The sequence below is a fragment of the Bradyrhizobium sp. STM 3557 genome (genome assembly GCF_045571465.1).
Classification (GTDB): domain Bacteria; phylum Pseudomonadota; class Alphaproteobacteria; order Rhizobiales; family Xanthobacteraceae; genus Bradyrhizobium.
In genome coordinates this window covers 3,075,285-3,132,955 of the sequence record NZ_CP120697.1, presented here as the reverse complement: position 1 = coordinate 3,132,955, position 57,671 = coordinate 3,075,285, and the positions used below count along the sequence as shown (strand labels likewise).

At 64.5% G+C, this 57,671-nt stretch carries 47 protein-coding genes and 1 pseudogene (2 of these 48 cut by a window edge); 23 read left to right on the top strand and 25 right to left on the bottom strand.

Translation table 11 applies throughout. The features are described from left to right. The 3 genes in view from hpaE to P6U24_RS14125 are tightly spaced (at most 19 nt apart) and all read left to right on the top strand, a layout consistent with a single transcriptional unit that may run on beyond the window. On the top strand, window positions 1-814 hold the 3' portion of the coding sequence (hpaE, locus tag P6U24_RS14135) for a 5-carboxymethyl-2-hydroxymuconate semialdehyde dehydrogenase (protein ID WP_407159700.1). It extends 725 nt beyond the left edge of the window; 814 of the gene's 1,539 nt are visible here — the last part of the coding sequence; the start codon falls outside the window, past its left edge; the stop codon is at window positions 812-814. A 10-nt stretch (window positions 815-824) separates the two neighbouring features. Beyond that, entirely contained in the window at window positions 825-1,697 is an 873-nt protein-coding gene (locus P6U24_RS14130; protein ID WP_407159699.1) for a fumarylacetoacetate hydrolase family protein, read from the top strand. Window positions 1,698-1,716: 19 nt separating this feature from the next. Beyond that, the gene (locus P6U24_RS14125) at window positions 1,717-3,342 is read left to right on the top strand and encodes a thiamine pyrophosphate-dependent enzyme (protein ID WP_407159698.1); all 1,626 of its coding nucleotides are present in this window, start codon (window positions 1,717-1,719) and stop codon (window positions 3,340-3,342) included. A 13-nt stretch (window positions 3,343-3,355) separates the two neighbouring features. On the opposite strand, the gene alkB is transcribed toward P6U24_RS14125, so the two are convergent. The 8 genes from alkB to P6U24_RS14085 all read right to left on the bottom strand — a co-directional run bounded on the left by alkB (window position 3,356) and on the right by P6U24_RS14085 (window position 10,986). Next, a complete protein-coding gene (gene alkB, locus P6U24_RS14120; RefSeq protein ID WP_407159697.1) occupies window positions 3,356-4,009 on the bottom strand; it encodes a DNA oxidative demethylase AlkB in 654 nt (217 codons plus the stop codon). Next, window positions 4,010-4,753, bottom strand: coding sequence for a 2OG-Fe(II) oxygenase (locus P6U24_RS14115; protein WP_407159696.1), 744 nt, complete (start codon window positions 4,751-4,753; stop codon window positions 4,010-4,012). It abuts the gene before it with no gap. Window positions 4,754-4,963: 210 nt separating this feature from the next. Then, window positions 4,964-6,316, bottom strand: a complete 1,353-nt coding sequence (locus P6U24_RS14110; protein ID WP_407159695.1) for an amidase — start codon at window positions 6,314-6,316, stop codon at window positions 4,964-4,966. 112 nt (window positions 6,317-6,428) lie between these two features. After that, a complete protein-coding gene (locus P6U24_RS14105) occupies window positions 6,429-7,148 on the bottom strand; it encodes an ABC transporter ATP-binding protein (RefSeq protein ID WP_407159694.1) in 720 nt (239 codons plus the stop codon). Next, window positions 7,138-7,869, bottom strand: a complete 732-nt coding sequence (locus tag P6U24_RS14100) for an ABC transporter ATP-binding protein (protein WP_407159693.1) — start codon at window positions 7,867-7,869, stop codon at window positions 7,138-7,140. Before P6U24_RS14100 ends, P6U24_RS14105 begins: the two co-directional genes overlap by 11 nt. Then, a complete protein-coding gene (locus tag P6U24_RS14095; RefSeq protein ID WP_407159692.1) occupies window positions 7,859-8,779 on the bottom strand; it encodes a branched-chain amino acid ABC transporter permease in 921 nt (306 codons plus the stop codon). The genes P6U24_RS14100 and P6U24_RS14095 overlap by 11 nt, the downstream gene beginning before the upstream one ends. Then, window positions 8,772-9,698: a branched-chain amino acid ABC transporter permease gene (locus P6U24_RS14090; protein ID WP_407159691.1), complete on the bottom strand. Its 927-nt coding sequence runs from the start codon at window positions 9,696-9,698 to the stop codon at window positions 8,772-8,774. Before P6U24_RS14090 ends, P6U24_RS14095 begins: the two co-directional genes overlap by 8 nt. Window positions 9,699-9,738: 40 nt before the next feature. Beyond that, entirely contained in the window at window positions 9,739-10,986 is a 1,248-nt protein-coding gene (locus tag P6U24_RS14085) for an amino acid ABC transporter substrate-binding protein (protein ID WP_407159690.1), read from the bottom strand. A 213-nt stretch (window positions 10,987-11,199) separates the two neighbouring features. On the opposite strand from P6U24_RS14085, the gene P6U24_RS14080 reads away from it, so the two are divergent. From P6U24_RS14080 to P6U24_RS14065, 4 genes are all read left to right on the top strand, one after another. Further along, complete coding sequence (locus P6U24_RS14080) at window positions 11,200-11,613, top strand: Zn-ribbon domain-containing OB-fold protein (protein ID WP_407159689.1); 414 nt, start codon at window positions 11,200-11,202, stop codon at window positions 11,611-11,613. A 4-nt stretch (window positions 11,614-11,617) separates the two neighbouring features. Beyond that, window positions 11,618-12,757 carry a thiolase C-terminal domain-containing protein gene (locus P6U24_RS14075; RefSeq protein WP_407159688.1) on the top strand — a complete coding sequence of 380 codons (1,140 nt, stop codon included), beginning with the start codon at window positions 11,618-11,620 and terminating at the stop codon, window positions 12,755-12,757. A gap of 114 nt (window positions 12,758-12,871) precedes the next feature. After that, window positions 12,872-13,792, top strand: coding sequence for an SDR family oxidoreductase (locus tag P6U24_RS14070; protein ID WP_407159687.1), 921 nt, complete (start codon window positions 12,872-12,874; stop codon window positions 13,790-13,792). A gap of 141 nt (window positions 13,793-13,933) precedes the next feature. Continuing rightward, window positions 13,934-15,103, top strand: a complete 1,170-nt coding sequence (locus tag P6U24_RS14065; RefSeq protein WP_407160458.1) for an SMP-30/gluconolactonase/LRE family protein — start codon at window positions 13,934-13,936, stop codon at window positions 15,101-15,103. Between the two features lie 103 nt (window positions 15,104-15,206). Here P6U24_RS14065 and ppc read toward each other — a convergent pair whose 3' ends face one another. Beyond that, the gene (gene ppc, locus P6U24_RS14060) at window positions 15,207-17,975 is read right to left on the bottom strand and encodes a phosphoenolpyruvate carboxylase (protein ID WP_407159686.1); all 2,769 of its coding nucleotides are present in this window, start codon (window positions 17,973-17,975) and stop codon (window positions 15,207-15,209) included. Between ppc and P6U24_RS14055 the strand changes: the two genes are divergently transcribed. After that, window positions 17,965-18,255 (top strand): hypothetical protein, encoded by a 291-nt coding sequence (locus P6U24_RS14055; RefSeq protein ID WP_407159685.1) that lies wholly within the window; start codon window positions 17,965-17,967, stop codon window positions 18,253-18,255. The two genes, ppc and P6U24_RS14055, sit on opposite strands and share 11 nt — an antisense overlap. A gap of 31 nt (window positions 18,256-18,286) precedes the next feature. Here the strand turns inward: P6U24_RS14055 and P6U24_RS14050 are convergent, their stop codons facing one another. Further along, window positions 18,287-19,099: a crotonase/enoyl-CoA hydratase family protein gene (locus P6U24_RS14050; protein ID WP_407159684.1), complete on the bottom strand. Its 813-nt coding sequence runs from the start codon at window positions 19,097-19,099 to the stop codon at window positions 18,287-18,289. 102 nt (window positions 19,100-19,201) lie between these two features. On the opposite strand from P6U24_RS14050, the gene P6U24_RS14045 reads away from it, so the two are divergent. The 5 genes from P6U24_RS14045 (at window position 19,202) to P6U24_RS14025 (ending at window position 25,847) form a co-directional block, all read left to right on the top strand. After that, window positions 19,202-20,077 carry an SDR family oxidoreductase gene (locus tag P6U24_RS14045; protein ID WP_407159683.1) on the top strand — a complete coding sequence of 292 codons (876 nt, stop codon included), beginning with the start codon at window positions 19,202-19,204 and terminating at the stop codon, window positions 20,075-20,077. Between the two features lie 96 nt (window positions 20,078-20,173). After that, on the top strand, window positions 20,174-21,754 hold the full coding sequence (locus P6U24_RS14040) for a fatty acid--CoA ligase (RefSeq protein WP_407159682.1): 1,581 nt from the start codon (window positions 20,174-20,176) through the stop codon (window positions 21,752-21,754). Between the two features lie 236 nt (window positions 21,755-21,990). After that, window positions 21,991-22,239 carry a hypothetical protein gene (locus tag P6U24_RS14035; RefSeq protein WP_407159681.1) on the top strand — a complete coding sequence of 83 codons (249 nt, stop codon included), beginning with the start codon at window positions 21,991-21,993 and terminating at the stop codon, window positions 22,237-22,239. Further along, window positions 22,185-24,065, top strand: coding sequence for a putative bifunctional diguanylate cyclase/phosphodiesterase (locus P6U24_RS14030; RefSeq protein WP_407159680.1), 1,881 nt, complete (start codon window positions 22,185-22,187; stop codon window positions 24,063-24,065). The genes P6U24_RS14035 and P6U24_RS14030 overlap by 55 nt, the downstream gene beginning before the upstream one ends. 192 nt (window positions 24,066-24,257) lie before the next feature. Beyond that, window positions 24,258-25,847, top strand: coding sequence for an esterase-like activity of phytase family protein (locus P6U24_RS14025; protein WP_407159679.1), 1,590 nt, complete (start codon window positions 24,258-24,260; stop codon window positions 25,845-25,847). A gap of 88 nt (window positions 25,848-25,935) precedes the next feature. On the opposite strand, the gene P6U24_RS14020 is transcribed toward P6U24_RS14025, so the two are convergent. After that, a complete protein-coding gene (locus tag P6U24_RS14020; RefSeq protein WP_407159678.1) occupies window positions 25,936-27,213 on the bottom strand; it encodes an acyl-CoA dehydrogenase family protein in 1,278 nt (425 codons plus the stop codon). Between the two features lie 150 nt (window positions 27,214-27,363). Between P6U24_RS14020 and P6U24_RS14015 the strand changes: the two genes are divergently transcribed. After that, entirely contained in the window at window positions 27,364-28,143 is a 780-nt protein-coding gene (locus P6U24_RS14015; protein ID WP_407159677.1) for an enoyl-CoA hydratase-related protein, read from the top strand. Window positions 28,144-28,249: 106 nt separating this feature from the next. On the opposite strand, the gene P6U24_RS14010 is transcribed toward P6U24_RS14015, so the two are convergent. The 3 genes from P6U24_RS14010 to P6U24_RS14000 are packed head-to-tail and all read right to left on the bottom strand — an operon-like array spanning window position 28,250 to window position 30,433. Next, window positions 28,250-28,636, bottom strand: a complete 387-nt coding sequence (locus P6U24_RS14010) for a DUF6285 domain-containing protein (RefSeq protein ID WP_407159676.1) — start codon at window positions 28,634-28,636, stop codon at window positions 28,250-28,252. Between the two features lie 2 nt (window positions 28,637-28,638). After that, on the bottom strand, window positions 28,639-29,625 hold the full coding sequence (locus P6U24_RS14005) for a phosphotransferase family protein (RefSeq protein WP_407159675.1): 987 nt from the start codon (window positions 29,623-29,625) through the stop codon (window positions 28,639-28,641). 10 nt (window positions 29,626-29,635) lie between these two features. Continuing rightward, window positions 29,636-30,433, bottom strand: a complete 798-nt coding sequence (locus tag P6U24_RS14000) for an enoyl-CoA hydratase/isomerase (protein ID WP_407159674.1) — start codon at window positions 30,431-30,433, stop codon at window positions 29,636-29,638. A gap of 182 nt (window positions 30,434-30,615) precedes the next feature. Here P6U24_RS14000 and P6U24_RS13995 point away from each other — a divergent pair, with 182 nt between their 5' ends. Both P6U24_RS13995 and P6U24_RS13990 read left to right on the top strand, forming a co-directional pair. After that, window positions 30,616-31,395, top strand: coding sequence for an SDR family NAD(P)-dependent oxidoreductase (locus P6U24_RS13995; protein ID WP_407159673.1), 780 nt, complete (start codon window positions 30,616-30,618; stop codon window positions 31,393-31,395). A gap of 189 nt (window positions 31,396-31,584) precedes the next feature. Next, window positions 31,585-32,418 carry an alpha/beta hydrolase gene (locus P6U24_RS13990; RefSeq protein WP_407159672.1) on the top strand — a complete coding sequence of 278 codons (834 nt, stop codon included), beginning with the start codon at window positions 31,585-31,587 and terminating at the stop codon, window positions 32,416-32,418. A 548-nt stretch (window positions 32,419-32,966) separates the two neighbouring features. On the opposite strand, the gene P6U24_RS13985 is transcribed toward P6U24_RS13990, so the two are convergent. Further along, complete coding sequence (locus P6U24_RS13985) at window positions 32,967-33,260, bottom strand: hypothetical protein (protein ID WP_407159671.1); 294 nt, start codon at window positions 33,258-33,260, stop codon at window positions 32,967-32,969. A 254-nt stretch (window positions 33,261-33,514) separates the two neighbouring features. Between P6U24_RS13985 and P6U24_RS13980 the strand changes: the two are divergent. Then, window positions 33,515-34,122, top strand: a pseudogene (locus tag P6U24_RS13980) (flavin reductase family protein). A 192-nt stretch (window positions 34,123-34,314) separates the two neighbouring features. On the opposite strand, the gene yghU reads toward P6U24_RS13980, so the two are convergent. Beyond that, window positions 34,315-35,199 carry a glutathione-dependent disulfide-bond oxidoreductase gene (gene yghU / locus P6U24_RS13975; RefSeq protein ID WP_407159670.1) on the bottom strand — a complete coding sequence of 295 codons (885 nt, stop codon included), beginning with the start codon at window positions 35,197-35,199 and terminating at the stop codon, window positions 34,315-34,317. Between the two features lie 179 nt (window positions 35,200-35,378). Here yghU and P6U24_RS13970 point away from each other — a divergent pair, with 179 nt between their 5' ends. Further along, window positions 35,379-36,905, top strand: coding sequence for an acetyl-CoA acetyltransferase (locus tag P6U24_RS13970; protein ID WP_407159669.1), 1,527 nt, complete (start codon window positions 35,379-35,381; stop codon window positions 36,903-36,905). 512 nt (window positions 36,906-37,417) lie between these two features. Here the strand turns inward: P6U24_RS13970 and P6U24_RS13965 are convergent. The 8 genes from P6U24_RS13965 to ltnD form a co-directional block, all read right to left on the bottom strand. Next, window positions 37,418-38,617, bottom strand: coding sequence for an efflux RND transporter periplasmic adaptor subunit (locus P6U24_RS13965; RefSeq protein WP_407159668.1), 1,200 nt, complete (start codon window positions 38,615-38,617; stop codon window positions 37,418-37,420). After that, the gene (locus P6U24_RS13960) at window positions 38,607-41,801 is read right to left on the bottom strand and encodes an efflux RND transporter permease subunit (RefSeq protein WP_407159667.1); all 3,195 of its coding nucleotides are present in this window, start codon (window positions 41,799-41,801) and stop codon (window positions 38,607-38,609) included. The genes P6U24_RS13965 and P6U24_RS13960 overlap by 11 nt, the downstream gene beginning before the upstream one ends. 194 nt (window positions 41,802-41,995) lie before the next feature. Further along, on the bottom strand, window positions 41,996-43,687 hold the full coding sequence (locus tag P6U24_RS13955) for a methyl-accepting chemotaxis protein (protein WP_407159666.1): 1,692 nt from the start codon (window positions 43,685-43,687) through the stop codon (window positions 41,996-41,998). A 275-nt stretch (window positions 43,688-43,962) separates the two neighbouring features. Then, entirely contained in the window at window positions 43,963-45,990 is a 2,028-nt protein-coding gene (locus P6U24_RS13950; protein WP_407159665.1) for a methyl-accepting chemotaxis protein, read from the bottom strand. Between the two features lie 257 nt (window positions 45,991-46,247). Continuing rightward, window positions 46,248-47,939: a methyl-accepting chemotaxis protein gene (locus P6U24_RS13945; RefSeq protein ID WP_407160457.1), complete on the bottom strand. Its 1,692-nt coding sequence runs from the start codon at window positions 47,937-47,939 to the stop codon at window positions 46,248-46,250. A gap of 201 nt (window positions 47,940-48,140) precedes the next feature. Then, window positions 48,141-49,418 carry a 3-oxo-tetronate kinase gene (gene otnK / locus P6U24_RS13940; protein WP_407159664.1) on the bottom strand — a complete coding sequence of 426 codons (1,278 nt, stop codon included), beginning with the start codon at window positions 49,416-49,418 and terminating at the stop codon, window positions 48,141-48,143. Continuing rightward, window positions 49,415-50,197, bottom strand: a complete 783-nt coding sequence (gene otnI / locus P6U24_RS13935) for a 2-oxo-tetronate isomerase (RefSeq protein ID WP_407159663.1) — start codon at window positions 50,195-50,197, stop codon at window positions 49,415-49,417. Before otnI ends, otnK begins: the two co-directional genes overlap by 4 nt. A gap of 18 nt (window positions 50,198-50,215) precedes the next feature. After that, window positions 50,216-51,130: an L-threonate dehydrogenase gene (gene ltnD / locus P6U24_RS13930; protein WP_407159662.1), complete on the bottom strand. Its 915-nt coding sequence runs from the start codon at window positions 51,128-51,130 to the stop codon at window positions 50,216-50,218. A 318-nt stretch (window positions 51,131-51,448) separates the two neighbouring features. On the opposite strand from ltnD, the gene P6U24_RS13925 reads away from it, so the two are divergent. The 5 genes from P6U24_RS13925 to P6U24_RS13905 all read left to right on the top strand — a co-directional run bounded on the left by P6U24_RS13925 (window position 51,449) and on the right by P6U24_RS13905 (window position 56,723). Next, the gene (locus tag P6U24_RS13925; RefSeq protein ID WP_407159661.1) at window positions 51,449-52,111 is read left to right on the top strand and encodes an aldolase; all 663 of its coding nucleotides are present in this window, start codon (window positions 51,449-51,451) and stop codon (window positions 52,109-52,111) included. 306 nt (window positions 52,112-52,417) lie between these two features. Beyond that, complete coding sequence (locus P6U24_RS13920; protein ID WP_407159660.1) at window positions 52,418-53,452, top strand: ABC transporter ATP-binding protein; 1,035 nt, start codon at window positions 52,418-52,420, stop codon at window positions 53,450-53,452. Between the two features lie 13 nt (window positions 53,453-53,465). After that, the gene (locus P6U24_RS13915) at window positions 53,466-54,761 is read left to right on the top strand and encodes a PotD/PotF family extracellular solute-binding protein (protein WP_407160456.1); all 1,296 of its coding nucleotides are present in this window, start codon (window positions 53,466-53,468) and stop codon (window positions 54,759-54,761) included. Between the two features lie 120 nt (window positions 54,762-54,881). After that, window positions 54,882-55,817 (top strand): ABC transporter permease, encoded by a 936-nt coding sequence (locus P6U24_RS13910; RefSeq protein WP_407159659.1) that lies wholly within the window; start codon window positions 54,882-54,884, stop codon window positions 55,815-55,817. 3 nt (window positions 55,818-55,820) lie between these two features. Next, entirely contained in the window at window positions 55,821-56,723 is a 903-nt protein-coding gene (locus tag P6U24_RS13905; RefSeq protein WP_407159658.1) for an ABC transporter permease, read from the top strand. Window positions 56,724-57,129: 406 nt separating this feature from the next. Here P6U24_RS13905 and P6U24_RS13900 read toward each other — a convergent pair whose 3' ends face one another. Continuing rightward, on the bottom strand, window positions 57,130-57,671 hold the 3' portion of the coding sequence (locus P6U24_RS13900; RefSeq protein WP_407159657.1) for an ABC transporter ATP-binding protein. It continues 163 nt past the right edge of the window; the window shows 542 of its 705 coding nt (coding positions 164-705); the start codon falls outside the window, past its right edge; it ends in the stop codon at window positions 57,130-57,132.

Below are 57,671 nucleotides of genomic sequence, written 5' to 3'. Positions count from 1 at the left end.
GGCGATCAAGGCGATCGGCTTCGTCGGCGAAAGCGCGACCGGGTCTGCGATCATGGTCCAGGGTGCGCCGACGTTGAAGCGCGTGCATTTCGAGCTCGGCGGCAAGAACCCCGTGATCGTGTTCGACGATGCCGATCTCGAGCGGGCGCTCGATGCAGTCGTGTTCATGATCTACTCGCTGAACGGCGAGCGCTGCACCTCGTCCAGCCGTCTCCTGGTGCAGCAGAGCATCGCCGACAAGTTCATCGCAAGGCTCACGGCGCGCGTGCAGGCACTCAAAGTCGGCCATCCGCTTGATCCGGCGACCGAGATCGGGCCGCTGATCCATGAGCGGCATCTCGCCAAGGTCTGCTCTTATTTCGACGTGGCGCGCCAGGACGGCGCCACAATCGCGGTCGGCGGCAAGCCGCATGACGGCCCCGGCGGCGGGCATTACGTGCAGCCGACCCTTGTCACCGGCGCGAATGCAAAGATGCGGGTGGCGCAGGAAGAGGTGTTTGGTCCGTTCCTGACTGTTATCGCGTTCCGCGACGAGGCAGACGCGATCGAGATCGCCAACGATGTGCGCTATGGCCTGACGGGTTACGTCTGGACCAACGATATGGGCCGTGCGCTGCGCGTTGCCGATGCGCTGGAGGCCGGCATGATCTGGCTGAACTCCGAGAACGTCCGTCATTTGCCGACACCGTTCGGCGGCATGAAGGCGTCCGGCATCGGCCGCGACGGCGGCGATTACTCGTTCGACTTCTACATGGAGACCAAGCACGTCTCGCTGGCGCGCGGCACACATAAGATTCAGCGGCTCGGCGTGTAAGGAGTTGGTCATGACCTCCCCTCGCCTTGCCACCTATTCTGTTGATGGCGCGATCCACTACGGCGCCGTTACCGACAAGGGAATCGTCGATCTCTCGGCGCGCTTTGCCGGGGAGTATCCGACCCTGCGGGAGGTGATCGCGGCGGACGCGCTGATGCAGCTGGTTGAGGATACCGCCGGTCGCGCGGCGGACCATGCGCTGGACGCGGTCACTTTGCTGCCGCCGATCCCCGCCCCGGAAAAGATCATCTGCATCGGCGTCAACTATCCCGACCGCAATGCCGAGTACAAGGACGGCCAGGACGCTCCGAAATATCCCTCGATGTTCATGCGCACGCCGCGCTCCTTCGTCGGCCACGGCACCCCGCTGGTGCGGCCGCGCGCCTCGCAGCAGCTCGATTATGAGGGCGAGCTCGTGATCGTGATCGGCAAGGGCGGGCGGCACATCGTCGAGAAGGATGCGCTCGACCACATCGCGGCGCTCACGCTCTGCAACGAGGGCACTATTCGCGACTGGGTGCGGCATGCCAAATTCAACGTCACGCAGGGCAAGAACTTCGATTCCACCGGCAGCCTTGGCCCCTGGATCGTACCCTACACGAATGAAGCGCAGATCGCCGATATCCGGCTGACCACCCGCGTCAATGGCGAATTGCGGCAGGACGACCGCACCTCGCGGCTGATCTTCGACTTCCGCTATCTCATCAACTACATCTCGACGTTCACGACGCTGATGCCGGGCGATGTGATCGTGACGGGCACGCCGACCGGCGCTGGCGCGCGGTTCGATCCGCCGCGCTATCTGAAACCGGGCGATGTGATCGAGGTCGAGGCCGAAGGCGTCGGCCTGCTCCGCAACGGCGTCGTCGACGAAACCCTGTAACTATCGAATTGGAATTGCCATGACCACCATGACCGGCGGCGAAGCGATCGTGAGTAGCCTCGTCGCGCACGGCGTCGATACCGTGTTCGGATTGCCGGGTGCGCAGATCTACGGCCTGTTCGACGCCTTCCATCAGGCGCAGCTCAAGGTGATTGGCGCCCGCCACGAGCAGGCCTGCGGCTACATGGCCTATGGCTATGCGCGCTCGACCGGCAAGCCCGGCGTGTTCAGCGTGGTGCCCGGCCCTGGCGTGCTCAACGCCGGCGCGGCACTGCTGACCGCGTTCGGCGCCAATGAGCCGGTGCTGTGCCTCACCGGACAGGTGCCGACCGAATTCATCGGCAAAGGCCGCGGTCATCTGCACGAGATGCCGGACCAGCTCGCGACCTTGCGCACCTTCGTCAAATGGGCCGACCGGATCGAATATCCTGGCGCCGCGCCGACGCTGGTTGCACGTGCCTTTCAGGAGATGCTGTCAGGCCGGCGCGGCCCGGCCGCGCTGGAGATGCCCTGGGACGTGTTCACGCAAGCGGCGGACACCGAGTCTGTCGCTCCGTTCGCGCCTTTCCCGGCGCCGCGGCCCGATACCGATCGCATCAGCAAGGCCGCTCAGCTGATCAAGGCAGCGAAGGCGCCGATGATCTTTGTCGGCTCCGGCGCGATCCATGCGCGCGAGGAAATCCAAGAACTTGCCGAGATGATCGACGCACCGGTCGTCGCCTTCCGCTCCGGCCGCGGTATCGTCTCCAACGCGCACGAGCTCGGGCTGACCATGGCCGCCGCCTACAAGCTGTGGCCACAGACCGATCTGATGATCGGCATCGGCACCCGCATGGAGCTCTCGACCAGCTTCCGCTGGCCGTTCCGCCCTGACGGACTGAAGTCCGTTCGCATCGACATCGATCCCGTGGAGATGCGGCGGGTCGTCTCCGACGTCGCCGTGGTGGCCGACTCCAAGGCCGGCACCGCCGAGCTGCTCGCGGCCGTCAGCAAGGCAGGCTACGGCAAGACCGTCGGCCGGCGTGCTGCGATCCGCGGAGCCTCTGCGGCGGCCCTCAAGGAGATCCAGCAGGTGCAGCCGCAGATGGCGTATCTCAATGTGCTGCGCGAGGTGCTGCCGCACGACGCCATCGTCACCGACGAGCTGTCGCAGGTCGGTTTCGCCTCCTGGTACGGCTTCCCGGTCTACGAGCCGCGCACCTTCATCACCTCGGGCTATCAGGGCACGCTCGGCTCCGGCTTCCCGACTGCGCTCGGTGCCAAGGTCGCCAATCCCGACAAGCCCGTGGTCGCCATTACTGGCGATGGCGGCTTCATGTTCGGCGTGCAGGAGCTTGCCACGGCCGCGCAGTTCAAGATCGGCGTGGTGACGCTCGTCTTCAACAACAATGCCTATGGCAATGTGCGGCGCGATCAGCGCCAGCACTTCGATGGCCGCGTGGTGGCATCCGATCTCGTCAATCCGGATTTCGTCAAGCTTGCGGAGTCCTTCGGGGTCGGCGCGGCGCGCGTCACTGCACCGGACCAGTTCCGCACCGCGCTGGAGACGGCGCTCAGCGTGGGCGGGCCGTATCTGATCGACATCGAGGTGCCACGCGACTCGGAAGTGACGCCGTGGACGTTCATTCACCCGGCGAGGCCTTGATTGTTCATGCCACCTATCGCGCCCGGCGGAAGGTCAGGTTAATGCGCTTTCGCCCGAGCAGGCCGTGCTCACCGTCGGCGAGGGGCGCCACGCCGTGAAAGGCGAGTCGCTCCGGCCCGCCCCAGACCACGACGTCGCCGTGCTCCAGCCGATAGCGCCGCGTCGGATCGCTGCGCTTCAGCCCGCCGAACAGGAAGGTCGCCGGCAGGCCGAGCGACACCGAGACGATCGGCGCGCCCAGATTGCGCTCGTCGCGGTCCTGGTGCAGCGACAGCCGTGCGCCCGGCTCGTAGCGGTTGATCAGGCAGGCATCGGGCGCGAAGCCGGGAAATCCAGCCTCGGCGGCCGCCTGCTCCGCGAGCGCGCGAAACGGCGGCGGCATCGCCGGCCATGGCTTGCCGCTCTCGGGATCGATGGCGTCATAGCGATAGCCGCTGGCGTCGGAGACCCAGCCGACGTCTCCGCAATTGGTAATCGCGACCGACATCCGGTAGCCGCCCGGCGTGACCAGATGGCGAAACGGCGCCTGCGCGGTGATAGCGTCGATCGCCGCGATCAGCTCATGTTGTTGCGGTCGCGCAAAGCCGCGCAGCAGCAGGGCGCCCTCCGCGAGCTTCTCTCGCGCGGGCCCCGTGGCACCTAAGCTTTCGAACAGATCCGCCGTCACTTACTTCGCATCATGAAAGATGACACCGAGTGTGTGGCGCCGGCCCGAGCGAAGCCGGCTGACGCCATGGCGCATATTGACACGATAGGCCCCGCGCGTCCCCTGCACCGGGCGAACATGCACGGCGAAGGCGACCGCATCGCCTTGGCGCAGCGGCACGACCTCGGCGCGCGATTGCATGCGCGGCCGCTGCTCGGTCAGCACGAACTCGCCGCCCTCGAAATCGCGGCCCGGCTGGGAGAGCAGGATCGCCACCTGAATCGGAAACACGTGCTCGCCATAGAGATCCTGGTGCAGGCAGTTGTAGTCGCCGGCCTCATATTGCAACAATAACGGCGTTGGTCGGGTCTGGCCGGCTCTGTGGCAACGCTGCAGGAAGGCATCGTGATCAGCGGGATAGGAGATGTCGATGCCCATCGTCTGGTTCCAGCGATTGGCGATGCCGACAAGCCGCGCGTAAAGGCGCGGGCGCAACTCCGCGATCGGTTCCGGCAGCGGATAGCTGAAATATTTGTATTCGCCGCGGCCAAAACCGTGTCGCGCCATCACCACGCGGCTGCGGAAATACGCATCGTCAGGATAGAGCGCCGCCAGCGCGCGGCATTCGTCTGGCGACAGGAGGCCTTTCAGGACCGCGCAGCCCTGCCCGTCGAGCTCGCGCTCGATCTCGTTCCAGTCGAGCGTGTCGACACGGGAGGCGGTATCGGATGGAACAGGCGTGGCTGTCTTTGCTGCGGCTTTCATAGCCACAATATCGTATCGCTCCGTCCCGAACGCCACCCGATTTCTGGTGGACGTGATCCCGGAGCGTTGTCTCTGTCCGTCATCGCGAGGAGCGTCAGCGACGAAGCGATCCAGCCTTGTCGTCGCAGAACTGGATTGCTTCGCTGCGCTCGCAATGACGAAACCAGCCATGGTCGTCTGTAGCGATGGCAGACTGCTTCGCGCAGCCGGTCAGCCCCGGATCACGCCCTCCACACCAGCCGCGACCTCGAACAGCTTGCGGTCGTTGCCGGCGGAATGGGCCAGCATCAGGCCGACCGGAATCTCGCCGGCGCGGTGCGCCGGCAGCGAGATCGCGCAGCCGTCGATATTGTTGATCATCGAGGGGTTGCGCAGCGTGCGCAGGTTCTCGCGGGTGAAGGCCTGGTCGTCGGCAAGATCGGCGATCTTCGGCGGCGTGGTGGCGGTGGTCGGCAGCACCAGCGCATCATAGGGCGCGATGCGCGCGGCCGCGCGCGCCACCAGCGAGCGCCGCGCGGCGAGGATCTCGATATAGTCGGCTGCGGAGATGCTCTCACCGCGCATGATCCGCGCCGCCACGCGCGGGTCATACATGTCCCCCTTGCTGGTGATGAGGTAACGGTGCCAGGCATAGGCCTCGGCGGGAGAGAAGCCGCCTTTCGCGTTGATGACGCCGACGTCCAGGAATTCAGGCATCTCGATACGCTCGATCAGCGCGCCATGGCTCGACAAGCTCTCCAAAGCGCGCTCGAATGTCGTCGTCACGGCGTCATCGAGATCGTCAAGCACCACCGTGGTTGGCACGGCGAGCCGCAGGCCTTTGACCGGGCGCGGCATGAGCGCGGCAATCGGCTCATCCGCCAGCACGGCGTCGAGGATCGCGCAGCACTCTACGGTATTGGCGAGCGGTCCAAAGCTGTCGAGCGTCGAGGACAGCGGCACGCCGCCGTCGAGCGGCACGCGCGATTGCGTCGGCTTGTAGCCGACGATGCCGTTGAAGGCCGCCGGAATGCGGCAGGAGCCGCCGGTGTCGGTGCCGAGCGCGCCATAGGCCATGCGGTCCGCGATCGAGACTGCCGCACCGGAGGACGAGCCGCCGGGCACGTAGCCGATGTCGCGCCTGTAGACGCTCTTCGGCGTGCCGTAGTGCGGATTGATGCCGATGCCGGAATAGGCGAATTCGGTCATGTTGGTGCGGCCGATCACGACGAAGCCGGCGCGCCGCAGCCGCGCCACGGCCGTGGCATCGGCTGCCGCCGGCGCAGAATCTTCCAGCGCGCGCGACCCGGCGCGCGTCACCTGCCCCTCGATGTCGAACAGGTCCTTGATCGACACGGGAATGCCGGCAAAGCGCGATGGCGCGGCATTGGCGCGGCGCAGCGTGTCCATCGCATCGGCCGCCGCCAGCGCCGCGTCACGGTCGACATGGATGAAGGCGCGCTGGCCTTCGCCGGCGGGATCGGCGATCCGGCTCAGACATTCCTCGACCAGCTTGCGAGACGTCGTGCGTCCGGCTGCGAGGTCGTCGGCCAATGAGACAAGAGTCGGAACTGCTGAGGTCATGGTGTCCTATCGTGCTTCGTCCGCGGCCAAAGCCGCTGCGCTATCATCTAGTCCATACCGGAGCGCCTTGCTCGCGACAATGCCAGCGGGATGACCCCCGACCCGCGCTTGACTACTTCAAGCCGAAATAGGCCCGCCGCAACGCCTCATTGTCGGACATCTCGGCCACCGTGCCGGAGAAGCGGATGCGGCCGCCTTCCAACACGAACACCCGCGTCGCGACCTCGAGAAAGCCGATATTCTGCTCGGCGACGAGCAGCGCAATGCCGCGGCCCTGCAGGTCACGCAGGATGCGGATCACTTCCTTGACGAACAGCGGCGACAGGCCGGCCGACGGCTCGTCCAGCACCAGGAGCTTCGGCTCGGCCGCCATCGCCTTGGCCATCCCAAGCATCTTGCGCTGGCCGCCGGACAGGGTGGAGGCGGCATCCCTGCGCTTGTCGCGCAGCACCGGAAACAGGCCGTAAAGCTCGTCGAGCCGGCGATTCGGATTGGCATGGCCCAGGGCCTGAGCGCCGATGCGGATGTTCTCCTCGATCGACAGGTCCGGAAACACCGCGAGTTCGGACATGTAGGTCATGCCGCGGCGCATCCGGTCGCTGGATCGCATTTGCGTGATATCGTCGCCGCCGAGCCGGATGCTGCCCTGGCGCGCATCGATCAGCCCGACCAGCGATTTCAGGAAGGTGGTCTTGCCGGCGCCGTTGGCACCGAGCAGCAGCACGGTCTCGCCCGGCCGCACGTCGAGATCGACGCCCCACAGCACCTGCATGGTGCCGTAACCGGCGTCGACGCCGGAAGCGACGAGCAGCGGCATCGTGTCAGACGGCATGCTCGCCTCCCAGGAACACCTCGATCACCTGCGGCTGTTTCACCGCTTCGGCGAGCTTGCCTTCGAAGATCTCTCTGCCCGCATTCATGACGATGACGCGGTCGGTGATGTGCTCGATGAAGCCCATCAGATGCTCGACAACGATGATGGCCATGCCCTTCGCCGCCAGCGCCTTGATGCGCTCCGCGATCCAATCGAGCTCAGCCGGATTGAGACCCGCGGCGAGTTCGTCAAGCAACAACAGCCGCGGCGCGGTCGCCAGCGCGCGGGTGAGATCGAGCATCTTCTGCTGCGCGCTGTTGAGGTCCGCCGCCGGTCGGCCGGCAATCTCGATCAGTCTATATTCCTCCAGCAGCGCATCGATCGATGCCGGCGACGCGGTTGCATTGCCATAGGCGGCCGCGACCTCGACGTTCTCGCGCACCGACAGCGACATGAACGGCTTCGGCACCTGGAAGGTGCGGTTGATGCCGCGATGCACGAGCTTATGCGACGCGACGCCACCGATCGCAGCGCCGTCGAATGTGACATCGCCGCCATCGGGCGCATAAAGCCCTGAGACGACGTTGATCGCGGTGGTCTTGCCGGAGCCGTTGGGGCCGACGAGACCGAGGATCTCGCCGGGCACCACATGGAAGGTCAGGCCGTCGAGCGCGGTGAAGCCGCCAAAACGCTTCACCAGCCTGCCAACGTTGAGAATGGGTTTGGTCTCAGGGGACACGCCAGCCCCTCCGCGTCGCCAGCGACATCAGTCCGGCCGGCAGGAACAGCACCAGACCCATGATCAAGAGGCCATAGATCAGCTGGAAATATTGCGGCGTGGTGAAGCCGATCAGATTGTAGATGCCATAGAGGATGACGACGCCGATGATCGGGCCCAGGATAGTGGCGACGCCGCCGAACAGCGCAAACACGATGGCGAAGATCGAGAACTCGCCGGAGAATACGTTATCGGGATAGAACACCGAGACGTACCAGGCATAGACGCCGCCCGCGAGGCCTGCGACCAATGCCGAGGCAAGCCAGGCGATCACGCGCATCTTGACGACATTGACGCCGGCCATCGCCGCGCTCACCGCATCCTCGCGCACCGCCTGCAAGGCGAGGCCGAAGCTCGAATTCCGCAGGTAAACCACGCCACCAAGTGTCAGCGCCAGCACCACCAGCGCGGCATCATAGGCGAAGGTCGGATTGAAGGTGCCAGTCAGCGAAACGCCGTAAGGCCCCTTGGTGATGCTCTCCAGCGCCGGATTCGCGACGAAATGCAGCACCGCGAGCGAGGCCGCAAGATTGGCGATGGCGAAATAGGCGCCGGTGAGCCGCAGCAGCGGCGTCAGCAAGAGCCCGAGCGCGACGCCGACGAGGCCAGCCACCAGCACGGCCAGCACCGCTGGCGTCTGCAGATGCATCACCATGATGGCAAAGCCATAAGCTCCGGCGCCAAAGAAGCCGACATAACCGAACGGCAGATAACCGGTGAAGCCGTAGATGATGTTCACGCCCTGGGCGAGGATCAGGAAGATCACGAAATTGAACAGCAGAAGATGGTTTTGGTACACGCCGGGCAGCACCGCGAACACGACGACCAGCGGCAGCAGAATGAACAGCGTATGCTGAAGACTTTTATGCAACGCGCACCCGCCTTCCGAGCAGGCCGCTCGGGCGCAACAACAGGATGAGGATCAGCAGCACATAGGGCAGCAGGTCGGCCCATGACGAGAGATAGGTCTGCACCAGCATGTAGCAGACGCCATAGACGATGCCGCCCAGCGCCGTCCCGAGAGGGTTGCCGAGCGAGCCGAGCACGACAATCGCGAACGACGTCACGGTGGCATCGGCGCCGAAGGCCGGCGTGATCGATCCGAACATGAAGGGCGCGAACACGCCGGCAATGCCGGCGAGGCCAAGCCCGATGCCGAAGGCGGCCGCCGAGACGCGATCGACATCGATGCCGGTCGCGAACGCCTCGTCGCGCCGCGACATGACGGCGCGCGTGAGGGTGCCGAGCCGGGTGCGGTAGAGATAGAGATAGACGAGAGCGATCGCGATCAGACTGGTCACAGCCGCAATCACCCACGGCGCCGGAAAGCCCTGGCCGAGAATCTGGATCGGACCGCCCCGACCCGGCGTGCCGCCGAACCATTTGACCTTGATGGTCGTAAAGACAGTGCCGAGCAGACGGGTCTGGATCGACCGCTCGCTGGTGCCTGCGAAGATCGTGGTGATCGCCTCGACCACCTGCGACAGGCCGAAGAACAGGATGATCGAGAGCATCTCGGGATTGCTCGAGCCCTGCAGCCGCGGCACCAGCACCCAATACAGCAGGACGCCCGCGATCAGGAACACGATGAAGGCGAGCGGCACCGCGAACAAGGGATCGATGCCGGCCATCGCCACCACGCCGAGCGCGATGAACGCACCCAGCATGATGGTGTCGCCATGCGCAAGATTGACGATGCGCATGACGCCGAACACAAGATTGAGGCCGATACCGACCAGGCTGAAATAGAGGCCGAACAGCACGCCGGCAATCAGCGCATAACTTAGCATCTCGCCCCGCCCCGGCGTCGCCTTCCTCGCTGCCGCAAGATCATGGCGCCGGATAGACCGGCTTGCCGGTGGCGGTCTCGTGCGGATAGATCGAGACGAACTTGATGTGGCCGTGCTCGTCGAGCTTGAGCTGGCCGAGCGGCGTCAGCTCACCGATCTGGCCACCCATCTCGTCGAGCGCGAAGGTGCCGTCGAGCGTCTTGAGCTCGCCCGACAGCGAGAACACGGCGCGGCGCAGCTCCATCTGGTCGAGCGAGGTCGCAACCGAAAGCGTCTTCTCGATCACGAGCGCGGTGGTGTAGCCCGCCACCGCGTTGAAGCCGAACTCGATCTTGCCGTCCGGATATTTCTTGTCCCAAGCGGCGCGGTAATCCTTCATCGGCATGCCGAAATTGACGGGATAGTCGAGCTCGGACGGCGGCACATAGGTCCAGATATTCTCGAGGCCCTTGGCACCGATGTTCTTTTCCAACAGTTCTGTCTCGAGACCGGCATAGATTGCAAACAGCATCTTGAAGTTGACGCCGACGTCCTGGACGTTGCGCAGGAAAGCGATGTCGTTCGGCGCGTAGCCGAAATGGATCACCGCATCCGGGTTGGTGTTGGCGATGTTGTTGATGATGACCGTGTAGTTGGTGGTCTCGGTCGGCACGCCCTGGTCGTAGACGATCTCGATCGGCGCGCCCGATTCCTTGACGAACTTGCGGAACGCATTGGCCTGGGTGCCCGTAAATTCGTTGGTCGCGTAGAGGATCGCGACCTTCTTGATGCCGAGACCCGGGCCGTCATGGGTGATGAAATCAGCGACTGGCTTCGGCCAGATCGTCGAGACCGGGTCAGCCATCAGTGCAATATAGGGATTGTCCTTGGAGAAGAAGCTCGCGCCGGTTCCGGTCTGATCGAACAGGAACATCTTGTGGTCGCGCGCGATCGCAACCGCAGGCGCGGTCAGCACCGAGCCGGAATCGGCGACCAGGAGGTCGACCTTGTCCTGAGTGACGAGCTGATTGTACAGCGTCGACGCCGTGGCCGTGTTGCTCTGATCGTCATAGGAGATGAGTTTGACCGGCAGCTTCTTGTCGAAGGCCTTCACATAGACGCCGCCATCGGCGTTCTTCTGGTCGACCCAGAGCTTCAGCGCGCTGTAAACGGGCATCGAGATCGAGGCATAACGGCCGGAGGACGCGTAGAGCGTGCCGATCTTGATCTCGGCGGGCGCATCCGCGGCAAAGGCCGCGCCGGCGAAGGCCAGACTTGCGGCCAATGCCGCACCCGTCATCTTCAACATCCGTTTCTTCTCCCGTTCGTTATATTTTTCGTCCGGCGGCAATCTACCGCGACATCGCGGCGAGACAAGCCGTCCAGCCTTATTCATTCGGCGCATGCCGGAATGGGCGGCATGCGTGCGAACTGATGGACCGTTGACGCCAAATAGTCAAATGTCGCATCCAAATCGAAATGAGCGGGCCGCTCGAGCCCGCCTTCCGGAGGGAATACCGCAATGGCAGAGCCGGCCCGCGCACGACCGAAACCGACACCCGAGACGCAGCACTTCTGGGATGGCACCAAGGCCGGCGAGCTGCGGCTGCAGCGCTGCGACTCCTGCGCGCATGTCTACTTCCCGCCGCGTCCGTTCTGCCCGTCCTGCGCGAGCCGCAAGGTCAGCGTGTTCAAGGCGTCGGGCCGTGGCACGCTCTATAGCTACGTGATCAACCACCGCCCCGCAGCGCCAGGCTTCACGCCGCCTTATGCGATCGCGGTGGTTGAGCTCGCGGAGGGACCGCGCATGATGAGCAATATCGTCGATTGTCCTCAGACGCCGGAGGCGCTCGTGCTCGACATGAAGCTCGAGGTCACCTTCCAGGCGCTCGACGACAAGATCACCCTGCCCGTATTCCGTCCGGCCGAGGGGTAAGGCGATGCGCAGGACTCAAGTTGCGGTCGTCGGCGCGGCAGAGACCACCGAGCTCGGTGTCATCCCCACCATGTCGCAGATCCAGCTGCACGCGGATGCGGCGCTGAACGCGATCGCCGATGCGGGCCTCAAACTGTCCGACATCGACGGCTTCGCCACCGCGGTCGAGACACCGCAGCAGATCTGTCACTATCTCGGCATCACGCCGACCTGGGTCGACGGCACCTCGGTCGGCGGCTGCTCGTTCATGCTGCATGTCCGCCACGCCGCAGCGGCGATCGAGGCCGGGCTATGCAAGACCGTGCTGATCACCCATGCCGAGAGCGGCAAGTCGATGATCGGCAAGCAGCCGCGGTCGATTCCCGCCGACAGTCTGCAAGGCCAGTTCGAGGCGCCGTTCGGTGTCTATGGGCCGCCCAGCATGTTTCCGATTCCGGTGCTCCGCTACATGAAGACCTATGGAATCACCCATGAGCAGCTTGCGATGGTCGCCGTGGTGCAGCGGGAATGGGCGGCGAAGAATCCACGCGCGACCATGAAGGATCCGATCACGGTGGACGATGTGCTCAACTCGCGCATGATCGCCTATCCGTTGCGCCTCTTGCAATGTTGCCTCGTCACCGACGGCGGCGGCGCGCTGATTCTGACCTCGGCTGATCGCGCCAAGGACTTCCCGAACAGGCCGGTCTACATCCTTGGCACCGGCGAGAGCGTGGAGACGCCGATGGTGAGCCAGATGGAGACCTTCACCTCCTCCCGCGCCTTCAAGGTCGCTGGCCCTCTCGCCTTCAAGGAAGCGGGCGTCACCCACAAGGATGTGGATCATCTGATGATCTACGACGCGTTCGCGCATCTGCCGCTGTTCGGGCTCGGCGATCTCGGCTTCATGCCACATGAGGAGACCGGCAGGTTCATCGCCGACGGCAACACGCGTCCCGGTGGCAAGCTGCCGCTCAACACCAATGGCGGCGGCCTCTCCTACATGCACTCGGGCATGTACGGCATGTATGCGCTTCAGGAGAGCGTGCGGCAGATGCGCGGCATCGCGCCCGCGCAGGTTCCGAACGCGAAGATCTCGGTTTGCCACGGCGTCGGCGGCATGTTCGCCGCGAGCGGCACGATCATATTCACCAACGAAAACTAGCCGTCATTGCGAGCGCAGCGAAGCAATCCAGGGCTACACGAAGATAGAACTGGATTGCTTCGTCGCTTCGCTCCTCGCAATGACGGTCGCTAACTCCATCAAGAGGATCACGATATGGCACAATCCAGAACTCTCGACGGCAAAGTCATCGTCGTCACCGGCGCGGGGCGCGGCATCGGCCGGGAGATCGCGCTGCTCTGCGCAGCCGAAGGCGCCAAGATCGTGGTCAATGATCCCGGCAGCGCCTCCGACGGCTCGGGCTCCAGCGCGGCTCCGGCCGAGGAAGTGGTCGAAGAGATCAAGAAGCGCGGCGGCATTGCGGTGGCGAATTTCGAGTCGGTGGCCGAGGCCATTCCAGCCAGCAAGATCGTCAAGACCGCCACCGATCACTTCGGCAGGCTCGACGGCGTCGTCAATAATGCCGGCATCCTGCGCGACATGATCTTCCACAAGATGAGCGTGGAAGCGTTCGAAGCCGTCATCAAGGTGCATTTGATGGGCTCGTTCTATGTCTCGCATGCCGCAGCCCGGCTGTTCCGCGAGCAAGAAAGCGGCTCCTTCGTGCATTTCACCTCGACCTCCGGCCTGGTCGGCAATTTCGGCCAGGCGAACTACGCCGCCGCCAAGCTCGGCATCGTCGGCCTGTCGAAGTCGATCGCGCTCGACATGGGCCGTTTCAACGTGCGCTCCAACTGCGTCTCGCCGTTCGCCTGGAGCCGCATGATCGGCACCATCCCGACCGAGACCGAAGCCGAGAAGGCGCGCGTGGAAAAGATCAAGCAGATGGGACCGGAGAAGATCGCGCCGGTCGTGGCCTATCTGCTCGGCGATGCTTCGAAGGATGTCACCGGGCAGATCTTCGCCGTGCGCATGAACGAGATCTTCCTGATGGGCCAGTCGCGCCCGCTGCGCTCGGTCCATCGCGGCGAAGGCTGGACGCCGCAAACGGTCGCGGAGCATGCGATGCCGGCACTGAAGCCTTCGTTCTACAAGCTCGATCGTTCGGCCGACGTGTTCGGCTGGGATCCGATCTGAGCCACCGGTCTGCATCCCGTTGCGCCGCGGCAAAACTGCTTGCAGCGCAACCATCGCAAGTTGTCTTGCAACCAACTTGCCCGCATTGTGCCCCGATTGTGGCGTACGCTGTCCTTCCAACAAAAACCTGGGAGGACGCACATGACAAATCGGCGACAGATCCCTGACGATGCGATGTCGGTCGAAGCTGAGGGCTTCGACCGGCGTACACTCCTGAAAGGCGCCGCGGCGCTCGCGGCGACGGCTGTGACGACACAAGCGGCGTCTGGCGAGACCGTGCCGCCGCTTGGCCAAACCGGCACTCCGAGCAGGGCAACCGCCCCGCTTCCTCTGGGGCCACTCCCCGGAAGCCGCTATCCGGATTCCCATCTGGAATCGGCACATCCCAAGACGTCATTCGGGCCCGCCGGATTCCCGGCCTTCGCAGGCACTATGGCGGTCGAGCGCGTCGCAACCGGCTTCCGCTGGGCCGAGGGCCCGGTCTACTTCCCGGCCGGACGCTACGTGCTGTTCAGTGACATCCCCAATAACCGCATCATGCGCTTCTCGGAGGATGACGGACATGTCAGCGTCTATCGCCAGCCGTCGATGAACTCGAACGGCAACACCATCGATCGGGAAGGACGCCTGCTGACGTGCGAACATAGCGGCCGGCGCGTCACCCGGACCGAGCTTGACGGCTCGATCACCATCATCGCCGACAAATACAACGGCAAGCGGCTGAACTCGCCAAACGACGTGGTGGTCGCGTCCGATGGTTCGATCTGGTTCACCGATCCGGTCTACGGCATTGGTGGATTCTATGAGGGCGTCAAAGCCACTCCCGAGCAGGAAAAGCATAACGTCTACCGGGTCGACCCCAAATCCGGGGACATCAAAGTGGTCGTCGATGACTTCGTGGAGCCCAACGGCCTCGCTTTCTCACCCGACGAGAAGAAGATCTATATCATCGACACCGGCTTCACCGACGGGCCGGACAACCCGTCGCATATCCGCGTGTTCGACGTGGATCTTGCAGCCGGGAAGCTGTCGAACAGCAAGGTCTTCGCCGAAATGCCCAAGCCCAGCATTACCGATGGCCTTCGCACCGACAGGGACGGGCGTGTCTGGTGCTCAGTGGGCTGGGGCGATCCGAACGAGGACGGCGTGCGCTGCTACACGGCGGAGGGCGATCTCCTTGGCAAGATCCACATCCCGGAAACCGTCGCCAATCTGTGTTTCGGCGGCCAGCAGCGAAACAGGCTTTATATCTGCGGCTCGTCATCGCTCTACGCAGTCTACACGAGCGTGCAGGGTGCACTGAAGCCGTGACCCGCCTCGTGGACAATGCGCACGTATAATTGCCAGCGAGTAGCGAATGGGGAGTAGCGAATAGGGAAGAAACCCTATTCGCCATTCGCCATTCCCTATTCGCCTATCCTGTATTCCGCAAGCCCGCCGAAATGCCGTTGATGGTGAGCTGGATACCGCGCAGCACCTGCTCATCCGGACTATGCGCGCGATGCGCCCTCAGAAGCTCGACCTGCACATGATTGAGCGGATCGAGATAGGGGAAGCGGTGGCGAACCGAGCGCTCCAGCAGCGGGTTGCCTTGTAGCAGCCGCTCCTGTCCCATGATCTCGTGCAGCGTCCTGACCACGAGCTCCCATTCGTGGCGGATACGGCCGAAGATCGTCCTTCGCAGCTCCTCGTCCGGCACCAGCTCGGCATAGCGTGAGGCGATCGCGATCGAGCTCTTGGCCAGCACCATGTCCATGTTCGACAGCAGCATGCGGAAGAACGGCCACTCGCGATAGAGCTCTTTCAGGAACGCCATGCCGCGATCGGGATTTTCCGCGATCCAGGTCTCCACGGCGCTGCCGAAGCCGTACCAGCCCGGCAACATCAGCCGGCATTGCGCCCAGGAGAACACCCAGGGAATCGCGCGGAGGTCCTCGATGGCGCGGGTCTTCTTGCGCGAGGCGGGACGGCTGCCGATGTTCAGCGTCGCGATCTCGTTGATGACGGTCGAGGCCCAGAAATAGTCGACGAACCCGTCGGTCTCATAGACCAGGCCGCGATAGGCCTTGAAGGCGAGCTCGGAGAGCCGGTCCATCGCGGTGAGATACTCGCGCTTCGGCGCCGGCTGCCGCGGATGCAGCAGGCTCGCCTCCAACGTCGCCGCCGCCAGGATCTCCAGATTGTTGCGGCCGACCTCGGCGTTGGAATATTTGCTGGAGATGATCTCGCCCTGCTCGGTGATCCTGATCTGGCCGTTCACCGCGCCGCCGGGCTGGGCAATGATCGCATCATAGCTCGGGCCGCCGCCGCGACCGACCGAGCCGCCGCGGCCATGGAACAGCCGCAAGCGCACGCCGTGGCGTTCGAAGATCTCGACGAGGCCGATCTCGGCCTTGTAGAGCTCCCAGCCCGAAGTGACGAAGCCACCGTCCTTGTTGCTGTCGGAATAGCCGAGCATCACCTCCTGGACCGCGCCGCGGCTATCGACCAAGCGGCGATAGTCGTGCAGCGCCAGCATGCGGTCCATGATGGCGCTGGAAGCCTGCAGGTCCTCGATGGTCTCGAACAGCGGCACGATGTTGACCGCGCTGCGCCCCGAAGGATCGATCAGCCCGACCTCCTTGAGCAACAGCGCCACCTCGAGCATGTCGGACATGCCCTTGCACATCGAGATGATGCATTGGGGGATCACGTCGGCGCCGAACTTGGCGTGGGCCTCGGCTGCCGCACGGAAGACGTCAAGCTCGCCGACCGTCTCGTCGCTGTATTTGACGAATTGCGAGACCAGCGGCCGCGCATTGCGCAGCTCGCTGAGCAAAAGGCCAACGCGCGCGTCCTCGCCGAGCGCGAGATAGGACATGCCGGGCATCGCGGTATCCAGCAGCTCCGCCACGGTGCGCTCGTGAACGGCGGAATTCTGACGGATGTCGAGCCGCGCCAAGTGGAAGCCGAAGCAGTCGACCGCGCGGCGCAGCAGCCGCAGCCGTCCGCGTGCGATCACGCGCGCATTGTTCGATATCAGCGAGCGGTGCAGGATGTCGAGATCACCCTGGAATTCCCTCACGCTGGTGTAGGCCGCCCCCTCGCCCACAGGCGGCCGGCTGATCTGGACACCGAGCTTTTTCGCTGTCGCGGTCAGTCTGGCATAAATACCTGACACGGCAAGCCGATACGGCTCCCCTCTCCGGTGCGGCGAGGTATCGGGCGAGCGTTCGGCAAGCCCGCGCAGATCGTCGGAAATATCGGCGAGATGTGCGGCGATCGAGAGTTCGCCGCCCAGCACATGCAGCTCTTCCAGATAGTAGTGCAGCACCAGGCTGGACTGCAGCTTCAACGTCCCGCGCATCACCTCGGCAGTGACGAACGGATTGCCGTCGCGGTCGCCGCCGATCCAGCTTCCCATCCGCAGGAACGAGGCCAGCTCGCCGGCGCTCTCCCCGCCGTTGTCGAGATGATCCTCCAGCGCGCAGAGCAACCGTGGCACCTCGCGCAGGAAGGTGTAATCGTAGAAGGCTAGCCCGTTGGTGACCTCGTCGAGCACGGTCAGCTTGGTCCGGCGCAGCAGATTGGTCTGCCACAGGGTCAGGACGGCACGGCGCAGCGCCTCATCGCTGGCCTCGCGCTCGTCGGGCGTCATTTGCATGCGCTCGCGCCTGTCCAATAGCGCGGCGATCTCCATCTCGCGGTCCATCGTGCTCTTGCGCCGGACCTCGGTCGGATGCGCGGTCAAGACCGGGCTGACCAGCGCGCTCGCGAAAAACTTGCGCAAGTCGGCCGGTTTCAGGCCGGCGGCCGTCGCATGCGCCAGCGTCTCGGCGAGCATGCCGCCGCCGCCTTTGGCGCTGGCGCGGCTGCGCATCTGGCGGATGTTGTTGTGATCCTCGGCGATATTGGCGAGATGCGAGAAATAACTGAAGGCGCGGACGATGCGGACGGTGTCCGCGATCGACATACTATTGAGGATGGACTCCAGCTCCTGGCGCGCCTGCCTGTCCTCGTCGCGGTGAAAGCGGACCGAGGTCTGGCGGATGCGCTCGACCAGCTCGAAAACATCAGCCCCCTCCTGGTCGCGCACGGTGTCGCCAAGGATGCGGCCGAGCAGCCGGATATCATCGCGCAGCCGGGCGTCCTCCTCAGTCGCTTGCGCCTCTTGAACGCGTTCTTGGGCGCGGTTGGATTTCATTTCTGCATCCGAAAGCATGGGCTGCGGCGACATCGCTGGTCTCCAGAAGCTGCCCGGCGGCGTAACAGTCTGCAAGTTTTTTGCCGCAGTGCAAGATGAAGATGCAGGCGATGCTTGCTCCACCTCGGTGTCGTCCCGGCGCACGCACGTCGGCACGCTGAGCACGACGATGTTCTTCCCATCTTTGCCCGTCGAAGACCTCATGGTGAGGAGCGCGCTTGCGCGCGTCTCGAACCTCGAGGCCCAAACTGCGAGGGCCATTCTTCGAGACGCGGCCTAACGGCCGCTCCCGGAATGAGGATCGAGATCGACTATCCATCCACAAACCTCGGTGCGCGCTTCTCGATGTTGGCGCGCACGGCTTCGAGCTGGTTCGGGCTGCCGATCAGCTTCTGCTGCTCGACCGACTCGGCGAGCAGCGCAGGCCCGGGATCGACGGACAGATTGTTGAGCATGCGCTTGGCGGCGCGGATCGCATCGGGGCTCTTGCCGGCGATCTCGCGCGCGGTCTCCAGTGCTGCCGCGCGCGGGTCGTCGCAGATGCGGGTGACGAGGCCATACGACTGGCCTTCCTCGGCGGAGAACACGCGTCCCGTATAGGTGAGCTCGCGCAAGAGATCGTCCCGCATCAGGGTCGCAAGAATCGGCGTGCCGGCCATGTCCGGCACCAGGCCCCATTTGATTTCCATGATCGACATTTTGGTATCCGGCGCGACGTAGCGCATGTCGGCGCCGAGCGCGAGCTGGAAGCCGCCGCCATAGGCGACACCATGCACCGCAGCAATCACAGGCACAGGCAACTGCCGCCATCCCCACACCGCCTGCTGGGCGAAATTGGCCTGACCGTGGGTGCGAACGGTGAGGTCACGCTTCTCACCGCCGGGAATGCCATTGCCGCCACTCTCCTTCATCGCCGCGAAGCGGCCCATATCGAGGCCGGCGCAGAATGCCCGCCCCTCTCCGGACAGCACCACCGCCCGCAAGCGTTTCTCGCGCGACAGCCGCTCTGTCGCCGCAACCAGCGCCTCGAACATCGCCATGTCGAGCGCGTTCATCTTATCGGCCCTGACCAGACGGACGTCGGCAACGCCGCTTGTCACCTCGATCGCGACGCGATTATCCATGGAACGCTTCTCCCTTGTCTCTTTCCGGCTTTACAGAAGGCCGGCACAGCGATCTAGTCAATCGACCAATTAACTGAGAATCTTTTTCAGGCGGATACTCCCATGTTCAAAAATGATCTTCTGATTGGGCGGCGTATTCTGGTGACCGGCGGCGGCACCGGCCTCGGAAAAGCGATGGCTGCACGCTTCCTGCAGCTCGGCGCAGAAGTGCATATTTGCGGAAGGCGGAAAATCGTCTGCGACGAGACCGCAACGGAGCTGATGGATCTCTACGGCGGCCGCGTCACCAGCCATGGTGTCGACATCAGGAATGCGCAGGCCGTCGACGACATGATCGAGACGATCTTCACGGATGCCGGACTCACTGACCTGATCAACAACGCGGCCGGCAACTTCATTTCTCGCACCGAGGAGTTGAGTCCGCGCGGCTTCGACGCGGTCGCCAACATCGTCATGCATGGCACCTTCTACGTCACCCACGCGGTCGGCCGGCGCTGGATCGCCGCGAAACAGCCCGGCAACGTCGTCTCGATCACGGTGACCTGGGTGCGCAACGGCTCGCCTTACGTGGTGCCGTCGGCGATGAGCAAGGCCGCGATCCACGCCATGACGATGTCGCTTGCCACCGAATGGGGCCGCCACGGCATCCGTCTCAACACGATCGCACCAGGCGAGATTCCCACTGAAGGCATGAGCAAGCGCATCAAGCCCGGCGATGAAGCGGGCGCGCGCACTAAGGCGATGAACCCGATGGGCCGGACCGGCACCATGGAGGAGCTGCAGAACCTCGCGGTATTCCTGATCTCCGGCGGCTGCGACTGGATCAATGGCGAGACCATCGCGATGGACGGTGCACAGGCGCTGGCCATGGGCGGCAATTTCTATCAGTTGCGCGACTGGAAGGACGAGGACTGGGCCAAAGCCAGGGAGTCCATCAAGGCGCAGAACGATAAGGACCGCGCCGCACGCGGCAGCTGACGCCTCCGCGATATCGAACGACGCGTGTCTCGATCTCGCTCGGGGCATCGCCAACAAGAATAACGACGACAGACAAGTCAGCAGCGGAGGGGAAACATGTCCGTCTCGACGGCAGCGACGACGCTTGTCTACGTCGTGCGCAACCAGGCACGCGTGCGGGGCGACGACATCGCGTTCGAGTTCGAAGGTCGCGTCACGCGCTTTGCCGATTTCGATCGCAAGACCGATCAGGTGGCCAATGCGTTGCAAGCGCTCGGCATCGCGCCCGGCGAGCGGATCGCCTATCTCGGCAAGAACAGCGACATCTATTTCGAGCTGCTGGTCGGCGCGATGAAGGCCAAGATCGTGATGGCGCCCGTCAACTGGCGGCTCGCAGGACCCGAGGTCGCCTTCATCGTCGAGGATTGCAAGGCCCCTGCCCTGTTCGTGGGCCCCGAGTTCATCGGCTTGGTCCGCAGCATCCGCGCGCAACTGCCGAGCGTGCGCCATATCATTACGACCGAGGGCGGCACGGGCGAATGGCAGGATTTCACTGCTTGGCGCGATGCCCAAAGCACCGATGCTCCTCATATCGAAATCGGCCCGCAGGATGTCGCGCTGCAGCTCTATACCTCCGGCACCACGGGCAAGCCGAAGGGCGCCATGCTGTCGCACGCCAACTTCCTCAATCTGGTCAATAGCGGCAATGCCGAGGAACGGCCGGACTGGAACAAATGGACCACCGATGACGTCTCGCTGATCGCGATGCCGATCTTCCATATCGGCGGCTCCGGCTGGGGCCTGCTCGGCCTCTATCACGGCGCCAAGGGCGTGATCGCGCGGGAGTTCGATCCGACTCGAATCCTCGATTACTTCGAACAATCCGGCATCACCAAGCTGTTCATGGTGCCGGCCGCGATGCAGTTCGTCGTCCGCCTGCCGCGGGCGCGGCAGGTCGACTTCTCCCGCCTGAAATACATGCTCTATGGCGCCTCGCCCATTCCAGCCGCGCTGCTGAAAGAATGCATCGACGTCTTCAAGTGCGGCTTCGTGCAGATGTACGGCATGACCGAAACCACCGGCACCATCGTCGCATTGCCGCCGGAAGACCATGTCGAGGGGCTGGAACGGATGCGCTCGGCCGGCAAGCCGCTGCCTGGCGTCGAGGTTGCGATCCTCGATCCCGACGGCAATCGCCTGCCGCCGCGCACGGTCGGCGAGATCGCCACCCGCTCCGGCTCCAATATGGTCGGCTACTGGAATCTGCCGGACGCGACCGCACGCACGCTCGACCGGGATGGCTGGCTGCGCACTGGTGATGCCGGCTACTTGGACGAGGATGGCTACGTCTACATCCACGACCGCATCAAGGACATGATCATCTCCGGCGGCGAGAACATCTACCCCGCCGAAGTCGAAAGCGCACTGTGCGACCATCCCGACATCGCGGAAGCGGCGGTGATCGGCATTCCCGACGACAAATGGGGCGAGGCGGTCAAGGCGGTCGTGGTGCTCAAGCTTGGCAGGACTGCTACGGAGACCGACATCATCAACTTCCTGCGCGCTCGCATTGCCGGCTACAAGACACCCAAGAGCATCGATTTCATCGACGCGCTGCCGCGCAATCCCTCTGGCAAGATCCTGCGACGGAGCCTGCGCGCCCCCTATTGGAGCGGCAAGGACCGGCAGGTGAACTGAGCGACCGCCAATCCTGTTTGAGGCCGTCGGCCCGCAGCCTGTCCGCCGCGGCGGGGTTACGCGCCGCCACTCCGTATTTTTTACGCAGATTCATAAGCACGCTAACCGCCTCAACGCCGCGTGTTCGTAATTGTGCAGCCGATGGCGGCACTCACGCCTTGGGGATAGCACGGCGGCGCTAACGCAATCTTCGGATAAGCGCGGTACTTGCTAGGCTGCGGTCATTGCGGATTGTCATGCGCGTCATCTCTTGCCTCGTCAACGAGCACAATCTTTGGCTCGTTCGGCTCTCGGCGATCGTCTGCATCGTCGGCAGCCTCGTCACGATCGGGCTGCTCGAACGTGCGCGCCGCACCGATGGCCTGCAACGCGCCGGCTGGCTGCTGCACACGGCCTCCGTCGCCGCCTGCTCGGTCTGGTGCACCCATTTGTGGCCGTTCTCGCCTACGATCCCGGCGCTCCGGTTACGTTCGACCCGATGCTGACGATCGCCTCGCTGATGATTGCGATCGGCGGCTTCGGCGCCGCATTTGCCCTCGCGGCCGGCAGCAAGCATCGGTTCGCCTCGGTGCTGGCCGGCACCATGGTCGGAGTCACGATTGCGGCAATGCACTATGTCGGCATGGCCGCCTATCACATCAGCGGCATCGTCCATTGGGAAGCGGCCTATGTCGCGCTGTCCATCATCCACCCGATCGTGCTCGGGATCGTTACGCTGCAGCTGAGCGCCCGGATCGACAGCGCCAGGGCGCAGTACACCGCGGCCAGCGCCCTCGTGCTGGCTATCGTGGCCCTGCACTTCACGGGAATGGCGGCGGTCTCCGTGATTCCGCTGACCGTCGGCGTCACCGATGATGCGGTGCTCCAGGGCATGGCGGTGGCGATCGCCGGCGTCTCTCTCTTCATTGTCGGCATCGGCGCTGCGAGCCACATGATCGACCAGCGATCGCGCAGCGAGACCACGCTGAAGCTGGAGCACATGGCGCTGACCGATCCGCTGACCGGGCTGCCCAACGGCCGGCGCTTCATCGCCCATCTCGAGGCCGAGCTCGCCAAAGCGAGAAAGAGCGCAAGCCGCCTTGCGGTCCTCATGCTCGACCTCAACCGGTTCAAGGAGATCAACGATCTCAGGGGTCACCAGGCGGGCGACCAGGCGCTGAAGCTCATCGCAAGCCGGCTCGAGCGCTGCCTTGGAACCGGCGAGCTCGCCGCGCGGGTCGGCGGGGACGGCTTTGCCGCCGTCAAGCGCGTGACCACGCGGACGGAATTGCTCGCATTCCTCGAACGGCTCGCAGAGACCCTGTCCGAGCCGCTGCAGATCGGCGACTTCACCGCCGACGTCGGCGCCAGTATCGGCGTGGCGGTGTTTCCCGAGGATGGCGCCACGCAGGAGGCCCTGGTCGGCAACGCCGATTTCGCGATGTATCGCGCCAAAGCCGATCCGTCCAAGACAGTCTGCTTCTATGAAAGCAAGCTCGGCGATGCGGTGCGCGAGCGCCAGATCCTGGCGCGCGAGCTCAGCCACGCCGTCGCGCTCAACCAGCTCGAGCTGCACTTCCAGGTCCAGGTCTCGATCCCCCAGTCGACCGTTTGCGGCTACGAGGTGCTGCTGCGCTGGCGACATCCGCGGCATGGCCTGGTGCCGCCGCTGGAGTTCATCAAGCTCGCCGAGGAGACCGGCGCCATCATCGAGATCGGCGAATGGGTGCTGCGCGAAGCCTGCCGCCGCGCCGCGGTCTGGCGCACGCCCTACCGGATCGCGGTGAACCTGTCGCCGGTTCAGTTCGAGCACCCTGATCTGCCGCGCGTCATCCATCAGATCCTGCTCGAGACCGGGCTGCCGCCGGCCCGGCTGGAGCTCGAGATCACCGAGAGCGCCATCATCGACGACAAGGCTGGCGCGCTGCACACGCTGCGCCAGATCCGGGCGCTCGGAATCGCCGTCTCGCTTGACGATTTCGGCACCGGCTATTCGTCGTTCGAGACGCTGCGCGCGTTCCCGTTCGACAAGATCAAGCTCGATCGCCTGTTCATGACGGAGGTCGAGACCAGCCCGCAAGCCCTGGCCATCGTGCGCGCGGTGCTCACGCTGGGCAAGAGCCTCGGCGTCACCATCCTTGCCGAAGGCGTCGAGACCCAGAGCCAGCTCGAGATCCTGCTGAGCGAAGGCTGCGACGAGGCGCAGGGCTATCTGCTGGGCCGGCCGCGCCCGCATGACGAACTGTTCACCCGTGACGGCATCGAGCGGCCATCCAGCAGCAAGCCGCAATCGACCGGAGCGCCGGTGGCCGCCGAGCGCGTCGTGGCCTGAGACAAAGGCGCAGCTCATAAAACACCTCGCCAGCAGACTCCTGCACTGTTGATCGCGCGTCCGAGCACGCGAAATGTCATCGCAGTGCCATGAAAGTCGGATTTATCTGTCGCGCGGCGATCATCGCCTCCGTTTTCCTGACGCGAAGACATTTCCTGCTTTGCCTCCGACCTACGAATTGGACAGACATCAATGATCCCACAACTCCCTTCTCTGAGGGGCCCGCGCCATCGCGCTTGGGGGTATCTCGCAGCCGGCACGACCGCCCTGCTGCTGATGACCGGCGCCGCCTCGGCCGATTCCTCTGTTGCCTTCCAGGGACAGACATTCGTCAACAAGGGCCTGGTCGGCGTCGCCCGCATCCCCTCCAACGCGGTCGATCAGTTCGGCGACACGCTCGGCGGCTTCGGTTCGGGCATGGCGATGGATCTCGACAGCTGGCACAAGAACCGCGACGGCAGCTATGGCGGCACGCTGTACATGCTGCCTGATCGCGGCTGGAACACCCAGGGGACCGTCGACTTCCGCGGCCGGCTGCATCGCTTCGAGATCACGCTCAGTCCGCTCTATTCCGGCACGACCAAGAGCCAGAACCAGCTGCAGATGGCCTACAAAGGCTCGACCCTGTTTCATCGCTGGGGCGGTCAGCAGACAACCGGCCTCGACCCTGCCGGCGTGCAGCGAACGGACCTCATCTTCCCCGATCTGCCGATCGCCTCGAACAAGAGCATCAGCCTCGACAATGAAGCCGTGGTGCATGTCGGCGACGGCACCTACTGGGTCAGCGACGAATATGGCCCTTACGTCTATCACTACGATCACCACGGCGCGCTGTTGCACGTGATCCGGCCGCCGGAAGCGTTCATCCCGATGCGCCGTGACACCAACGGCAACCTGGTCGAAGACTTCTCTGCCAACAGTCCGCCGATCGGCGTGACCTATGACAAGGGCAATCCGGTCTCCGGGCGGCAGAACAACCAGGGTTTCGAGGGCCTGGCGATGAGCCCGGACCGCAAGACCCTGTTCATCCTGCTGCAGAGCGCGCTGATCCAGGACCTCGATGCGACCAGTTCGAAGACCATCAAGCTGACCCGCAACAACACGCGCTTGCTCGCCTATGATCTGCGTCACCGCCAGCCCAAGCTGGTCGGCGAATATGTCGTGCAGCTGCCGCATTACCAGGACCAGACCACCACGACGACAACGCTGCTGACCGCCGCCCAGAGCGAGCTGCTTGCGCTCAACGATCACCAATTCCTGGTGCTCGCTCGCGACAGCAGCGCCGGCTTCACGGCGAAGAGTGCCGGCTCCGTCTATCGCAGCGTCGACCTGCTCGACATTTCCGGGGCGACCAATATCGCCGGCACGGCGTATGACAGCCCCAGCACCCCGGTCGCACCGAAGGGCGTGCTTGTCAGCACGATCAAGCCCGCGACGTACCAGAAATTCCTCGACATCAACGACAATGCGCAGCTGAACCGCTTCGGCTTGCACAATGGCGCACCGAGCGACAGCAATGACCTCTATGAGAAGTGGGAGAGCATGGCGGTCGTGCCTGTCGGCGATCCCAGGGCGCCGCACGACTATTTCCTGTTCGTGGGCAGCGACAACGATTTCATCACCCAGGACGGCCATATGGTTGGCCAGGCCTACGCCGATGCTTCGGGCGCCAATGTCGACACATTAGTGCTGGTGTATCGCGTGACCCTCCCTACCTATGTGCGTCCGAAGACCAATCCGTTCGAGCATTTCGCCGGGTTCGATTTCGACGATCGCCGCTGATCGGATCGAAAGCCGAAAAATCCGACCGCCGGCCCTCAAGGGCCGGCGTTTCTTGTTGATAGGCCAATCGCTCAAATCCGATCAGCTCTCACGCGCGCTTGTTCGCTCCCATGTAGCCGAACAGAAAGCCCGCCACCTTCCGCATCTGGATCTCCTCGCTGCCCTCGGTGATGCGGTAGCGGCGATGATGGCGGTAGATGTGCTCGAACGGCTTGTGGCGCGAATAGCCCATGCCTCCATGCACCTGGATGGCGCGATCGGCCGCTTCGCAGCACAGCCGGTTGGCCCAGTAGTTACACATCGACACCTTGTCCGACAGCGTGTGCTCGACCTGCGCTTGGGTGAGCTGATCCATTTCCCACGCGGTCTTGCGGATCAGCAGCCGCAGCATCTCGGCCTGCGTCGCGAGCTCCACCAGCGGCCACTGGATCGCCTGGTTCTCGGCCAGCGCCTTGCCGAACGGCTTTCGCTCGCGCGCGTAGTTTACACTCTCGTTGATGCAATAGACCGCGGCGCCAAGCGAGCTCGCCGCCTGGCGAATGCGGTTTTCGTGCACGAAGCATTGCGCCAGCGACAGCCCGCGTCCGACCTCGCCGAACAGCGCGTCCTCCGGTACGAACACGTCAGTGAAGCTGACGCGCGGATGGTCGGTCGGCATGTTGAAGGTCCACATATATTCCTCGACCTTCACCCCATCGGCCTTCGCCGGCACCAGGAAGCAGGTGATGCCGCGTGCGTCGCCATCATTGCCGTCCGTGCGGGCGAACAGCGCACAGTGCGTGGCGACGTGCATGCCGGTCGTCCACATCTTCTCGCCGTTGATCAGCCAGCCCCTGACGTTCTCGCGCGTGGTTGGAACCGCTTTGGTCTCCATGTGCGTGGCGTCAGAACCGTGATGCGGCTCAGTCAGGCCAAAGGTGATGCGATACTTACCGGTGATCGCGCCGTCGATCATCGCCTTCTGCTCGTCGGTCCCGTAGCGGTCGAGCATGGTCACGATCGGAAAGTTGCCGACGATCGAATGCTCATTTTGCAGGTCGTTATGAAGGCCAAGCCCCTTGGATGCGAAATGCTCGCGAATGACGGCCATCCAAAGATTGGAGCCGTCCTTGCCGCCGTAACGCTTCGGGATCGCAAAGCGCAGGTGTCCCGCGGCGTCGGCGCGGTCCTTCGCTCTTCGCAGCAGCGCCTCCCATTCATGCCGCGGCAAGCCGCCATTGTCGAAATCGGTGCGCGCCCATTCGCGGCGATGATCAAAGAAGCGGATGTTGTCGTCCGCTTGCTCCAGCGGCCTGATCTCGGTTTCGATGAAGCGGTCGAGCTCGTCGAGATAGGCTGTAAGCTCCTTGGGCAGCGAAAAATCCACGGCGTCTCTCCCGGATGTCTATTGTCGTTATTGAGGCAGCGGTGCTGCGCTTGTGGCGCTCGGCCCGCTTGCGTATTTGGATGACCACGGGCCCGATGCCCGCGCTAAGGTCATCGACGAACACAAACAGAAATCCCGGAGGGAGCGCTGATGGAGCTGAAATTCTCGAAAGTCACCCGCAAGGGGCCGGTCACGATCGTCACCTTGGCGCGACCTGAGGTCTATAACGCCCTGCACATCGAGGCGCATTTCGAGCTCAACAGGGTGTTCGACGATTTCGCCGCGGACCCCGCGCAATGGGTCGCGATCGTCACCGGCGAGGGCGACAAGGCGTTCTGCGCCGGCAACGATCTGAAATGGCAGGCTGCCGGCGGCAAACGCGGTTGGGACAAGGGCGGCTTTGCGGGGCTCACGTCGCGCTTCGACTGCGACAAGCCGATCATAGCCGCCGTCAACGGCGTCGCGATGGGCGGCGGCTTCGAGATCGCGCTGGCCTGCGACCTCATCATCGCGTCCGAGAACGCCACCTTCGCGCTGCCCGAGCCGCGCGTCGGCCTCGCAGCGCTTGCCGGCGGCCTGCAGCGGCTGCCGCGCCAGATCGGCATGAAGCGCGCAATGGGCATGATCCTGACCGCGCGGCACGTCAGCGCCAAGGAGGGTTTCGAACTCGGCTTCGTCAACGAGGTGGTGCCGCAGGGCGAGGCGCTCGCGGCAGCGGAGCGCTGGGCCGAGACGATTGCCAAGAACTCGCCGATGTCGATCCGTGCCTCCAAGCAGGCGATCCGGCTGGGCATGGCGGTGTCGCTCGAACAGGCCATCACCGAGCAGCGCGACTACCCGGCGGTGCGGGCGATGGCAGCCTCGCAGGACTACATCGAGGGGCCGAAGGCATTCGCCGAGAAGCGCCCGCCGAAATGGCTGGGGCGGTAAGTTTCCGTTGTCGTCATTGCGTGGAGCGTCAGCGACGAAGCAATCCAGACCGGTTCCGCGGAGGAGGCCTGGATTGCTTCGCTTCGCTCGCAATGACGTCGGAGAGTTAGGCATCAGCATCCCCCCTCCCCACTTCGCGCCTGTACGACGCGTAGTTCGGCTGGTCGACGGCGAGCTTGTCGAGGGTGGTCTGCCAGAGATGCTCCTTGAGTCCTGGCGTTGCGAGATCGACAGCACCGCTCGCGATCTTCTCCGCGAGTTCGCGATTCATGTCGAACAACGAACCATTGCTGCCGAGCAGCCCTGCCAGCCGCGCGGCTTCCGCGGCGTCGCTCGCCTCGGCGAGCGTCAATTGTCTGATCACAAGATCCAGCGCATTGATGCCGACGCGCAGCTTGAAAGCCTGATGGCCGGAGATCAAAGGCGCGATGTCGCTGCGCAGGAAATTCGCAACTGCCTTGGTCAGCTCGATCGGTGTCGGCTCGTCCTGCATGACTAGGTCCCTCGTGGCGCCAGTAAGCGCAGCAGATCGATTTCGGTCTCCGAGGCGCGGCGGCCGATCACGGCCCGCTCCATCGAATCATCGGGGCTTTGGCGGAAACGCTGCATCATGCCGCAGCACATGACGCCCCAGCGCAGCGTGCCCATCACCTCCCAGAACATTACCCGCGCCGGATCAACCTTACGCCCCGCGGCCTCGTAGCCGGCGAACAGCTCCTCGCGAGAGCCAAAGCCGCCGACCGGCTTATCGATCTCGCCGAAGCGCCAGGAATTGACGCAGATCCAGCCAAGGTCCTCCATGGGGTCGCCGAGATGGGCGAGCTCCCAGTCCAGGACCGCGCGCACGCCGTCGCGGCCGATGACGAGATTGCCGTGGCGGAAATCGCCGTGCACCAGCGTCACGGCTTCCGGCGGCCCCGGATCATGATCGGCAAGCCAGCGCAGCGCCAGCTCGAACACCGGTCGCGGCCAGCCGAAGCTGCGATACTCGCGGCCAAGCTCGGCAATCTCGCTACTCGACGTCATCAAGCGCAACTCCGGCAGGCGCGACCGCGCGATGCCGTGAATGCCGGCCGCGATGCCGCCGAGCTGACGCGCGAGCCGCGGCCGCGCCTCGGCGAATTCGGCATCGCGCAGGATCTTGCGTGCAATCGTCTCGCCCTCGATCCGCTGCATGATGAAGCCGGTGCCGAGATCGTCCTCCACCCTCAGGACATGGAGCACGCGCGGCGACGGCAGGCCGGCCTCATGAGCAAGCTGCATCATCGCGGCCTCGTTGCCGAGGCCCGCTGCTCGGCCGGGCGCGGCGCCATAGCCCGCTGGCGCGCGGCGCAGGATCGCGCCGAAAGCGCCATCGGGAAGCAAGACATCGAAGCGCCAGGTCTCCTGGCTGGCGCCGCCGGAGAGCTTAGCCACCCCTTCCACCCCGGTCGCCCCTGGCGCGAAGGCGGCGACACAACGCGACAGCCGCTCGTCTATCATTCGCTCGCGATCATTGCCCCCTGAACTTGGCAGGACGCTTCTCCAGGAACGCGGTGACGCCCTCCTTGAAGTCGGCAGTATTGCCTGCCACGCGCTGCGATTGGAATTCGAGGTTGAGCTGCTGCTCGAACGAGTTCTCGGGGCTGTCCCAATAAAGCCGGCGGATCAACGCCAGCGCCACGGTCGGGCCATTGGCAAGCTCGGCCGCGAGCTTCATCGCTTCCTCCATCAGCACGCCATCCTCATGGACGCGATTGACGAGCCCCCATTCGAGCGCCTTCTCGGCCGGCAGCTTCTCGCCCATCAACGACAGCTCGATGGCGCGGGCCCGTCCGACCAACCGGGGCAGCAGCCAGGTCGAGCCGCAATCGGGCACTAGGCCGATGCGGCGGAACGCCTGCAGGAAGTAGGACGACTTCGCGCACAGGATCATGTCGCCCATCAGCGCGAAGCTCATGCCGGCGCCGGCGGCCGGGCCATTGACCGCGGTGACGATCGGGCAGTGCAGATTGCGCAAGCGCCGCAGGAAGGGATGGAAGGCGGTCTCCAGCGCCGCGCCGGTATTGCTCCGGCCGGGCTTGGCCTGCTGATTGCCGCGGCCCTGCAGATTGGCGCCGGTGCAGAACGCGCGCCCGGCGCCGGTGATGACGAGGCAACGCACATCTGCCTTCCTGTCCTCGATTTCATCCAGCGCCTCGGCGAGACCGCCCAGCATGTCCATCGAGACCGCGTTCATGACCTCCTGATGGTCGAGCTTGAGAACGGCCACCGGGCCTTCGAAATCGAGCGTGACGTGCTTGAACTGCATGGTTTCCTCTTTACGGCTCTCGCGCCGGCGCTGCATTCTCCCTTGCGGAAATTCGGTGCCGGGCAGCGCTTGATTGGTTCGTGCGCATATTTGATTTTTGCGGCCAGCTTGTCCATGCTCGCCGACCAGGACCGACCTGCCATAAGCGCGCAGCTGATGCGCGCCCATAAACGGAAACGCTCATGTCTCTCTTCGATCTTACCGGCCGCGTTGCCATCGTCACCGGCGGCAATGGCGGTATAGGCCTCGGCATCGCCCAGGCACTTGCGTCTGCTGGCTGCAACGTCTCGATCTGGGGCCGCAATGCCGAGAAGAACAAGGCCGCGGCGGCATCGATGGCAGGCGGTCCGGGCAAGGTCGACACCCGCATCTGCGACGTCACCGATCCCGCCTCCGTCAACGCGGCGATGAAGGCCACGCTCGACACCTTCGGCCGCGTCGACGGCTGCTTCGCCAATGCCGGCATCGGCGGCGGTGGCCGAAAGTCCTTCATCGAGCGCAGCGAAGACGAGTGGCGCGCGATGTTCGCGACCAATCTCGACGGCGTCTTCCACGCCTTCCAGGCCGCGGCCAGGCACATGACCGAGCGCGCCGCGAGCGGCGATGCGTTCGGCCGGCTGGTGGCAACCTCGAGCCTTGCATCGATCTTCGGCACCGCGCGCAACGAGCACTACGCTGCGACCAAGGCCGCGATCAACGCACTGTGCCGGGCGCTGGCGGTCGAGCTCGCCCGCTACGGCGTCACTGCCAATGCGATCCTGCCCGGCTGGATCAAGAGCGAGATGACCGCGGGCATCATGGCCAACGACAAGTTCGTCGCCAACGTCATGCCGCGCATTCCGGTCCGCCGCTTCGGCGAGCCCTCCGATTTCGGTGGCATCGCGGTGTACCTGATGAGCAAGGCCTCGTCCTATCACACTGCCGACTGCTTCGTCATCGACGGCGGCTACACCGCTTTCTGAGGCGGCGATGATGCGCTCTACGCGGCGGCTCTGCGGCGCCGCTGCCTTTGGCGCGGTCCGCAACAGCCGCAATGGTTCCAGTCTCCATGCAAAAAATTTCGGAAATTTAATCCGGCTCGGCCGCCACCGCTCTGTGATTTGTGCGTTTTCTCTTCTACATGGCAAGAAAATTTGATTGGGATGGCGGCCATGAGGCGGGGAATAACGGTACTGGCCTGCGTGTCCGCGCTGGCAGTCGGCGGGTACGTTGCGATCAGCAAGTGGGGCATTCAGCACGAAAGCCTTGCCCTGTTCGATGCGGTGCGCCAGCGACCGGTGACGGTCGATGTCGCCGTGCGCAAGGACTATGAGATGAAGGCCAATGCCGGCTTCTGGCGGCTGCCGGTCGCAGTCATCAGCAACGGCAACACCGTCAGGAACACGGAGTACTCGTTCCTTGCCAACGTGTTTGCCGCGCGCGGCTATCTCGTTGCCAGCGTCCAGCAGGACCTGCCGACCGACCCGCCCCTGGTGACCAAGGTCGGCGAGCCCTATGTCGGCCGCCTTCCCGTCTACAAGAAGGGCGAGGCCAACATCCTGTTCACGCTGGATGAGCTCAAGAAGCGACATCCCAATGCCGACTACGAGCACCTGACCATGGTGGGTCACTCCAATGGCGGGGACACTGCGATGTATTTCGCCAAGGAGCATCCCGACATGGTGAGGCAGGTCGTCACGCTCGACAATCTGCGGGTCCCCTTCGTGATCCGCGACAAGATGAAGATCCTGTCGTTCCGGTCGGATGATCCCCAGTTCAAGACCGATCCCGGCGTGCTGCCGGCAAAGCTGAGCAACGGCATCAACATCATCAAGACCAAGTTCATGCACACCTGGATGAGCGATCGTGGTCCTGATACCGCCAAGGAACGGATCCAGGCGACGCTGGATGCGTTCCTCGGCGGCGAGCAGGAGAGCGAGCTGGCGCCGGCACCGGTCGACACCAAGAATCTGATTGTCTCCAACGATGCCGCACCGCAGCCGTGAGGCGCCTCGCAAGTCCGGATGAGCGGCCGCGTTCTCGCGGCATGATCTGCCCGAGTTGCTGAAGCTGTTTGCCATCTCATCATGAATGAGAGGGCACGGGGAATGCCAGGCGCTGGCCTCGCCCATGGCCCGCGTGCGAAAAAGAATGCACGCGGCGGTTACCACAGGGTCAGCCGAGACATCCCGGCATTCCCCGCGCGATGGTTTTACGACTTATACGTGGTCTCCCCGGGGACCGGCGTTCTTGCCCCCGTATCGCGACAATGCACGTTTCGCACATTGCGCTCGGCATCAGCACCGGGATGCCAGGACCCCACGACTTCACCGTCCGTATCCGGCACGATCGTCTCGCGCGCCGTCCACGTCCACCGCTGCCCGCCTCGCGCTTCGTGACGATCGGCCGAAACGCCCCTCTTCATCGAGGCGGGATGGCCGAGATCATCGTTATGATTTGCCCGACGACACAAGCGCGCGAGCCTGCGACAAACTGGCACGACGGGCAATTTACGCATGACGGCCCGCATCGATTTGCGGGCACACCCGTCGAGCTATTGCTGCGGCTTCTTCACCGCCGGGCCGCTCTTGTTGCCGGGCAGGCCCTTCACATTGGCCGGGTCCTGCGCGCTGACGTTCGGATTCTGCCGATCCATCGTGCTGCTGCTGCTGGAGCCAACCGTTCCCGATTTGGCAGGCGGTCCGTTCTTGTTGCCCGGCGCGCCCTGGATGCCAGCGCCCGAATTCTGCGCGCTGGGCGGCGCCGAGTTCGGCTGCACGTTCTGTGCGGATACTGCAGTTGCGGAGACCAGAAGTCCTGCCGCAACCAGGCTCAAAATCGCTCTCATGGCACTACCTCCCGATGTGCTGCCCTGCGAGCGAAACGCTGCCAGATGCGAGGCGTTCCGATGCGGTTCGAACTATCTGTCGCAAGTGGCCTCTGCGCGACCGCGAGATGGAAGCGCATGGAGTGAACGACTCGACCAAGTCGCAGTCATCAAGGCAGTTGTATTCCGTGCAGGCCTGCCCGCTTTATCGGCTTTCTCGGCTCGCTGTGCCGCACTACCGTTGCGCTCATCGACGCCCACAGCAGGACCCTTCCATGGAATACCTCCCCGCCGATCTTAGTCCGCGCGAGCGCTACAAGATCCTGACCTCCTTCGTGCTGCCGCGGCCGATCGCCTGGGTGACGACGCTCGGGCCGACCGGGCTCGTCAATGCGGCGCCGTCTCGTTCTTCAACGTGCTTGGCGAGGACCCGCCGCTCTGCGTCTTCGCGATCAACCTTCGCCCGGACGGCCGCACCAAGGACACGCTTATCAACATTCAGCGCGCTGGCGAGTTCGTGGTGCACATCACCGACGAGCCGCTGGCGCAAGTGATGCACGAGACCGGCGGCGACTTTCCTCCCGAGATCAGCGAACCTGATCATCTCGGATTGCAGCTCGCGCCGTCCAGCACGATCGCCGTGCCGCGCCTCGCGGATGCGCCGTTCGCGATGGAATGCCGCACCTGGAAGATCATCGACGTCAATGGCGACCGCCGCCTGGTGTTCGGCGAAGGCGTCAACTTCTATATCCGCGACGAATTATGGGATCGCGAAACCATGCGCGTGCACATGGAGCGCTTCCAGCCCGTCGGGCGCATGTTCGCCGATCGCTATTGCAAGACCAACGAGCGCATGGACTTTCCGCCGGCCAAGGGGGCGTAATAAGCTTGCCGTATACACCGCTGTCGTCCCGGCCAAGCGAGCGGAGCGAGCGGGAGCCGGGATCCATAATCACCGACGCTATTTGTTCGAACAGGCCGGAGCTACAGCCATCGCGATCACCGCGGCCTGTGATTATGGGTCCCGGCGCAAGGCCGGGACGACAGCGTGCATGGAGTCAGCAGCGCTGGAAAATCAGCTCTTCGTCTCCTGCCCGATCTTGTCCTGCGTCTTGGTGTCGAAATCGGACGCGTCGTGGCGCTCGTGGAGCTGGCTCTTCGGATCGCCGGAGACGCGATTGACCATGCGGCCGCGCTTCACGGCCGGACGCTTGGCTATCTCTTCGGTCCAGCGCTGCACGTGCTTGTAGTCCTGCACCGAGAGAAATTCGCCGCTCTCATAGAGCAGGCCCTTCGACAGCGCGCCGTACCACGGCCACACTGCCATATCGGCAATCGTGTAGTCGCTTCCTGCGAGATATTCGCTCTCCGCAAGCCGGCGGTTGAGCACGTCGAGCTGACGCTTCACCTCCATGGCGAAGCGGTCGATCGCATATTCGATCTTGGTCGGCGCATAGGCATAGAAATGGCCGAAGCCGCCGCCGAGATAGGGCGCAGCGCCCATCTGCCAGAACAGCCAGGACAAGCATTCGGCGCGCTTGGCCGGCTCGGTCGGCAGGAACGCATTGCCGAACTTCTCGGCGAGATACACCAGGATCGCGCCCGACTCGAACACCCTGATCGGCTTGTCGCCGCTGCGGTCCAGCAGCGCCGGGATCTTGGAGTTCGGATTGATTGCAACGAAGCCCGAGCCGAACTGGTCGCCATCATTGATGCGGATCAGCCAGGCGTCATATTCGGCCCGCTGGTGGCCGAGCGCCAGCAGCTCCTCCAGCATCACCGTGACTTTCACGCCGTTCGGCGTTGCCAGAGAATAAAGTTGCAAGGGATGACGGCCGACCGGCAATTCCTTCTCATGGGTGGGACCGGCGATCGGGCGATTGATGTTGGCAAAGCGGCCGCCGCTCGGCTTGTTCCAGGTCCAGACCTTCGGGGGCGTATAGGTCGCGTCATCTGTCACGGGCATCCTCCGGCTTCGACATTCATTGCGACCTATCTACGCACGGATGGCGGCCGGCGGAAGTGCGCGGGCACTCGGCAGCCTTGCGCAAATCTGCATTGCCTCCTCCCGCCCGCGATGACAGAACCGCAGATCAAGACAACGATATCAGACCATCAGGTCGCACTTTGGGAAACGCCATGGCTGCCAATTCGCTGATCGCAGAGCGCATCCCCGTCATCATCGGCATCGGCGAGATCGTCGATCGGCCGGCCGACATCGCCGCTGGCCTGGAGCCACTGGCCCTGCTCGAGCAGGCGGTCAGGCGCGCGGAAGCAGATGCAGGCGCAGAGTTGATCGGCGACATCGGCTCGCTCGACGTGGTGAATTTCCTGAGCTGGCGCTACCGCGAGCCGGAGCAGATGCTGGCGCGGCGGCTTGGCATCAAGCCTGCGCATTGCACTTACGGTCCGGTCGGCGGCGAGAGCCCGATCCGCTATCTGCACGAGGCCGCCTTGCGGATCGCGCGCGGCGAATGCGAGGTCGCAGCCGTCTGCGGCGCCGAGGCGCAATCCACCGCAACCAAGGCCGAGCGCGCCGGCATCACCCTGCCCTGGACGCCGTTCGCTCACGATGTCGAGGAGCCGAAACGCGGCGCGGCATTCCAGAAACCGCTCGCGGTCAAGCTCGGCGTCTTCCGACCGGTGAGCGTCTATCCGTTCTACGAAGCCGCGAGCAGCGCCGCATGGGGGCAAACGCCGCGGCAGGCATTGGCGGAGTCGGGCGAGTTGTGGTCGCGCTATTCCGCCGTCGCTGCCAGCAATCCGAATGCCTGGCTGAAGCGGCACTTCGCGCCGGAGGAGATCACGACGCCCTCAGTCGACAACCGTCCGATCGCCTGGCCCTACACCAAGCTGATGGTGGCCAATCCGATGGTGAACATGGGCGCGGCGCTGATCCTCACCAGTCTGGCACGTGCACGCGCCGCAGGGATTTCCGAGAGCCGCCTGATCTGTCCGCTCGGCGGCGCATCGGCGGAGGACCCGCGCGACTATCTGATGCGCGACCAGTTCGCCGAGAGCCATCCGCAGAATGCGGTGCTGCAAGCGGCGATGGCGCTCGCCGGCGGCAATGGTGCCGCCTTCGACGCGATCGAGCTCTATAGCTGCTTTCCCTGCGTGCCGAAGATGGCCCGGCGTACGCTGGGCTTAGGCAGCGATGTCGAGCCGACCGTGACCGGTGGGCTGACCTTCTTCGGCGCGCCGCTCAACACCTACATGACGCACGCCGCCTGCGCGATGGTGCGACGCCTGCGTGATGGTTCCAACGACGGTGCAAAGCTCGGCCTGCTCTACGGCCAGGGTGGCTTCGTCACCAAGCATCACGCGCTGGTGGTCTCGCGCGAGCCGCCGAAAGACGCGCTGGCGCAGGAGGTCAGCGTGCAGGCGGAGGCGGACCGCCGCCGCGGCGCGGTGCCGGAATTCGTCGCCGAGGCTTCGGGCCGCGGGCAGGTCGAGAGCTTCACCGCGCTCCATGGCCGCGATGGCGCGGTCGAGCACGGCGTGGTGATGTTGCGCACCGAGGCTGGCGCACGCACGCTGGCCCGAGTGCCGGCGATCGACAGCGTGACATTGGCACATCTGATGGACATGGAGCGCACGCCGATCGGCTCCCTCGGCGAGATCACGATGGCCGCCGATGGCGTGCCGGAATGGCGGGTGGGTTAGAAGCGGAGCCCGGTGCACTGCAGTCCACGACGTTGGTGAGGCGGAGCGCACGGCAAATTCCGAACACCCTCTTCCCTTGTGAGAAAAGGTGGCGAAGCTCCGGATGAGGGGTCTGCATCCGCCGAGACAGACCCCTCACCCGGCTCGCATTTCGCTTCGCTCATGCGATCCACCCTCTCCCACAAGGGGAGAGGGTGCACCGTTGCCGTGGATACAGTGAGAACTAGATGATCCAAAACGTGATAACCGGCTTTGTCTCGGATCATGATTTAGCGCGGTGCTGTCCCGGGCTCAGTGCACCCTCTCCCCTTGTGGGAGAGGGTGGCGAATCGAACGAAGTGAGATTGAGCCGGGTGAGGGGTTTCTCTCCTCGCAGACGATTTGTGATGGTGGCACCAAGCCCTCACCCAAGCGAGTATGTAGCAAGCTGCGGTGCTGCCCTCTCCCACAAGGAGAGAAGGCGCAGCAATGTGCATCGCGCCCAAGAGATTCTCTACGAGTGTCAGGCGGCTCTACCCCTTCGGCGCTTGCGCCTCGGAGACCTTCTCGGGTTTCGCATCCTTCTTGGGGCCGGCGATGCGGACCTGGTCGCCGTCGGACAGGCCATCCGGCGGTGCGACGATAACGCGATCCTCCGCCGTGAGGCCCGAGCCGAGCTCGATGTTGCGGCCGAGGTCGCGCGCGATGGTGACGGCCTTGAACTTGACCTTGTCGTCGGGGCCGACAGTGGCGACGCGCAGGCCGCTCTGGTCGAAGATCACGGCGCTGGCGGGCACATGCAGCGGCACGGTGCCGCGATCGAGGTTGAGCTTGACGCTGGCATAGCCGCCGGGCATCAGCTCGCCGCCGGAATTGTCGAGGCCGAGCTGCATGCGCGTGGTGCCGGACGAGACATCGACCGCCTGCGCAGAGGCCTCCACCGTCGCGGTGAAGGTCCGGTTCGGATATTCCGGCACCGTGATCTTGGCCTTGGCGCCGATCTTCACCGCCGGCACATAGTTCTGCGGCACGTTGACATAGACGCGCAGCTTCTTGATATCGGAGATGACGAACATCGGCGTCGAGCCGCCGCCGGCATTGATCAGCGCGCCGACATCGGTGTCGCGCGCAGTGACCACGCCGTCGAACGGCGCGGTGATCTTCTTGTAGCCGGCCAGCACCTCCAGCCGCTCGACATTGGCCTCGCCGGATTTCACCGCGGCCTTCTTGTTGTTGAGATCGGCCGTGCGCTCGTCGATCTCCTGCATCGAGACGAAGTTCGAGGCGATCAGCGTCTTGCGGCGATTCAATGTGGCTTCCGACAGCGCGGCGGAGGCCTGCTGGCTGGTGAGGTCGGCGCGCGCCTGCAAAAGCTGCTGATCGAGATCGGGCGCCTCGATCTCGGCGATCACCTGCCCGGCCTTGACCTGAGCGCCGATATCGGCGCTCCAGCTCTTCAAATAGCCGGAGACGCGGGCGAAGATCGGCGCCCGATAATAGGCCTCCAGCCGGCCCGGCAGATCGAGAGTGTTGCTCAGCACCTTGGCATCGGGTGCGATCACCGCCACCGTCGGAACGGCCTGATCGTCGGTCCACTCCTTGAGCTTGCTGTCATTGTCCTCGCGGGCGCGGATGCCGGTGACAACCATGAAGACCAGGCCGACGCCCACCACCAGAGCGAACAGGCTGAGCTTCCAGCGCGAAACTGGACGACTTGTTGGCTCAGTGGGCATGCGATGTCTCCAGTGCGGCGGCCTGCTCAACGCTGTCCTTGGCGGCCTGCTTCTTGTGAACCATGCTGAATACGACGGGGACGAACATCAACGTCGCGAAAGTAGCAAATATCAGGCCACCGATCACAGCCCGTCCGAGCGGTGCGTTCTGTTCGCCGCCTTCGCCGAGCGCCAGCGCCATCGGCGTCATGCCGATGATCATGGCGAGCGCCGTCATGAGCACCGGGCGGAAGCGCACGAAGCCAGCCTCGATCGCAGCTGCGATGGGATCGCCCAGCTCGGCATAGCGCTCGCGTGCGAACGAGATCACGAGCACGCTGTTGGCGGTGGCGACGCCCATGCACATGATGGCGCCGGTCAGCGCCGGCACCGACAGCGTGGTGTGGCTCAGAAACAGCATCCAGATGATGCCGGCGAGCGCCGAGGGCAAGGCGGTGATGATGACGAACGGGTCGGACCAGGACTGGAAGTTCACCACGATCAAGAGATAGATCAGCACGACGGCGCCGAGCAGGCCGAACAGCAACCCCGAGAAGGCGCTGTTCATGGTCTGCACCTGGCCGAGCAGCGCCACCGAGGATCCCTTCGGCACCTCCTTGGCACTATCTGCGATCAGCGTCTTGATGTCGTTGGAGACCGCGCCGAGATCGCGTCCTTGCGTGGTCGCGTAGATCTGCACCATCGACTGGATGTCGTATTGCGAGACCACGGCGCTGGAGGTCGACCGCTTGATATCGGCGATGCCGCCCAGGATCGGCGCCGAAGCCGAGCCGCTCGCCGAGATCGGCAGCGTCTCCAGCTTGCTGAGGCTGTCGATCGCAAACTGCGGCGTCTGCATCACGATCGAATAGGACACGCCATTGTCGGGATTGAGGTAATAGGTCGGCGCCACCTGCGAGGAGCCGGCGAGATTGACCACGAGGCTGTTGGTGACGTCGCGCTCGGTCAGCCCGACATATTGCGCGCGGGTGCGGTCGACGTCGATGTTGAAGGTCGGGCTACTCGCCGACTGCTGGATGCGCGCGTCCGCGATCCCCGGAATGTGCTTGATGCGCGCCAGCAGCTTGTTGGCATAGGCGAAGTTGCCGGCGATATCCGCGCCGCGCACCTGCAGGTCGATCGGCGCCGGTGCGCCGAAATTGAGGATCTGGCTGACGATGTCGGCGGGGAGGAAGGCGAAGGTCATGCCCGGGAACTGGCGCGGCAGTTGCTCCCGCAGCGCCCGCACATACTCCTCGGTCGGACGATGGCCTTCCCTGAGCTTGATCTGGATGTCGCCGTCCTGCGGGCCGATCACGCCGGTGTTGTTGTAGGTCATGTTGATGCCGGAGATCGGCATGCCGATATTGTCGGCCACCGTCTCGATCTCGGCCGGCGGAATGATCTTGCGGATCGCCTTCTGCACCTCGGCGAACTGATTGGCGCTCTCCTCGATGCGGGTGCCGATTTGCGTGCGCGCATGCATCAGGATGGCGCCGGCGTCCACGGATGGAAAGAAGTTGCGGCCGAGATAGGGAACGAGCAGGAACGACAGCCCGACGAAGCCGAGAAAGAGCAGCAGGAACACCGCCCGCGCCTGCATCGCCAGCATCAACAGGCCGCGATAGCCGAGGCGGATGCGCTCGAACCGCGCCTCGAAGCCGCGCTGAAACAGGACCAGCGGATTGCGCGTCCGCGGAGGGCCGTCCTCGCCATGATCGACATGGGGCTTGAGCAGGTATTTCGCCATCGTCGGCACCAGGGTGCGCGACAGGATGAACGACCACAGCATCGCGAACATCACCGCTTCGGCCATCGGCACGAACAGGAAGCGGGCGACGCCGGTGAGAAAGAACATCGGCACGAACACGATGCAGATGCAGAGCAACGAGACGAAGGCCGGCGTCACGATCTGCTGCGCGCCATCCATGATCGCGGGCTCGACATCCTTGCCGTGCTCGAGATGGTAGTTGATGTTCTCGATGGTGACTGTGGCGTCATCGACCAGGATGCCGACGGCGAGCGCAAGCCCGCCGAGCGTCATGATGTTGAGCGTCTCACCGACGGCCGCCAGCATGATGATCGCGCCGAGCACCGACAGCGGGATCGACACCGCGATGATGATGGTCGAGCGCCAGCTGCCGAGAAACAAGAGGATCATCACGCTGGTCAGGAGCGCGGCGATCACGCCCTCGAAGGCGACGCCTGCGATGGCGCTGCGCACGAACACCGACTGGTCGCCGATGAAGCCGATCTTCAGCGCGTCCGGCAGCGCATCCTTGACCTCGATCACCTTCTGCTTGATGCCGGAGATGATGTCGAGCGTCGAGGTCGCGCCGGCCTTCAGCACCATCATCAGCACCGAACGGTTGCCGTTGACGTGGACGATATTGGTCTGCGGCGGGTTGCCGTCGCGCACCGAGGCGACGTCGCGGACATAGACCATCGCGCCATTGACGGCCTTGATCGGCAAATTGCCGAGCTCGTCCATTTTGAGCGGCGAGTTGTTGAGCTGGATGTTGTACTCGAACTGGCCGATCTTCTGGGTGCCGACCGGCGTGATCAGGTTCTGCGCAGCGAGCGCGTTGGCGACGTCCTGGCCGGACAGGCCACGCGCCTGCAGCGCGGTCGGATCGAGATCGATCTGCACCTGGCGCTGCTTGCCGCCGAACGGATAGGGGATCGCGGCGCCCGGCACGGTGACCAGCGGGGTGCGGAGCTGATTGATGCCGATGTCGGCGAGGTTCTGCTCGGTCAGGCCCTCGCCCGACAGCGCGAGTTGGATGATCGGCACCGTGGAAGCCGAGTAGTTCAGGATCAGCGGCGGCGTCGCGCCCGGCGGCATCTGCTTCAAAAGCGTTTGCGAGATCGCGGTGACCTGCGCATTGGCGGTGCGGATGTCGACGCCCGGCTGGAAGAAGATCTTGATGATGCCAAAGCCGTTATAGGAGTTGGCGACAATGTGCTCGATATCGTTGACGGTGGTGGTCAGCGACCGCTCGAAAGGGGTCGTGATGCGGCCGGCCATCTGGTCCGGCGGCAGGCCGGTATACTGCCAGACCACGCCGATCACGGGGATGCGGATATCGGGGAAGATATCCGTCGGCGTACGCAAGGCGGCCAAGGGGCCAACGATCAGAAGCAGCAGCGCGAGCACAACGAAAGTGTACGGCCGGCTGAGGGCGATGCGGACCAGTGCAATCATGGACGGGGTAGTTCCGAGGCCTGCGGCGGACCAGATGCGTGAGTGTTCGCATTGATCTACCGCAAAGTCCGCGGGATCGCCAAGCGGGCGTGGAAACGCCCGCCGTCACTTCCACATTACCCGCGCGCGATCGCCCGCTTCATGTTCGCATGGCTCGTATTCCGTTTCAGCGGGCAGCTCCCCGCGTGGAGGTTTTACGCCGCGCGCACCGAGCTCAGGAAATTGCCGACCTCCTGCTTCAGGCGGCTCGAGTCGCCGGAGAGCGCCTTGGCTGCCGACAACACTTGCGTGGAAGCCGAGCCGGTCTCGGCCGCGCCGCGCTCGACATCGGCGATGTTCGCGGACACCTGCTGGGTGCCATGCGCGGCCTGCTGCACGTTGCGGGAGATTTCCTGGGTTGCGGCGCCCTGCTCCTCCACCGCCGCTGCAATCGTCGAGGATATCTCCGACAGCCGCTCGATGGTCGTGGAGATTTCCTTGATCGCGTTCACCGAGTCCTGCGTCGCGGCCTGGATGCCGGAGATCTGCTGACCGATCTCACCCGTCGCCTTCGAGGTCTGCTCCGCGAGCGCCTTCACCTCAGAGGCGACCACCGCGAAGCCGCGGCCGGCCTCGCCGGCACGCGCCGCCTCGATGGTGGCATTCAGCGCCAACAGGTTGGTCTGGCCTGCGATGGTGTTGATCAGCTCGACGACGTCGCCGATGCGGGTGGCGGCTTTCGACAGCTCGCTGACGCGCTCCGTGGTCGAGCGCGCCTGGCCGACCGCATCGCCCGCCATGCGCGCTGACTCCTGCACCTGGCGGCTGATCTCGGTGACCGAGGACGACAGCTCCTCGGTCGCGGAGGCGACCGACTGCACGTTGGACGTGGCTTCCTCCGAGGCGGATGCGACCGCGGTCGCGAGCTCCCGCGACCGCGAGGCGGTCGAGGTCAGCGTGCCGGCGGAGGCTTCGAGCTGCGAGGACGCCGATGACACGGTGTTGACGATCTCGCCGATCATGGCCTCGAAATTGCGGGTGATGGCGTCGACGCGGCGGCCGCGCTCGATTTTCTCCTCGGCATCGCGCGCGGCGGCCTCGTCGGCAGCCTTCTTGGCGATCAGCGCCTCCTTGAAGATCTGCAGCGCATCCGCCATCGCGCCCATTTCAGTCGTCTTGCCACGGTGCGGCACCTCGGCGGACAGATCGCCTTCGCCGAGCGCCTGCATCGGCTTGATGATGGAAGCGATGCCCGAGATGATGTCGCGCACCAGGAAGAAGCTGACGGCCACGCCTGCAATCACGGCAAGACCGAGCATCATCCCGACGATCATGATGGCGGAGGAATAGGTCTCGGCCGCGTCGCTGGAGGCCTTGGACGCCCCATCGTTGTTGAGCGTGATGTCCTTCTGCAGCACCTCATCGGCCTTGAGCCCGATCTTGTTGACCGAGCTGGTGTTCAGGTCATGAGCCTCCTTCGGGTATTGGCCCGCGGCCTTGCGCGACAGCTCCATCACCTTTTCGGTGCCCGCCTTGTACTCGGTCCAGAGCCGGGCCCATTCGTCATAGAGCGCCCGTTCCTCCGGCGAAGTGATCATAGCCTCGTAGCTCTTGCGGATCCTGGTATTGCTCTCGACGACGGTCTGCAGCGTCTTCTCCTGCGCCAGCTTATCCTCCAACGTCTCGGAGAGCATGTGCTCGCGAATGACGTTGCGATAGGTGATGGTGCCGGCACGCAGCTCGCCGAGCACGCGGACGCTGGGCAGCCAGTTGGTCGTGATGTCCACCGTGTTGGCATTCATCGACCGCATATTCCTGACGGCAAGCAGGCCCATGCCGGTCATGACGACGAGCAGGAAAGCGACGACCGTGATGATCTTCGCGCGGATCGACATATTTGCAAACATGAACACCTCTCGGGCCTGCGTGCGCGCGCATCAGATCGCACGTCCGCATCGTTGAAGAACGTGATGGTTACGCAGGACTAAACGCGGGTTCCTCAACTCGCGTTAACATGCCGCACCGTATTAATACCGTCCCGAGGCGGCGTGCCGCGAAGGCTCGCGCAATGAAACGATCCCGCAGAAACGAGAAAGGGAGCCGCGGCGCAGGCCACGGCTCCCTTCAATTGTCGCGGGCGATCGTCCTTTAGGCACAGGACGCCCGCGTCATCCCTTGCAAATCAGGCGGCGCGCACCGAGGCCAGGAACCTGCCGACCTCCTGCTTCAGGCGGCTGGAATCACCGGACAGCGCCTTGGCTGCCGCCAGCACCTGAGAGGAGGCCGAGCCGGTCTCGGCTGCGCCACGCTCGACGTCGGCGATGTTGGAGGAGACCTGCTGGGTGCCGTGCGCGGCCTGCTGCACGTTGCGGGAGATTTCCTGGGTCGCAGCGCCCTGCTCCTCCACCGCCGCGGCAATGGTCGAGGAGATCTCCGACAGCCGCTCGATGGTCGAGGAAATTTCCTTGATCGCGTTCACCGATTCCTGGGTCGCGGCCTGGATGCCGGAAATCTGCTGGCCGATCTCGCCGGTCGCTTTCGCGGTCTGCTCGGCCAATGCCTTCACCTCGGAGGCGACCACCGCAAAGCCGCGGCCGGCATCGCCGGCACGCGCCGCCTCGATGGTGGCGTTGAGCGCCAAGAGATTGGTCTGCCCGGCGATGGTGTTGATCAACTCGACCACGTCGCCGATCCGGGTGGCGGCCTTCGACAATTCGCTGACGCGCTCGGTGGTGGTGCGTGCCTGGCCAACGGCATCGCCGGCCATGCGCGCGGATTCCTGCACCTGGCGGCTGATCTCGGTGATCGAGGAGGCCATCTCCTCGGTCGAAGACGCCACCGACTGCACGTTGGTGGTCGCCTCCTCCGAGGCCGACGCGACCGCGGTCGCAAGCTGCTTCGAACGGTCCGCGGTCGAGGTCAGCGATCCCGCCGAGCTTTCGAGCTGGCTCGAGGCCGAGGAGACCGTGTTGACAATCTCGCCGATCACGGCCTCGAACTGCTGCGCAAGCGACTGCATGTCCGCCTTGCGCTGCCGCGCGGCCGTCGCGTCCTGCTCGGTCTTCGCCGCGGCCTCGGCATGCGCCTTGTCCTCGGCATTGGTGCGGATCACCGTCACGGTCTTCGCGAGATCGCCGATCTCGTCGCCGCGGTCGGCGCCGGGAATGCTGATGTCGAGCCGACCGCGGGCCATCTCACCAAGCGCGGCGTTCAGCTGCGTCATCGGCCGGGCGATGCCGAAGAACGAGAAGACGGCGGAGCCGAGCACCGAGACGACGACGGCAATGCCGATCATCATGGTGACGCGGCTGGCCCATGCCGCCTGCGCAGCGGCTTCCTCCTTGGCGCGGGCATTCTTCTGATGCGCCGACTGCACGGCAGCATCCATCAGTTCGCCGGCCTGCGTCAGATACTTTGTGGTGCGGTTCTTGAGCAGGTCATCCTTCGCCGCCTCGATCTCGACGGATTCATCGTTCGACGCCATGAACTCGGTCGCGACGCCGGTCAGCTTGCTGATCATCGCCTGGATGTCCTTGTCGTCGGACAGCACGCGCGCGTCGGTCAGCGTGCTCCGCAGCGCCGGCACCGTCTGCTTCAGCTGCGTCAGCGTAGCCGGATCGCCGGTCATGCCGTATTGCCAGGCCAAAGCGCGCATGGTGTTCAGCTTGGAATCGGCGGTCCGAAGCTGCCGCTCGACCCGCTCGCGGAAAGCGAGGTTGGGCAATGCGGGCGAGGACACGATCGCCTGCAGCCCCTTGGCCCACTCGTTGGCAATGTCGTTGCGCTTGTCGATCTGCGCCAGCAGCGCTTTCTGCGCCATTGCGAGGTCAATGGCGCCGCTCGTGTAGCTCGTCATCGTCTCCTTGAGGCGGTTCAGACGTTCGCGATCGTCCGGTGCCTTGGCATTCGTCAGCGCGGCGTCGACATCTGCGATCATCGCCTCGGAGAAATGCTTGATGTCCGCAGCCGCCTTGTCGGCCTCGGCCGCGTTGCGCGCCAGCCGCGCCGAACGTCCGCCGAGATTGGTCTGCCGCATGTTGACGTTTGCCGATAGGATGTGTTCGACGACCTGTTGTGAGCGGTCGGCGCGCTCATTGGCAGCATCGACGGCCCGCTCCGCAATGAGCTGATTTGCAATCATCCCGATCGCCAGAAGCGCCCCAACGGCGCCGGCGAGACCTAATTTGTTTCCGATACGATTGAACTGCATTGCCCCACCCACCAGGATAGACCGGCCTCGATCGCGACAGCCGGATGATCAGGTGTAGAGGCGAGGTTCCCTAAATCTCGTTAATGCCGGGCTGCCGCGCTGTTGGTTTGCCGTACGCGCGGCGCGCCTTTTTGCCGCGCGCCGTTGAGCTACGATCCGATTGCGCGAACATCCAGGCCATGCGCGGCCTGGGTGTCCTATTTTCTTGACGCGAACCGGTGTCCGCTTCGCTTGAAACGCTCTCGCGTGCCGCTTTATCAGGCAGCCCGAACCGAAGTCAGGAAGCGGCTGACCTCCTGCTTCAGGCGGCTGGAATCGCCGGACAGCGCCTTGGCTGCCGCCAGCACCTGAGAGGAGGCCGAGCCGGTCTCGGCCGAACCGCGCTGGACATCGGCGATGTTGGAGGAGACCTGCTGGGTGCCGTGCGCGGCCTGCTGCACGTTGCGGGAGATTTCCTGGGTCGCAGCGCCCTGCTCCTCCACCGCCGCGGCAATGGTCGAGGAGATCTCCGACAGCCGCTCGATGGTCGAGGAAATTTCCTTGATCGCGTTCACCGATTCCTGGGTCGCGGCCTGGATGCCGGAAATCTGCTGGCCGATCTCGCCGGTCGCTTTCGCGGTCTGCTCGGCCAATGCCTTCACCTCGGAGGCGACCACCGCAAAGCCGCGGCCGGCATCGCCGGCACGCGCCGCCTCGATGGTGGCGTTGAGCGCCAAGAGATTGGTCTGCCCGGCGATGGTGTTGATCAACTCGACCACGTCGCCGATCCGGGTGGCGGCCTTCGACAATTCGCTGACGCGCTCGGTGGTGGTGCGTGCCTGGCCGACCGCATCGCCGGCCATGCGCGCGGATTCCTGCACCTGGCGGCTGATCTCGGTGATCGAGGAGGCCATCTCCTCGGTCGAGAATGCCACCGACTGCACGTTGGTGGTCGCCTCCTCCGAGGCGGATGCGACCGCGGTCGCAAGCTGCTTCGAACGCTCCGCGGTCGAGGTCAGCGATCCCGCCGAGCTTTCGAGCTGGTTCGAGGCCGAGGAGACCGTGTTGACAATCTCGCCGATCACGGCCTCGAACTCGCGGGTGATGCCGTCGACGCGACGGCCGCGCTCGATCTTAGCCTCGGCGTCCTGCGCGGCCGCGGCATCGGCGGCCTTCTTGGCGATCAGCGCCTGCTTGAAGACCTGCAGCACATCGGCCATCGCGCCAATCTCGGTTTTCTCACCCTGGTGCGGCACCTCGGCGGAGAGATCCCCCTGACCCAGCGCCTGCATCGGCCTCACGATCGAGGCGATGCCGGCCGTGACATCGCGGATCATCGCGGCGCTGAGCGCAATACCGGCAATCACCGTCACGGCAAGGATCGCAATCACCAGCCAGAGTGCGGATGAATAGCTCGCCGCTGCTTCCTCCGAAGCCTTGTCGGCGCCTTTGTTGTTCAGCTCGATATCCTTCTTCAGGATCACGTCGCCGTCGATCAGCAGCTTGTTGACCTTCTTGGAGTTCAGCTCGTTCGCTTCGCGCGGGAACTGGCCGGCCTCCTTGCGCGACAAGGCCAGCACGTCATCGACGCCGCGCTTGTACTGCTCCCAGATCTTGGCCCACTCGTCATAGAGCGCGCGCTCCTCGGGCGAAGTGATCAGCGGCTGATAGGCCTGAATGCTCCGACGGACGGCCTCGAACACACCGTTCAGCTGGGTCTCGACCCGCACCTTGTCTTCATGTGTTTCTGCAAGCAGATGGGCACGAACAACATTGCGGGCCATGATGACGTTCTGCTCGAGCTCTCCCAGCACCCGCACGCTCGGCAGCCAGCTGCTCGCGATGTCGACCGTGTTGGCGTGGATCGCGCGCATGTTGTTCAGCGCGAGCAATCCGAGGCCGGTCATCGCAACGAGCAGGAACGCGGCGACGGTGACGATCTTGGCACGGATCGAATATTTGGCGAGCATGGATGTCATCTCTTCCATTCTGGGCGCGAGGCGCGCGGCAACGTCATTTGGTGCCGGCAAGCGGATGCCCGCCCGCCGGCTGCAAACCGAGACGCCGCCAGAGCCCGGAATTGAAGGCTGAATCAAGAAGCGCTCCGTAGGACTACGGAAGACCAAAACAATTTAAATCGAATTAAGCAGACTTCGCATCTGCAATAACGCTCAGCGCATGAGCCGAAGCGCGTCGGCAAAGAACTGCGGCCCACCGAAATTGCCCGATTTCAGTGCAAGCAGCATGTCGCCCGCCTGCATGCCCACGGTGCGCAGCACCGGCACGCCGGCCGCGATCTCAGCGCCGACCAGGAAGCCCGGAATCTTTAGGCGATCGACGACCGCGCCCGAGGTCTCGCCGCCGGCGACCACGAGCCGCTTGACGCCGCCTTGCACCAGCCCTTCGGCAATGTCGGCCATGGCCTGCTCGATGGCATGGCCCGCGACCTCGCGGCCGTGACGGGCCTGCAGCGCCTGAACCTCGTCCGGCGTGGCGCTGGAGGCGATCAGCACCGGACCGTCAGCCAGGCGATCCGTCGCCCAGCCGAGCGCGAGGCGTGCCTCGTCAGGTCCCTGCACCACGCGCTCCGGATCGAGATGCAGCACCGGCATGATCTTCTCGGCGTTGGCGATCTGGCCGAGCGTGGCCTGCGAGCAGCTTCCCGCGAGGCAGGCGGCGGGGCCACCGACCCGCGCCATTGCGGCGGCATCCGCAGCCTCCGACGTCACCCGCCCAGAGGCGACCAGCGCGCGCGCCAGCCCGAGCCCGATGCCGGAGGCGCCGACCGAGACGCGATGATCGAGCGCCGCCGCACCGATGGTGGTGAGATCGGCATCGAACACGGCATCGATGATCGCCGCGCCGACGTCCTGCGAGACCAGTTGCGCCAGCCGCGCCCGCACCGCGTCCGGTCCTTGCGTGACGGTGGCGAGATCGACGAGGCCGATCTTCGTCCTGCTCTGCCGCGCCAGCACCCGCACCAGATTGGCATCATGCATCGGATTGAGCGGATGGTCCTTGAGCGGGCTTTCGTTGAGCGGCACGGCACCCACGAACAGATTGCCCTGATAGACGGTGCGGCCGGTCTCCGGAAAGGCCGGCGTCACCAGCACAATCGCATCGCCGGAATCCGCGCGCAGTGCATCCATCACCGGACCGATATTGCCGGCATCGGTGGAATCGAAGGTCGAGCAGATCTTGAACAGCACATGCCTGGCGCCGCGGCCGCGCAGCCAGCGATCTGCCTCGCGCGAGCGCGCAACCGCTTGTGAAGCTTCGATCGAGCGGCTCTTCAGCGAGACCACGACGGCATCGACCTCGGGCAGCTTCAGATCGTCCGATGGCACGCCGATGGTCTGCACGGTGCGAAGCCCCACGCGGGTCAGCGTGTTGGCGAGGTCGGAAGCGCCGGTATAGTCGTCGGCGATGCAGCCGAGCTTGAGGGTCACGGCTTTACTCCCTTGTACTGATCAAACCAGCCGAGGCCGTCTTCGGTGCGGCCGCGCGGATTGTACTCGCAGCCGACGAAGCCGGTATAGCCGAGCCGGTCGAGCTCGGCGAACAGGAAGGGATAGTTCAGCTCCTCGCGATCGGGCTCGTTGCGCGAGGGAACGCTGGCGATCTGGATATGGCCCGTGAGGTCGATCATCTCGCGCAGGCGCATGGTGACGTCGCCATGGATGATCTGGCAATGGTAGATGTCGAACTGCAGCTTCAGATTCGGGATCTTCAACTCGCGGATCAGCTCAGCCGCGAAGCCGAAATCGTTGAGGAAGTAGCCCGGCACGTTGCGCGGATTGATCGGCTCGATCACCACGTCGAGACCGTGCGGGCCGAAGAACTCCACCGCGCAGGCGACCGATTTATAGAACGCCTCGACGGCCTTCGCATCGCTGCGCTCGGCGATCCCCGCCATCAGGTGCACGCGCTTGACGCCGGTCGCCTGTGCATAAGGAAGTGCAGTCTCAAAGCTCCTCTTGAGGTCATCGAACCGCGCGGGCAGCGCGGCAAAGCCCTTCTCGCCGGCAGCCCAGTCGCCCGGCGGCAGGTTGAACAGCGCCTGTGTCAGGCCGGCGTCACGTAGCCGTTTGCCAACCTCCTCGGCCGGATGGTCATAGGGAAACAGGAATTCCACCGCGGTGAAGCCGGCCTTGGCCGCGGCCGCAAAGCGGTCAAGGAATGGATGCTCGGTGAACATCATGGTGAGATTGGCGGCGAAGCGGGGCATGGCGTGAAACTCGTCCTCTTACTTGGTCTCGCCCGGCAGCCTGGTGCCGGTCACCTGCGCGTACATCCGCGCCACCGAGGCATCGTCGTCGCGGCCCATGCCGGCGGCCGAGGTCATCAAAAACATCTGCAGCGCTGCGGCCGAGACCGGCACCGGGAAGCGCGCCGTGCGCGCCATGTCCTGGATGATGCCGAGGTCCTTGACGAAGATCTCGACCGCGCTGCGCGGGCTGTAATCGCCGTCGAGCACATGCGGCATGCGGTTCTCGAACATCCAGGAATTGCCGGCGGAGGCCGTGATCACCTCATAGACCTTCCTGATGTCGAGCCCCTGCTTGGCGGCAAAGGTGATGGCCTCGCTGGCGGCGGCGATGTGCACGCCGGCGAGCAGCTGGTTGATCATCTTGAACGCGGCCCCCTGCCCCGCCGCATCACCGAGCTCGTAGAGCTTGGCCGCCATCGCATCCAGCGCCGGCCGTGCCTTGGCGAATGCCGCGGCGCTGCCGGAGGCGAGAATGGTCAGCTCGCCCTGTGCCGCGCGCTGCGCGCCGCCCGAGATCGGCGCATCGAGATAATGCCGCCCGGTGGATTCGAGCTGCTTCGCCAGCCGCCGCGCGACGTCCGGGTCCATGGTGGCGGACGAGATGAACACCGCATCCCTGGGAAGCGTCTCGGCGACGCCGCCAGCGCCGAACAGGATGGACTCAGTCTGCGCGGCATTGACGACAACGCTGACCACGATGTCGGCATCCTTGGCGGCTTCGGCCGGGCTCCTGGCGCCCTTGCCGCCCTCCTTGACGAAGCGCGCGACCGACTCCTCCGAGACATCGCAGCCGGTCACCGCGAAGCCGGCGCGCCGCAGCGAAGTGGCCATGCCGAATCCCATCGAGCCGAGCCCGATCACGGCGACTTTCGTTTGAGATGGCGATGACATACGGCAGATCCTTAAGTCGTTTCCTGATCTCGTCCGGTTAGCCCGGCTCCCTCCCTCGGTAGCATGGGTTGGCCACGCCGCGAAAGCATGAGAGAACATCGCGCGAATCCGACGGCCACTCGGATGAACCCATGCCGTCTACATTTCTCATCTTCTTGTGGGTGCTGATTGGGTTGCCCTCAATGATCGCCGGAAGCGTGTTGACCATCGCTGCGATCTATGGACGACGCCTTTGGCGCCTCCGTCGCCGTCGGATGGCTTCAAGAGCAAGAAACAAAAGTCCGTTAATCGTCTAGACAACAGGGAGGGTTCCACGCCATGGCAGAAACGAGACTACGCGAGGCGATCTGCCGGTTCGGCCGCTCGCTGTTCGAGCGGGGACTGACGCCGGGCTCCTCGGGCAATATCAGCGTGCGGCTCGACGACGGCGGCTGGCTGGTGACGCCGACCAATGCCTCGCTTGGCTTCCTCGATCCCGACAAGCTCTCGCGGCTCGATGCCGGCGGCAGACTGGTTTCCGGCGATGCGCCGACCAAGGAGGTGCCGCTGCACAACGCGCTGTACCAGACCCGCGGTGCGGCCCGCGCCGTGGTGCATCTGCATTCGACCCATTCGGTGGCGCTATCGATGCTGCCGGAGATCGATCCGCGGGCGGCGCTGCCGCCGATGACGCCCTATTATCTGATGCGCTGCGGCCAGACCGCGCTGCTGCCCTATTATCGCCCGGGCGATCCTGACGTTGCGGACGCGATCAAGGGGCTCGCCGGTAAATATGCCTCCGTCCTGCTCGCCAATCACGGTCCGGTTGTCGCCGGCGATACGCTGGAAGCCGCGGTCTTCGCGATGGAGGAGCTGGAGGAGACCGCGAAGCTCTACCTGCTGCTGCGCGGCATGAACCCGCGCTATTTGTCGCCTGCGCAAGTGGCGGATCTCACCAAGACGTTCGGGCTGACGCTGCCCGATGCGCATGATCATCCCTGAGCGCCGTTCTGCCTCGGCTTTGGCAGGATGCCCAAAATCAGGGCAGTCCATATCCATTCGAAGCTGATCTGCGCGTCAATTTGACTGTGCAAAGGCGCTTGCAGTGCAGCAGAGATGGCCGACTCCAAGCAAAAGCAGCGGGGCGCGCGCGATCTCGCGGCGAGCCGCCGGCCAATGCCGCACCTTGGCATATCCGTTGCAGATGTTCCGCGGATGAGTCTTGCCGGGCGCGGACCATCTTAGCGCCGGGCCGAATGTCGCGCTAAGCTGTCGCGATCCGGGTGGTGCAGTGGGGCGGGTTGACGGATGGCGGCAGGCGCAGGGTTGGAACTGGTCCAGGTGACCAAGCAATACGGCCACGTCACCGCGGTCGATGCGATCAATCTGCGGATTCCCGCCGGCTCCTATTGCTGCCTGCTCGGCCCCTCCGGCTGCGGCAAGACCTCGACCTTGCGCATGATCGCCGGCCATGAATCGGTGACATCGGGCGACATCATCGTCGGGGCCAGGAACGTGACCGATCTCGCGCCGGCACAGCGCGGCACGGCGATGATGTTCCAGTCCTACGCGCTGTTTCCGCATCTCTCCGTCATCGACAACGTCGCCTTTGCGCTGAAGATGAAGGGCACGCCCAAGGCGACGCGTCATGCGGAGGCGCGCAAGCTGCTCGAGCTGGTCGACATGCGGGCCTATGAGGCGCGCCTTCCTGCGCAGCTCTCCGGCGGCCAGCAGCAGCGCGTCGCGCTCGCGCGCGCGCTGATCACCTCGCCGCAGATCCTGCTGCTGGATGAGCCATTGTCGGCGCTCGATCCGTTCCTGCGCCTGCGCATGCGCGCCGAGCTGAAGCGGCTGCAACGCGAGCTCGGGCTGACCTTCATCCACGTCACCCACGGCCAGGACGAAGCGATGGCGCTGTCCGACCTCGTGGTGCTGATGAATGGGGGGCGCATCGAGCAGCAGGGCACGCCGCGCGAGATCTTCAACCATCCGCGCACCGAATTCGCGGCCAAATTCATCGGCGGCCATAACGTGATCAATCTCGGCGGCGAGAGCGTCGCGGTGCGGGTCGACCGCATGGCGGTGAAAAAGCAGACCGATGCGGTCGATGGCCCGTCGGTCGCAGGCGTTATCAGCAAGATCGAATATCAGGGCACCTATGTGCTGATCGCGGTCACGCCGGATGGCGGCGGTGAGATCTCGGTGCAGATCGGCGAGGCCGATCTCGACCGCGCGAACTACGAGATCGGCGAGCGCGTGCGCGTGACCTGGAATCCGGCCTTCGCAAGCCCGCTATCGCCTCGACCTGCTGCAACCGTCCCGTCGCCCGAACTGGTGGCGTGAGATACCTATGGAGATGACGATGACCGATCGATCGAAGACGACCATCAGCCGCCGCAGCCTGCTCAAGGGTGCCGCCGGTGCTGCCAGCCTCGCCGCCGGCTCGGGCACGCTGCTATCCGCGCCTTACGTCCACGCCGCCGATGCGAAGGTGCTGCGCTATCTCGGCACCGCGGTGAACGAGGGCGATGAGATCTCCAAGAAGTGCCTCGCCGACACCGGCATCAAGATCGAGTACATCACGGCGACCACCGACGACGTCACCAAGCGCGTCATCACCCAGCCGAACTCGTTCGACGTGCTCGACACCGAATATTTCTCGCTCAAGAAGCTGGTGCCGTCGGGCAACATCTTTCCGCTCGATGCCAAGAAGATCAAGGAATTCGACAACATCACGCCCGTCTTCACCAAGGGCGAGCTGCCGAATGGCAAGAAGATCGGAGGCCAGGGCACCGCGCCTTGGAAGGTGCTCTATCTCGACGGGCCGAACTCCAAGACCTTCTCGGCGACGCCGACCGAATACATCACGCTGATCCCGACGGTGTACAATGCCGACACGCTCGGCATCCGTCCCGACCTGATCAAGCGCCCGATCAGTTCCTGGGCCGAGCTGCTCAATCCCGAGTTCAAGGGCAAGGCTTCGATCCTCAACATCCCCTCCATCGGCATCATGGACGCGGCGATGGTGGTCGAGGCCACCGGCCAGTACAAATATGCCGACAAGGGCAACATGACCAAGGCCGAGATCGACCTGACCATGAAGGTGCTGACCGAGGCCAAGAAGGCTGGCCAGTTCCGCGCGTTCTGGAAGGACTTCAACGAGTCGGTCAACCTGATGGCCTCGGGCGAGACAGTGATCCAGTCGATGTGGTCACCCGCCGTGACGAAGGTGCGCTCGATGGGCATCCCCTGCATCTTCCAGCCGCTCAAGGAAGGCTATCGCTCCTGGGCCTCGGGCTTCTGCGTCTCCAAGGCCGTCGCGGGCGGACCGAAACTCGACTGGGCCTACGAGTTCGTCAACTGGTATCTGTCGGGGTGGGCCGGCGCCTATCTCAACCGCCAAGGCTATTATTCCGCCGTGCTCTCCACCGCCAAGGCCAACATGACCGCCGACGAGTGGGGCTACTGGATGGAAGGCAAGCCGGCCGCGAGCGACATCAAGGCACCTGACGGCACGCTGCTGGAGAAGGCCGGCGCGGTGCGCGACGGCGGCTCCTACGAGGACCGCATGGGCGCGGTCGCCTGCTGGAATGCGGTCATGGACGAAAACGACTACATGGTCCGCAAGTGGAACGAGTTCATTGCGGCCTGATATCTCTCGACGAAATCGTAGCCCGCATAAGCGCAGCGCCATGCGGGACCGGTGTCCCGGGTGTCGCTGCGCTCACCCGGGCTACAGGTCACTTCCGCCCGCCAGACGACAGGTTTCTCGGTGACCGTGACGATCGACACTCCGCATGATGGTGTTGCACCGACGGAGCGCAAGCTGCGCAAGACGGCCGCACGCTCCGTCGCCTGGCTGCAGGCCGGGCCGATGATGCTGGTCTTCGCGCTGTTCTTCCTGCTGCCGCTGGTGCTCGTCATCGTCGTCAGCGCCTGGGACTACAATGAATATGAGATGATCCCGGCGTTCTCCTGGCGCGGCTACACCGACACGTTCGAAGGCTGCATCGCCGCGCTGCCGGACCTCTGCACCATCCTGAAAACATACTTGAAGACGCTCAAGCTGTGCCTGCTGACCTGGGGCCTGACGCTGCTGATCGGCTTCTGGGTCGCCTATTTCCTCGCCTTTCACGTCCGCTCCAAGACCTGGCAGATCGTATTGTCCCTGCTCTGCACGATCCCGTTCTGGACGTCGAACGTGATCCGCATGATCGCCTGGATCCCGCTGCTCGGCCGCAACGGTCTCGTCAACCAGGGCCTGATCGGCGTCGGCGTCGTCGACCAGCCGATCGAGTGGCTGCTGTTCTCCGAATTCTCCGTGGTGCTCGCGCTGGTCCACCTCTTCACGTTCTTCATGGTGGTGCCGATCTTCAACTCGATGATCCGCATCGACAAGCGGCTGATCGAGGCGGCCTATGACGCCGGCGCCAGCGGCTGGCAGACGCTGACCAACGTGGTCATTCCCCTCTCCAAGCCCGGCATCGTGATCGGCTCGATCTTCGTCATCACCATCGTGATGGGCGACTTCGTCACCATCGGCGTGATGGGCGGCCAGCAGATCGCCTCCGCCGGCAAGGTCATCGAGTCGCGTCTCTCGGCGCTGCAATTCCCCGCCGCCGCGGCCAACGCCGTGATCCTGCTCGGCGTCACCATCCTGATCATCTCCGCGCTGACGCGGATCGTCGACGTGCGCAAGGAGCTGTGAGAGATGGGCGACAAGCGGCCGCGCTCGTTCTATATCCTGGCGGCGTTCTTCACCGCCTACGTGCTGTTCCTGTACGGGCCGATGTTCGCGATCTACATCCTGTCGTTCCAGGGACCGGATGGCGGACTGACGTTCCCGATGAACGGCGTGTCGCTGACCTGGTTCGGCAAGGTCTTCTCCGGCGCCGGCATTGTCGACATCGGCGCCGCATTCAAGCGCTCGCTGATGCTCGGCCTCGTCGTCATGGTGCTGACGGTGCTGCTGTCGGTCGCGGCCGGCATGGCGTTCCGCCGGCCGTTTCGCGGCGCCTCGTTCCTGTTCTACACCGCGATCGCCAGTCTGATCATGCCTTCGATCATCACTTCGCTCGGCATTGCGCTGGAATTCCGCCTGCTCGACGATTTCATGAACAAGCATGCCGCGGATTTTGGGCTGGGCGGGCTCGCCGACGGGTGGACCACCGGCATGGGCCTGTTCACCTCAGGCTTAGGTGCACATCTGACCTGGACCTTGCCGTTCGGCCTGCTGATCATGTTCGCGATCTTCAACCGCTTTGACGGCCGGCTGGAGGAAGCCGCGCGCGACCTCGGCGCGACGCCATGGCAGACCTTCCGCCATGTCGTGCTGCCGATCATCGCACCATCGGTGGTCGGCATCGGCCTGTTCGGCTTCACGCTGTCATGGGACGAACTCGCCCGCTCAAGCCAGGCGATCGGCTCGGTCAACACGCTGCCGCTGGAACTGCAGGGCCTGACGACGACCGTCACCAAGCCCGACATCTACGCGCTGGGCACGCTGACATCGGCCGTGTCGTTCGTCGTGATCTTCTCCGCGCTCGCCGTCATCCTCGTGCTGCAGGCCCGCCAGCGCCGCCAGGGCTCGGATGCGGGTCAGGGAATGGTGTAGCCACTCAACGACGGAAACGTAGCAACCCTTCGACTCATCATCGCGGCGCTTGAAGATGGGAACATGAGCGCCGTGCCCGTGAATGTGCCCTCTCCCCTTGTGGGAGAGGGCATGTAGGGAAGCGCGGCAAGCCCGGTCGGGTGAGGGGTTTGCCTCGACGAGCGTCGCGCGCGTAGAGATACCCCTCACCCAACCGCGTGCTTGGATGGGCCGGAGATGCCCTCTCCCACAAGGGGAGAGGGCGCTGTATCGCACAGCGCGCTGACGACCTCGCTCAGTCTGTAGGTGGGCAAGGGCGCGCCGAGATCGTCGCGATGGGCGCAGCTGTCCCGCGCGCCGTGCCCATCGTCCGGGCACGCGCTACCTGACGACGGCGCTTTGCCCACCCTACGAGAGTCACGTCAACTCACAGTCCCAGATACGCCTTGCGCACGTCCGGATTGACCGCGATCTCCGCGGCCTTGCCGTTCATCAACACGCGCCCGGTCTGCAGGATGTAGGCGCGGTCGGCGATCTCCAGGCACTCGGCCATGCGCTGCTCGACGATCAGGACCGTCATGCCGGCATCGCGAATGCGTTTTACTGCCTGGAAGATCTCGTCGACCAGCTTTGGCATGATGCCCTGCGACGGTTCGTCCAGCATCAAGAGCCGCGGCCGCGTCATCAGCGCGCGGCCGATCGCCAGCATCTGCTGCTCGCCGCCGGACAGCGTCTCGGCGCGCTGCTCCAGCCGCTCGGAGAGCCGCGGGAACAGGCCGAACACGAAGTCCATCGGCCCTTCGCGGTTGGCCTCGCTGCGATAGAGATAGCTGCCGAGCCGCAAATTGTCGCGCACCGAAAGGCGCGGAAACAGCCGGCGGTTCTCCGGCACATAGGCGATGCCGCGCGCGGTGATCAGATGCTGCGCCAGCCCGTCGATGCGGTTGCCGTCGAAAGAGACGCTGCCGG

Bases quoted from the DNA above. Each gene is read 5' to 3' on its own strand.
- P6U24_RS13965 (WP_407159668.1), bottom strand. From the start codon at position 38,617: ATGCCCACTGAGCCAACAAGTCGTCCAGTTTCGCGCTGGAAGCTCAGC.
- P6U24_RS14010 (WP_407159676.1), bottom strand. From the start codon at position 28,636: ATGCAGGACGAGCCGACACCGATCGAGCTGACCAAGGCAGTTGCGAAT.
- P6U24_RS14040 (WP_407159682.1), top strand. From the start codon at position 20,174: ATGTCCGTCTCGACGGCAGCGACGACGCTTGTCTACGTCGTGCGCAAC.
- P6U24_RS13990 (WP_407159672.1), top strand. From the start codon at position 31,585: ATGAGGCGGGGAATAACGGTACTGGCCTGCGTGTCCGCGCTGGCAGTC.
- P6U24_RS14085 (WP_407159690.1), bottom strand. From the start codon at position 10,986: ATGTTGAAGATGACGGGTGCGGCATTGGCCGCAAGTCTGGCCTTCGCC.
- P6U24_RS14090 (WP_407159691.1), bottom strand. From the start codon at position 9,698: ATGCTAAGTTATGCGCTGATTGCCGGCGTGCTGTTCGGCCTCTATTTC.
- P6U24_RS14045 (WP_407159683.1), top strand. From the start codon at position 19,202: ATGTTCAAAAATGATCTTCTGATTGGGCGGCGTATTCTGGTGACCGGC.
- P6U24_RS14035 (WP_407159681.1), top strand. From the start codon at position 21,991: ATGCGCGTCATCTCTTGCCTCGTCAACGAGCACAATCTTTGGCTCGTT.
- P6U24_RS14075 (WP_407159688.1), top strand. From the start codon at position 11,618: ATGCGCAGGACTCAAGTTGCGGTCGTCGGCGCGGCAGAGACCACCGAG.
- P6U24_RS14125 (WP_407159698.1), top strand. From the start codon at position 1,717: ATGACCACCATGACCGGCGGCGAAGCGATCGTGAGTAGCCTCGTCGCG.
- P6U24_RS13970 (WP_407159669.1), top strand. From the start codon at position 35,379: ATGGCTGCCAATTCGCTGATCGCAGAGCGCATCCCCGTCATCATCGGC.
- ppc (WP_407159686.1), bottom strand. From the start codon at position 17,975: ATGAAATCCAACCGCGCCCAAGAACGCGTTCAAGAGGCGCAAGCGACT.
- P6U24_RS13950 (WP_407159665.1), bottom strand. From the start codon at position 45,990: ATGCAGTTCAATCGTATCGGAAACAAATTAGGTCTCGCCGGCGCCGTT.
- P6U24_RS13915 (WP_407160456.1), top strand. From the start codon at position 53,466: ATGACGATGACCGATCGATCGAAGACGACCATCAGCCGCCGCAGCCTG.
- P6U24_RS13945 (WP_407160457.1), bottom strand. From the start codon at position 47,939: ATGCTCGCCAAATATTCGATCCGTGCCAAGATCGTCACCGTCGCCGCG.
- P6U24_RS13925 (WP_407159661.1), top strand. From the start codon at position 51,449: ATGGCAGAAACGAGACTACGCGAGGCGATCTGCCGGTTCGGCCGCTCG.
- P6U24_RS13955 (WP_407159666.1), bottom strand. From the start codon at position 43,687: ATGTTTGCAAATATGTCGATCCGCGCGAAGATCATCACGGTCGTCGCT.
- P6U24_RS14130 (WP_407159699.1), top strand. From the start codon at position 825: ATGACCTCCCCTCGCCTTGCCACCTATTCTGTTGATGGCGCGATCCAC.
- P6U24_RS14070 (WP_407159687.1), top strand. From the start codon at position 12,872: ATGGCACAATCCAGAACTCTCGACGGCAAAGTCATCGTCGTCACCGGC.
- P6U24_RS14065 (WP_407160458.1), top strand. From the start codon at position 13,934: ATGACAAATCGGCGACAGATCCCTGACGATGCGATGTCGGTCGAAGCT.
- P6U24_RS14110 (WP_407159695.1), bottom strand. From the start codon at position 6,316: ATGACCTCAGCAGTTCCGACTCTTGTCTCATTGGCCGACGACCTCGCA.
- P6U24_RS14025 (WP_407159679.1), top strand. From the start codon at position 24,258: ATGATCCCACAACTCCCTTCTCTGAGGGGCCCGCGCCATCGCGCTTGG.
- otnI (WP_407159663.1), bottom strand. From the start codon at position 50,197: ATGCCCCGCTTCGCCGCCAATCTCACCATGATGTTCACCGAGCATCCA.
- P6U24_RS14080 (WP_407159689.1), top strand. From the start codon at position 11,200: ATGGCAGAGCCGGCCCGCGCACGACCGAAACCGACACCCGAGACGCAG.
- P6U24_RS13995 (WP_407159673.1), top strand. From the start codon at position 30,616: ATGTCTCTCTTCGATCTTACCGGCCGCGTTGCCATCGTCACCGGCGGC.
- ltnD (WP_407159662.1), bottom strand. From the start codon at position 51,130: ATGTCATCGCCATCTCAAACGAAAGTCGCCGTGATCGGGCTCGGCTCG.
- P6U24_RS13960 (WP_407159667.1), bottom strand. From the start codon at position 41,801: ATGATTGCACTGGTCCGCATCGCCCTCAGCCGGCCGTACACTTTCGTT.
- P6U24_RS14000 (WP_407159674.1), bottom strand. From the start codon at position 30,433: ATGCAGTTCAAGCACGTCACGCTCGATTTCGAAGGCCCGGTGGCCGTT.
- P6U24_RS14105 (WP_407159694.1), bottom strand. From the start codon at position 7,148: ATGCCGTCTGACACGATGCCGCTGCTCGTCGCTTCCGGCGTCGACGCC.
- P6U24_RS13985 (WP_407159671.1), bottom strand. From the start codon at position 33,260: ATGAGAGCGATTTTGAGCCTGGTTGCGGCAGGACTTCTGGTCTCCGCA.
- P6U24_RS14015 (WP_407159677.1), top strand. From the start codon at position 27,364: ATGGAGCTGAAATTCTCGAAAGTCACCCGCAAGGGGCCGGTCACGATC.
- P6U24_RS13905 (WP_407159658.1), top strand. From the start codon at position 55,821: ATGGGCGACAAGCGGCCGCGCTCGTTCTATATCCTGGCGGCGTTCTTC.
- P6U24_RS14050 (WP_407159684.1), bottom strand. From the start codon at position 19,099: ATGGATAATCGCGTCGCGATCGAGGTGACAAGCGGCGTTGCCGACGTC.
- P6U24_RS13920 (WP_407159660.1), top strand. From the start codon at position 52,418: ATGGCGGCAGGCGCAGGGTTGGAACTGGTCCAGGTGACCAAGCAATAC.
- P6U24_RS14115 (WP_407159696.1), bottom strand. From the start codon at position 4,753: ATGAAAGCCGCAGCAAAGACAGCCACGCCTGTTCCATCCGATACCGCC.
- P6U24_RS14005 (WP_407159675.1), bottom strand. From the start codon at position 29,625: ATGATAGACGAGCGGCTGTCGCGTTGTGTCGCCGCCTTCGCGCCAGGG.